General features: G+C 67.1%; 41 protein-coding genes. 33 read left to right on the plus strand and 8 right to left on the minus strand.

Annotated elements, in window-relative coordinates; all coding sequences use genetic code 11:
* A partial coding sequence (locus CKO31_RS18395) for an IS630 family transposase (RefSeq protein ID WP_200240359.1) occupies positions 1 to 743 on the plus strand: 743 nt, incomplete at its 5' end.
* Between the two features lie 240 nt (positions 744 to 983).
* Here CKO31_RS18395 and CKO31_RS18400 read toward each other — a convergent pair.
* Positions 984 to 1,361 carry a hypothetical protein gene (locus CKO31_RS18400; RefSeq protein WP_200240360.1) on the minus strand — a complete coding sequence of 126 codons (378 nt, stop codon included), beginning with the start codon at positions 1,359 to 1,361 and terminating at the stop codon, positions 984 to 986.
* Between the two features lie 366 nt (positions 1,362 to 1,727).
* Between CKO31_RS18400 and CKO31_RS18405 the strand changes: the two genes are divergently transcribed.
* The 6 genes from CKO31_RS18405 to CKO31_RS18430 all read left to right on the plus strand — a co-directional run bounded on the left by CKO31_RS18405 (position 1,728) and on the right by CKO31_RS18430 (position 10,133).
* On the plus strand, positions 1,728 to 4,607 hold the full coding sequence (locus CKO31_RS18405) for a UvrD-helicase domain-containing protein (RefSeq protein ID WP_200240361.1): 2,880 nt from the start codon (positions 1,728 to 1,730) through the stop codon (positions 4,605 to 4,607).
* 131 nt (positions 4,608 to 4,738) lie between these two features.
* Entirely contained in the window at positions 4,739 to 5,467 is a 729-nt protein-coding gene (locus tag CKO31_RS27730; RefSeq protein ID WP_369075139.1) for a DUF4124 domain-containing protein, read from the plus strand.
* Positions 5,468 to 5,642: 175 nt separating this feature from the next.
* Positions 5,643 to 5,909 carry a hypothetical protein gene (locus CKO31_RS18415; RefSeq protein WP_200240363.1) on the plus strand — a complete coding sequence of 89 codons (267 nt, stop codon included), beginning with the start codon at positions 5,643 to 5,645 and terminating at the stop codon, positions 5,907 to 5,909.
* Between the two features lie 125 nt (positions 5,910 to 6,034).
* A complete protein-coding gene (locus CKO31_RS18420; RefSeq protein WP_200240364.1) occupies positions 6,035 to 8,023 on the plus strand; it encodes a DUF262 domain-containing protein in 1,989 nt (662 codons plus the stop codon).
* 106 nt (positions 8,024 to 8,129) lie between these two features.
* Positions 8,130 to 9,167, plus strand: coding sequence for an IS630 family transposase (locus tag CKO31_RS18425; protein ID WP_200240366.1), 1,038 nt, complete (start codon positions 8,130 to 8,132; stop codon positions 9,165 to 9,167).
* A 396-nt stretch (positions 9,168 to 9,563) separates the two neighbouring features.
* Positions 9,564 to 10,133 carry a phage tail protein gene (locus CKO31_RS18430; RefSeq protein ID WP_242475494.1) on the plus strand — a complete coding sequence of 190 codons (570 nt, stop codon included), beginning with the start codon at positions 9,564 to 9,566 and terminating at the stop codon, positions 10,131 to 10,133.
* A gap of 1,018 nt (positions 10,134 to 11,151) precedes the next feature.
* Here the strand turns inward: CKO31_RS18430 and CKO31_RS18435 are convergent.
* A complete protein-coding gene (locus CKO31_RS18435) occupies positions 11,152 to 11,418 on the minus strand; it encodes a transposase domain-containing protein (RefSeq protein WP_200240368.1) in 267 nt (88 codons plus the stop codon).
* Between CKO31_RS18435 and CKO31_RS18440 the strand changes: the two genes are divergently transcribed.
* From CKO31_RS18440 to CKO31_RS18455, 4 genes are all read left to right on the plus strand, one after another.
* A complete protein-coding gene (locus CKO31_RS18440; RefSeq protein WP_242475495.1) occupies positions 11,417 to 11,860 on the plus strand; it encodes a hypothetical protein in 444 nt (147 codons plus the stop codon). The genes CKO31_RS18435 and CKO31_RS18440 overlap by 2 nt on opposite strands.
* Before the next feature lie 333 nt (positions 11,861 to 12,193).
* Positions 12,194 to 12,577, plus strand: a complete 384-nt coding sequence (locus CKO31_RS18445; protein WP_200240369.1) for a PilZ domain-containing protein — start codon at positions 12,194 to 12,196, stop codon at positions 12,575 to 12,577.
* Positions 12,578 to 12,777: 200 nt separating this feature from the next.
* Positions 12,778 to 13,338, plus strand: a complete 561-nt coding sequence (locus CKO31_RS18450; protein WP_200240371.1) for a GIY-YIG nuclease family protein — start codon at positions 12,778 to 12,780, stop codon at positions 13,336 to 13,338.
* A 585-nt stretch (positions 13,339 to 13,923) separates the two neighbouring features.
* Positions 13,924 to 15,195 (plus strand): hypothetical protein, encoded by a 1,272-nt coding sequence (locus CKO31_RS18455; RefSeq protein ID WP_200240373.1) that lies wholly within the window; start codon positions 13,924 to 13,926, stop codon positions 15,193 to 15,195.
* A 238-nt stretch (positions 15,196 to 15,433) separates the two neighbouring features.
* Here CKO31_RS18455 and CKO31_RS18460 read toward each other — a convergent pair whose 3' ends face one another.
* Positions 15,434 to 16,747, minus strand: coding sequence for a trypsin-like serine peptidase (locus tag CKO31_RS18460; protein WP_200240374.1), 1,314 nt, complete (start codon positions 16,745 to 16,747; stop codon positions 15,434 to 15,436).
* A 757-nt stretch (positions 16,748 to 17,504) separates the two neighbouring features.
* Here CKO31_RS18460 and CKO31_RS18465 point away from each other — a divergent pair.
* On the plus strand, positions 17,505 to 19,382 hold the full coding sequence (locus tag CKO31_RS18465) for a lipase family protein (protein WP_200240375.1): 1,878 nt from the start codon (positions 17,505 to 17,507) through the stop codon (positions 19,380 to 19,382).
* Positions 19,383 to 19,434: 52 nt separating this feature from the next.
* On the opposite strand, the gene CKO31_RS18470 is transcribed toward CKO31_RS18465, so the two are convergent.
* Both CKO31_RS18470 and CKO31_RS18475 read right to left on the minus strand, forming a co-directional pair.
* Positions 19,435 to 19,812 (minus strand): hypothetical protein, encoded by a 378-nt coding sequence (locus CKO31_RS18470; RefSeq protein WP_200240376.1) that lies wholly within the window; start codon positions 19,810 to 19,812, stop codon positions 19,435 to 19,437.
* Positions 19,813 to 19,969: 157 nt separating this feature from the next.
* Positions 19,970 to 20,518 (minus strand): helix-turn-helix domain-containing protein, encoded by a 549-nt coding sequence (locus CKO31_RS18475; protein ID WP_200240377.1) that lies wholly within the window; start codon positions 20,516 to 20,518, stop codon positions 19,970 to 19,972.
* A gap of 148 nt (positions 20,519 to 20,666) precedes the next feature.
* Between CKO31_RS18475 and CKO31_RS18480 the strand changes: the two genes are divergently transcribed.
* The 16 genes from CKO31_RS18480 (at position 20,667) to CKO31_RS18555 (ending at position 33,017) form a co-directional block, all read left to right on the plus strand.
* Positions 20,667 to 20,987, plus strand: a complete 321-nt coding sequence (locus CKO31_RS18480) for a helix-turn-helix domain-containing protein (RefSeq protein ID WP_200240378.1) — start codon at positions 20,667 to 20,669, stop codon at positions 20,985 to 20,987.
* A 14-nt stretch (positions 20,988 to 21,001) separates the two neighbouring features.
* Positions 21,002 to 21,874 carry a helix-turn-helix domain-containing protein gene (locus CKO31_RS18485; RefSeq protein WP_200240379.1) on the plus strand — a complete coding sequence of 291 codons (873 nt, stop codon included), beginning with the start codon at positions 21,002 to 21,004 and terminating at the stop codon, positions 21,872 to 21,874.
* Positions 21,864 to 22,772, plus strand: a complete 909-nt coding sequence (locus CKO31_RS18490; protein WP_200240380.1) for a replicative helicase loader/inhibitor — start codon at positions 21,864 to 21,866, stop codon at positions 22,770 to 22,772. The genes CKO31_RS18485 and CKO31_RS18490 overlap by 11 nt, the downstream gene beginning before the upstream one ends.
* Before the next feature lie 81 nt (positions 22,773 to 22,853).
* Positions 22,854 to 23,348 carry a hypothetical protein gene (locus CKO31_RS18495; protein WP_200240381.1) on the plus strand — a complete coding sequence of 165 codons (495 nt, stop codon included), beginning with the start codon at positions 22,854 to 22,856 and terminating at the stop codon, positions 23,346 to 23,348.
* Between the two features lie 187 nt (positions 23,349 to 23,535).
* Complete coding sequence (locus CKO31_RS18500; protein WP_200240382.1) at positions 23,536 to 23,997, plus strand: hypothetical protein; 462 nt, start codon at positions 23,536 to 23,538, stop codon at positions 23,995 to 23,997.
* Between the two features lie 14 nt (positions 23,998 to 24,011).
* Positions 24,012 to 24,260, plus strand: a complete 249-nt coding sequence (locus CKO31_RS18505; RefSeq protein WP_200240383.1) for a hypothetical protein — start codon at positions 24,012 to 24,014, stop codon at positions 24,258 to 24,260.
* A complete protein-coding gene (locus CKO31_RS18510) occupies positions 24,260 to 24,934 on the plus strand; it encodes a 3'-5' exonuclease (RefSeq protein ID WP_242475499.1) in 675 nt (224 codons plus the stop codon). Before CKO31_RS18505 ends, CKO31_RS18510 begins: the two co-directional genes overlap by 1 nt.
* Positions 24,935 to 25,012: 78 nt before the next feature.
* Entirely contained in the window at positions 25,013 to 26,026 is a 1,014-nt protein-coding gene (locus CKO31_RS18515; protein ID WP_200240385.1) for a patatin-like phospholipase family protein, read from the plus strand.
* Positions 25,999 to 27,153 carry a cyclopropane fatty acyl phospholipid synthase gene (gene cfa / locus CKO31_RS18520; protein WP_322789179.1) on the plus strand — a complete coding sequence of 385 codons (1,155 nt, stop codon included), beginning with the start codon at positions 25,999 to 26,001 and terminating at the stop codon, positions 27,151 to 27,153. Before CKO31_RS18515 ends, cfa begins: the two co-directional genes overlap by 28 nt.
* 3 nt (positions 27,154 to 27,156) lie before the next feature.
* On the plus strand, positions 27,157 to 27,798 hold the full coding sequence (locus CKO31_RS18525) for a hypothetical protein (protein WP_200240386.1): 642 nt from the start codon (positions 27,157 to 27,159) through the stop codon (positions 27,796 to 27,798).
* The gene (locus CKO31_RS18530; RefSeq protein ID WP_200240387.1) at positions 27,795 to 28,910 is read left to right on the plus strand and encodes an ATP-binding protein; all 1,116 of its coding nucleotides are present in this window, start codon (positions 27,795 to 27,797) and stop codon (positions 28,908 to 28,910) included. Before CKO31_RS18525 ends, CKO31_RS18530 begins: the two co-directional genes overlap by 4 nt.
* 9 nt (positions 28,911 to 28,919) lie before the next feature.
* Positions 28,920 to 30,044: a metal-dependent hydrolase gene (locus CKO31_RS18535; protein WP_200240388.1), complete on the plus strand. Its 1,125-nt coding sequence runs from the start codon at positions 28,920 to 28,922 to the stop codon at positions 30,042 to 30,044.
* Positions 30,045 to 30,201: 157 nt separating this feature from the next.
* Complete coding sequence (locus CKO31_RS18540) at positions 30,202 to 30,762, plus strand: thermonuclease family protein (RefSeq protein ID WP_200240389.1); 561 nt, start codon at positions 30,202 to 30,204, stop codon at positions 30,760 to 30,762.
* Between the two features lie 53 nt (positions 30,763 to 30,815).
* Entirely contained in the window at positions 30,816 to 31,235 is a 420-nt protein-coding gene (locus CKO31_RS18545) for a DUF2267 domain-containing protein (RefSeq protein ID WP_200240391.1), read from the plus strand.
* Positions 31,232 to 31,852: a LysE family translocator gene (locus tag CKO31_RS18550; RefSeq protein ID WP_242475496.1), complete on the plus strand. Its 621-nt coding sequence runs from the start codon at positions 31,232 to 31,234 to the stop codon at positions 31,850 to 31,852. The genes CKO31_RS18545 and CKO31_RS18550 overlap by 4 nt, the downstream gene beginning before the upstream one ends.
* A 118-nt stretch (positions 31,853 to 31,970) precedes the next feature.
* Positions 31,971 to 33,017: an AcrVA2 family anti-CRISPR protein gene (locus CKO31_RS18555; protein WP_200240392.1), complete on the plus strand. Its 1,047-nt coding sequence runs from the start codon at positions 31,971 to 31,973 to the stop codon at positions 33,015 to 33,017.
* A gap of 4 nt (positions 33,018 to 33,021) precedes the next feature.
* Here CKO31_RS18555 and CKO31_RS18560 read toward each other — a convergent pair whose 3' ends face one another.
* Entirely contained in the window at positions 33,022 to 33,297 is a 276-nt protein-coding gene (locus CKO31_RS18560) for a hypothetical protein (RefSeq protein ID WP_200240394.1), read from the minus strand.
* Between the two features lie 120 nt (positions 33,298 to 33,417).
* On the opposite strand from CKO31_RS18560, the gene CKO31_RS18565 reads away from it, so the two are divergent.
* Positions 33,418 to 33,690 (plus strand): hypothetical protein, encoded by a 273-nt coding sequence (locus tag CKO31_RS18565; RefSeq protein ID WP_200240396.1) that lies wholly within the window; start codon positions 33,418 to 33,420, stop codon positions 33,688 to 33,690.
* A gap of 484 nt (positions 33,691 to 34,174) precedes the next feature.
* Here the strand turns inward: CKO31_RS18565 and CKO31_RS18570 are convergent, their stop codons facing one another.
* Positions 34,175 to 35,038: a hypothetical protein gene (locus CKO31_RS18570; RefSeq protein ID WP_200240397.1), complete on the minus strand. Its 864-nt coding sequence runs from the start codon at positions 35,036 to 35,038 to the stop codon at positions 34,175 to 34,177.
* A gap of 919 nt (positions 35,039 to 35,957) precedes the next feature.
* Between CKO31_RS18570 and CKO31_RS18575 the strand changes: the two genes are divergently transcribed.
* Positions 35,958 to 36,461 carry a hypothetical protein gene (locus CKO31_RS18575; RefSeq protein WP_200240399.1) on the plus strand — a complete coding sequence of 168 codons (504 nt, stop codon included), beginning with the start codon at positions 35,958 to 35,960 and terminating at the stop codon, positions 36,459 to 36,461.
* Positions 36,462 to 36,597: 136 nt separating this feature from the next.
* Here the strand turns inward: CKO31_RS18575 and CKO31_RS18580 are convergent, their stop codons facing one another.
* Positions 36,598 to 37,002: an H-NS histone family protein gene (locus tag CKO31_RS18580; RefSeq protein WP_200240401.1), complete on the minus strand. Its 405-nt coding sequence runs from the start codon at positions 37,000 to 37,002 to the stop codon at positions 36,598 to 36,600.
* A 1,180-nt stretch (positions 37,003 to 38,182) separates the two neighbouring features.
* Here CKO31_RS18580 and CKO31_RS18585 point away from each other — a divergent pair.
* From CKO31_RS18585 to CKO31_RS18595, 3 genes are all read left to right on the plus strand, one after another.
* A complete protein-coding gene (locus CKO31_RS18585) occupies positions 38,183 to 38,518 on the plus strand; it encodes a potassium channel family protein (RefSeq protein ID WP_200240402.1) in 336 nt (111 codons plus the stop codon).
* A 201-nt stretch (positions 38,519 to 38,719) separates the two neighbouring features.
* Complete coding sequence (locus CKO31_RS18590; protein WP_200240404.1) at positions 38,720 to 39,691, plus strand: endonuclease/exonuclease/phosphatase family protein; 972 nt, start codon at positions 38,720 to 38,722, stop codon at positions 39,689 to 39,691.
* Between the two features lie 924 nt (positions 39,692 to 40,615).
* Positions 40,616 to 41,122 (plus strand): hypothetical protein, encoded by a 507-nt coding sequence (locus tag CKO31_RS18595; protein ID WP_200240406.1) that lies wholly within the window; start codon positions 40,616 to 40,618, stop codon positions 41,120 to 41,122.
* The last annotated feature ends 535 nt before the right edge of the window (positions 41,123 to 41,657 follow it).

Raw genomic sequence — 41,657 nt, forward strand, 5'->3', positions numbered from 1 at the left:
CCCTGCGCCTGATCGGCGAGGTGATCGAGCGTGAGTTCGGCATCAAGCTCTCGCGCTCGGCCGTGGGGCGGGCGATGGCGGCACTGGGCTTCACCCCGCAGCGCCCGCTGCGCCGGGCGCGCGAGCGCGACCCCGTGCTGGTGGCCCGCTGGGAGCAAGAAGAGTTCCCGGCGATTGCCGCCGAGGCCAAGCGCGTCGGGGCGCGGATCTTCTTCGCAGACGAGGCCGGCATGCGCTCGGATCACCACGCCGGCACGACCTGGGCACCGATGGCCCGCACGCCGACGGTGCCCACCACCGGCCAACGTTTCGGCCTCAACATGCTCTCCGCGGTGGCCCCCGACGGGCACTTCCACTTCATGGTGCATGAGGGTCGCGCCACGGCCGAGGTCTTCGTCGACTTCCTCCAACGCCTGCTGCACGACGCCGATCGGCCCGTGTTCCTCATCGTCGACGGCCACAGCATCCACAAGGCGCGCATCGTCAGGGAGTTCGTCGAAGCGCAAAACGGCCGGCTCAAGTTGTTCTTCCTGCCGCCGTACTCCCCGCACCTCAACCCAGACGAGCAGGTCTGGGGCAACGTCAAGGCGTACATCGCCAAGCAGACGGTGGCCAACAAGCTCGACCTCAAGGAGAAGGCTTTGCAGGCGTTGGAGCGCCTGCGCGCATTGCCCAAGGTGGTTGCCGGTTTCTTCCGCCATCCGCACTGCCGCTATATCCTCGATGCCCAGGCGGCGACCTGACATTACTTAATGGACGGTTAGTATGAGAGTCAGCCAAGGCCAGGATCGGCGCTGCGGAGCCGGCGTCTTATCGGTGGCCCAAGACTCAGTGCGTACCGCGCTCCGGGGTCTGGTCAGTTGTACGTGCGCCTTATAAGTCTGTTGATGAGTCGGCGCGCACGCTCGTTCGATGAACAACGTGCGGTCGCGCCAGTAAGTTGTCTGCGTTCTCTAGGTCGTCGCATGTGTCCGCGGGTGGGCTCACGGAATCTGCTTTGGCGTAGGCTTCAGCGCGGTAGAGATTGGCTTGTCTTCACTGCGCCCGAGTCCCGTAGCGAGTTCGTGGCTATGCGGCGCTGAAGGTCGTCCGTAGTAATCGAACGCTTCCGCATCCGACCCGCCGAGGTTCGTGCGCAGGACCAGCCCACCGGCGCCGAACAACCCCGACCCACTGCTCCCGGGCGCCGTGCCGCCCACGGCCCGCTCCACGCGCACGTAGCCGATGGCGGCCGGGTCGGCGTCCTCGCCGCACCAGGCGACCTCGATGCAGGTCTTGTAGGCGCCGACGGTGGTGCGGCTCAGCTGCTGCGGGCCGCGATGGCGGCTGGGTTCCGCGGCTGAGCGTGGCGGTCCATGCACGGGCGCCTCGTTCCTGCGGCCCGGCGCCATCCTCAATGGTGCGGCGCCGGCCTCACGGTATTCGGTGAGGACTCGGGAATTGCTGCGGTCAAGGCGTCCAGCGACCCTCCATCACGCTCAGTCGCGTCTCGAACCGAGGTCAAGCCCCGAAGCACGTTTTTTGACGTGGCGCACAGGAAGCAGTGCGCCGCAACTGCCAAGCTTGTGTACGTTTGCTTCGATGCTGCTGCGCCGCAACCGCGGTTCTGCGGCCGGCAGTGACTGCATCGTCGGTCGGCGTCACCGGCTGATGAGGCGTGACTCACCTGGCGGGGGCCGGGAAGGGGCGTTCGGGTGTTCAGGGGGAATGTAGAGACTGCGAGGGCGGTGATCCGTCCTCGGCTGCTGGCGCGGCTGTTCGGCCGGGCGAACGGCTTCCAGAAGGCGCAGCTGAGCCCTTGGGCGCTGCAAGTTCGCTCGGGCGAGGCCGTTGCGCACCTGCCGCTTCGCCGTTTGGACACAGCGACTGCGGAGCGCGGCCGTGTTTGGAGCCGCATCCTCGTTCGCGGGACCAGCGGTGGGCCGCTGCTTGGGCTGTATGGGCTCGGCAGGAATGCGGCGGCGCGCTATCGCGCCGAGATCGAGCAAGCCCGCCAGGACGTGGCCAGGCTCTGCGGTCTGCTCGCAAAGCACGAGCGCAGGCTGTCGGTGCTCGACGACTGGCTGCGGCGCGGCGAGGCCGGCGACCATTGGGTCGCACAGCACGCCGTCGACGCGACGCTGCGGCACACAGAGCCTTTGGCGCCGGTGCTCGCTGTTCCGGCGGCAGCGGTCACCGGGGATGAGCGCGTCGCCGCAGCGCTCTCGACGGTGGCCGCCTTCCGTGACGCCCCGTCGGCGTTTCGCGCCCGCGCCAACGAGGTTTTCGTCGCCGCCGAGCTTGCGCGATTCCGCGAGTTCTTCGACACGGCAGAGAAGCACCCGCTGACCGATGCGCAGCGCCTGGCGGTCATCACGCACGAGGACAACACCCGAGTCATCGCCGGCGCCGGCTCGGGCAAGACGAGCGTGCTCGCGGTCAAGGCCGCCTACCTGCTCAAGAAGGGGCTGTGCACGCCGGCGCAGCTACTACTGGTGGCGTTCAACAAGCGCGCCGCCAAGGAGCTCGGCGAGCGTGCCGGTGCGCTCGCTGGCAAGGCCGTCGAAGCGAGCACCTTCCACAGCCTTGGGCTGTCGATCATCGGGCGCGCCACCGGGCGCAAGCCGACGCTCGCGAAGACCGCCGAGGATGAGAAAGCGCTGCGCCAGCATCTGCGCGAGCTGATCGCCGAAGTCGTGCGCGATCCCGAGGCGGGGGACTACGTGCGCGAGTACTTTCAGAGCTTCTTCGCCCCCTACAAAGACGAGAAGGAGTTCAACGAGCTTGGGGAGTACTACGACCACCTGCAGGCGTTCGACCTGCGCAGCCTCCAGGATGAGCGCCTGCGCAGCTTCGCAGAGGTCGAGATCGCGAACTTCCTGTTCCTGAACGGTGTGCGCTACCAGTACGAAGCGCCCTACGCGGTCGACCTGGCCACGGCCGAGCATCGCCAGTACCAGCCGGACTTCTACCTGCCCGATCACGACATCTACATCGAGCACTTCGGCATCGGCCGTGACGGGCGGACGGCCCCGTACATCGATCGCGAGCGCTACCACCAGGAGATGGCGTGGAAGCGGGCGGTGCACGCCGAGCATGGCACGACGCTGATCGAGACCTACAGCTACCTCAAGCAAGAGGGCTGTCTCACCGATGTGCTCAAGCAGGAGCTACGCGATCACGGGGTCGCGCTGCGCCCGATCAGCAACGAGCAACTACTGGAGGTGCTCACCCGAACCCGCCAGATCGACCCGTTCACGGAGCTGGTCGCGACCTTCCTGAACCACTTCAAGGGCAACGGGTGCACGCTGGACGGCGTGCGTGCGCAAGCCCGGCAGCGTGGCTGCGACACGAAGCGGCTGGAGGCCTTCCTGGCCGTGTTCGAGCCTGTCTATCTGCGCTACCAGCGCGCGCTCGCCGCCAGCGGCGAGGTCGACTTCAACGACATGATCATCGAGGCGACTCGCCACGTCCGCGAGGGCAGCTACCGTTCGCCGGCCACCTGCATCCTCGTTGACGAGTTCCAGGACATCTCCGCCGGGCGTGCAGCGCTGATCAAAGCGCTGGCGGATCAGGATCGCGCTCACCGGCTGTTCTGTGTGGGCGACGACTGGCAGGCGATCTATCGCTTCGCCGGCAGTGACATCGCCCTGATGCGGGACTTCGCCAAGCACTTCGGCTTCACGGAGACCGTCACGCTCGGCGAGACCTTCCGCTTCAATGATCGCATCGAGCGCGTCGCCAGCCGCTTCGTGCAGCGCAATCCCGCGCAGCTGCCGAAGACGATCCGTTGCGCCACGTCGGCGCGCGGGCCCCGGATTCACATCCACCGCCACCTTGGCGGGGATCACGACCCGTTCCTGGAGGCCCTCGGCGCGATTGCGAGCCAGGCCGGCAGCGGTAGCCACGACGTCCTGGTGCTGGGTCGCTACCACAAGGCGCTCCATGGGTGGGCGTGGGACCAGGCCCGTCGGCAATACCCGGCCCTGCGGCTTGCCCATTCAACGGTGCACGCCGCCAAGGGCACCGAGGCGGATTACGTTATCGTCGTCGGCCTGATCGCCGGGCGCTACGGCTTCCCGTCGCAGATCGCCGACGACCCGCTCCTCGAGGCGGTGCTCTCCGAGCCGGAAGCATTCCCCCACTCAGAAGAGCGCCGGCTGTTCTACGTAGCCCTCACGCGCGCCCGCCATGCCGTGCATCTCATCGCAGACTATGTGCGCCCCTCGGCGTTTGTCGGCGAGATCGCCGCCGACCGCGCGGACGTCGATGCGCCCGCCCGCCTGGAGGGGGCGACCGTGTATTGCCCGGACTGCGGAACCGGCCTCTTGCTCCGCCGGACCGGCCGCCATGGGGACTTCTACGGCTGCTCGCACTATCCCTTGTGCAAGCACATCTCCGGCGTCTGCCGTCGGTGTGACGAAGGCGCCTTCGTGCGTCGCGAAGGCGAGGGCGCGTACCTGTGCAGCAACGCCTCCTGCGGCCATCGCGAACGGATCTGCCCGCGCTGTGGCACTGGCCGGCTGACCGAGCGCCAGGGCCGCTACGGTCCCTTCCTGGGGTGTACCAACTTCGCGAGCGGGGACTGCAACTACACCACCAACATCGCTCCCGAGCCCTCGCGGTGAAAGGCGCGGGCACTGGCAAGGCTCGCGCGCGGACCGGGCATGCACGTTTTGCTTATGCGTTCACAGCACGAGTGCGGTGGCACTGCCAGTGTTTCCCGAGGCTGCACCCAATCCCAGGAGGAATCCGGATGATGCGTTTAGCGGTTTGGGGTCTCTGTAGCGCGCTGGCGTTCGCTGCGTCGCCGGCGACAGCTCTCAACAAGTGCACCGGCCCGGATGGGGCGGTTACGTTCACCGATCAGCCCTGCTCAGGCACCGCGGTTTCGGTCGAGACCCTCTCCCCTGATCCCAACGCCAACATCATCGACTCCCGCCCCGCCCGGAATTTGCTCGAGCGCGAGCGTGCACGTGACGAGGCTCGGGCCAGGGCGCGCTCCCGCAATGCCGCCCAGCCTCAGCGCAGAACCGCCGAGTGCCTGCGCGAGATCGATTCAGCGGCGCAGTCGAATGTGTCTGTCGGCCGCCGCGGCGGCATCATTGCCTCGATCGCTGGCGCCTGCGGCGATGCTCGCGTGATCGCTCACGCCCGCGAGATCATTCAGGGGCTGGACATGTCGCCGGGACGCAAGGCGTGCTTGCTTTCAGAGCTGAGATCTGGAAGCGGTGAGGCTGGGGCCTGCTCCAGTCGCCCAGTGGCTATCCCACGGTCGGCAACACGATCAGCCAGTGCGCCGGCCTCCAATGTGTCGCCGCCGTCAGTGTTGGCACCCAATCCGGCCGGCGCGATCGATGTCCACAGCGGCCGCTTCTACCCGCGTACGGGACCCGGCTTGACTGACCCCCGCACGGGCGAGTTCCTACCCAAATCCGGGCCAGGCTACATCAGGCCTTCCACCGGCCAGTTCATGCCGGCGCACTGAACGGTTCGCGAGAGGCTCGCCCTATGGCCACCGCAAGCGCACGCCACGGGCTGCCAACGCCGCGTATCCCTCACTGCGACACACGCTGCTGCCACAGGGGATGACTGTGAAGATTCCGGAACGTGCGTGCCAGATCTGGGCCGTGCTCGCTTGGGCCTCCCGCGGGCAGCAGACCATGACGTACAAGCAGCTCGGGGCCGCGATCGGTGTTCCTCCGCCGGGACTTGGGCAGTTGTTGGACCCGATCCACGCTTACTGCGAGGCGAAAGCTCTGCCGCCGCTGACGGTGATCGTCGTCGGCAAGGACGGCATGCCGGGCGTCGGCTTCCCGGCGGCGCAGCCGGTGGAGGTGCTCCGGCGGCAGCGTGAGGTGTTCTCAACGGACTGGCTGGCGCACGGCAATCCCGGGCCGAGTGCGTTTGCGGCGGGCCCAGCGGAATAACTCCAATGTGCTCAAGTGCTCGTCGGCCAAGTTTGAGGGCGAGAATTGATGCGGTGGGCAGGAGACCGGCAGGCTACAAGGGTGTCCGCGCCGTTCAATCGAACTACCAGAGATAACCAATTGGCATGAAGATCTCCACGATCCTCGACCACATCGACAGCGGCCACATGGCGCTGCCGGAGTTCCAGCGTGGCTATGTCTGGAACCGCGACCAGGTGCGTGGGCTGTTCGACTCGCTGTATCGCCGGCATCCCGTGGGCGGACTGCTTGTCTGGGCCACGGAGAGCAAGTCCGCCGCGCACCGTGGCGATGCACCGGTGGCGGCGGGTGTGGTGAAGCTGCTATTGGATGGCCAGCAGCGGATGACGTCGCTGTACGGCGTGGTGCGGGGCAAGCCGCCCGAGTTCTTCGACGGCAACGCGCAGGCGTTTGCAGGGCTGCGCTTCCACCTTGAGCGTGAGACCTTCGCGTTCTACCAGCCGGTGAAGATGGGCGACGACCCGCTTTGGGTGGACGTCACCGAGCTGATGCAGCAGGGCAACGCGGGGCTCGGTGCGCTGATGACCCGGTTCAGTACGCAACCGGAGCTCGCTGACAAGGTCGGTGACTATGTGGCCCGGCTCGGCCACCTGCTCGGCATCACCGAGATCGACCTGCACGTGGAAGAGGTCACCGGCGCGGACAAGTCCCTCGACGTGGTGGTGGACATCTTCAACCGCGTCAACAGCGGCGGAACCAAGCTGTCCAAGGGCGATCTGGCGCTGGCGAAGATCTGCGCCGACTGGCCCGAGGGCCGCGACGCCATGAAAGCGGAGCTGAAGCGCTGGGAGCTGGACGGCTTTCACTTCAACCTGGATTGGCTCCTGCGCTCCGTCAACACCGTGCTCACCGGCGAGGCCAAATTCCAATATCTGCACGAGAAAACGGCGGCGGAGGTCCAGGACGCGCTGAAACGGACCACGAAGCACATCGACTACTGCCTGAACCTGATTTCCGGCCGGGTCGGGCTGGACCATGATCAGGTCTTCTTCGGGCGCTTCGCCGTCCCGGTGATGGCGCGATACCTGGACCAACGCGCGACGCATACACATGGAATGATGGACGAGGCGGAGCGGGACAAACTGCTCTTCTGGTACGTGCAGGCGGCCATGTGGGGGCGCTTCTCGGGCTCCACCGAGACCTACATCGACAAGGATCTGGAGGCGCTGGAGGGCCAGGACGGAGGCCTGGACAAGCTGCTGGAGCAGCTTCGGCTCTGGCACGGCGGGCTCCAGGCGGAGCCAGGGCATTTCACCGGCTGGAGCCTGGGCGCGCGCTTCTACCCAGTGCTCTACCTGCTCACCCGCATGGGCGAGGCCAAGGACTGGGGCACGGGTCTACCGCTGAAGGCCCATCTGCTCGGCAGGATGAGCAGGCTAGAGGTACACCACATCTTCCCAAAGGCGCAGCTCTACAAGCACGGCTACAGCCGTCCGCAGGTCAACGCGCTGGCCAATTTCTGTTTTCTGACCAAGGACACCAACCTCGATATCAGCGCGACGCTGCCGGCGGTCTACTTCCCGCAGGTGGAGGAGAAGCATCCGGGGGCGCTCGCCTCCCAATGGATTCCGCAGGACCCGCAGCTGTGGCATATCGACCGCTTCCCGGACTTTCTGGAGGCCCGCAAGGCGCTGCTCGCCAGCGAGCTGAACCGGCGGATGGGAGAGCTGCTGCATGGGGACGAGCGCTGGCTCACCGGCGCCGCCGCGCTCACCGCGGAGGCGGCCGCAGAACCGGCGCCGCAGCCCGTTGAAGTCGTCGGCGGCATCAGCAGCGAGGAGGAAGAGGCACAGCTCGAAGCGCTCAACGACTGGGTCGCCGGGCAGGGGCTGCCGCGCGGCGCAGTCGCCTACGATCTGGCGGACCCAGAGACCGGCGCCCAGCAAGCGGTGTTGGATCTAGCCTGGCCAGACGGACTCCAGGAAGAGCTGAGTCAGCCGGTGGCCGTGTTGCTGAACGAGGAGGCAGCGACCATCGCTATGGCAAGTCAGGCGGGGTTCCGCTGCTTCACCGACGTCAGTGCATTTCGCGGCTATATCGAGATCGCCATACTTGCCGAGGTTGGCGCTTCATAGCCCAGGCTCTCCTCAACGGTAACCGTGGTGCCGCTATACCAGTCTCATCTGAGATTTCATCTCAGGAGTCTAGCGCAAGCCGCTGAGATCGTTTAGCCTTTGGTGCATGCAGGACTACCACCTCAACCAGCAGGAGCTCGCGGAGCTGCGCGCCGCCCACCGCGCTGCGCGCAACGTCCGTGAGGCGTATCGGCTAAACGCCGTGGTCCTGCTCGGCAGTGGCTGGAGCCCATCGGAGGTCGCCGCCGCGCTGTTGATCAACGACGATACGGTGCGCACCCACTTCAAGCGCTACAAGGAGGGTGGCATCGCGGCGCTCGAGCGCATGAACTATGTCGGCAGCGAGGCGCTGCTCACCGCCGCGCAGCTGGCCGAGCTGGACGCGCACCTCCAGCAGCAGTTGCATCCCAGCGCCGCCGCGGTCGCACGCTGGGTCGAGGCGCGCTTCGGTGTGCGCTACACCGACAGCGGTATGACCGCCCTGCTGCATCGCCTCGGTTACCGCTTTAAGAAGCCCAAGCTGCTGCCGGGCAAGGCGCCTGCTCCCGAGGTGCAGGAAGCGTTCGTCGCCTCCTACAAAAAGCTCAAGGACAACAAAGGCGAGCACGACGCCATCTTGTTCATGGACGCCACCCACCCGCAGCACAACCCGGTCCGCGCTGGCGGCTGGATCAAGCGCGGGCGCTGCTTCGCGCTCAAGAGCAACACCGGTCGGCGGCGGCTGAACATCAACGGCGTGATCGACGTGGAGACGCAGCACGCGGTGATCCGCTACGACGACACCATCGATGCCGCCTCCACCATCGCCCTGTTCTCGCAGGTCGAGGCCGCCTATCCCAAGGCCGCGACGATCACCGTGTTCTGCGACAACGCCCGCTACTACCGCTCCAAAGCCGTGCGTGCCTACCTGGAGCACTCGCGGATCGATTTGCAGTTCCTACCGCCGTATGCGCCGAACCTGAACCTGAACCTGATCGAGCGGTTCTGGAAATTCTTCAAACGCCAAGTCTTGTACAACCGCTACTACGAGACCTTTACCGACTACAAGGCCGCCTGCCAACAGTTCTTCGCGGATCTCGATGCGCATGCCGAGCAGTTACGCTCACTGCTGACGGATAACTTCGAGATCATCCGCAGCGATTGAAACCCGAAAACCTGTATCGGATGGGTGTATTCAGCGCAATCGCGGGGTATCTTCTTGGAAAGGAAGGTAATTCAGCGACTGAAGGCCGCAAGATCCTTTGACAGCGGGGATTGGGTCCCACCGAAGAGTCGGAGACAGTATCGAGGCTAGTCTTGCTTCCTACATGATCCCCCTTCGCTCTAAGCTAGACTTAGAGACTTATTGCTAGCTGCAGTCGACGTGCTCCGCCGTGCTCGGGGAAAGCCGCCCCCTGTCGTCAAAGTCCTCGGGAGTCTTGTCGCGGCTTGCATTGCCCTATACTTATCGGGCGGGGCAAGCCGCGCAGGCTGGCCAAGCACCACCGTCGCTTTACTCGCTCTTGACGTAAGGCGACAAACGTAAGTTTTCGCAACCGCCATGGCTTCCATTGCCTTTTTGAAGAGGGTCTTTATGGCTACTTTCAATGTCAATACCCATCGCCATGATCCATATAAGAATTTTAAGTTCAGAGTTCGCTGGGATGGCCGCACTATAGCCGGAATCACCAAAGTCAGCGGGCTCAAGCGTACCACCGAGGTGAAGGAGTTCCGGGAGGGTGGCGAGGTTAGCAGCGTCCACAAACTACCAGGGCGGCACAGCGTCGAGCCTATCAGGCTTGAGCGCGGCATTACACATGATGCCGAGTTTGAGCGCTGGGCAAACAAGGTGTGGAACGTCTCGGCCAAGGAAGGCGGCGGCCTCGAGTCGTCGCTGAAGGACTTCCGCAAGGACATCATCATCGACCTCCTTAACGAAGCCGGCCAGATCGTTCTGTGCTACAAGGTCTACCGCTGTTGGGTGTCTGAATTTCAAGCTCTGCCGGAACTAGACGCGAATGGAAACGGCGTCGCCATCGAAGCGCTAACGCTCCAGAACGAAGGATGGGAGCGGGATCAGACGGTACCTGAACCCGCAGAGCCTTCATATGACGACCCGCCGGTGACGTAGGTGTGCCCAAGACATTGCATACCGTCTCGCTGCGTTTGACACTCACTGGACTGTAGAAACCGGCTAAGGTGTTGGACTAGTTCGACCTGAGCGAGGGCCTGCTGACCGGCGCCCTGACGCGTCGATGCGTCGGCACCCCTGGCCTCCTGGCGCGCATCGATTCGGTCCGAGTGGAGTAGCTCTTCGAGGTTGTTGACGAGGGCGGCTACCCTGGCACGAATCGTTTCGGGCGCGGCGATGATCTTAGAAGGAGCGGTCGGATGGTAGTCAGGGTGCGTCGCGCCCGGTAGATGGGATCAGGGTGCATGGCAAGGCACAACGACGAGGAATAGTTTTTCTATTCCGAGGAGTTGTAACGCAGCTAGGCGCCCCGCGGAGCGTGCCATGGCGGCCGGGCGTCGATCATAAGTCCGACCACGGGCCGGGCTCTGGCTCCCACGCTCCCGCTGGGAGCTGGGGCCGACGCTCTGCGTCCCGTCGCGCTGGTTACGTGGTGGTCGGGGTTATGATCAAGGCCCGCGGGGCGTGCCATGGCGGCCGTATCGGCCTTCACCCAGACGGTGACGTTCAGAGCATTACTAAAATCCCAGCCGGCTCGGGCATTTGCATGCTCGTCGAAGCGGTCAACTGCTCCTCCTAGAATGATGCCAATCTGGTCGGGCACGGCGACCACTACCCGACCAATGTCGTAAACGACGAGGATGACTGAACCTAATGATCGGCGCTGCAGGCGAGCTGGGGCATCGGCAGCCGTCCGACGGCGTTGGGCGCGGAACGGCGGCTGTCGTAGCAGCACTCCGACCACGGCTTGTCTGGCTATTAGGCGGGTTGGTGTGCCGACGGAAGCGTCCGGAGCGTCTCTGTGCGGATCGCGGCGTACGTCCTCGGCCAGACACAGAGGCTGTCCGCTACGCGGAGCGCGGTGTACGTCTTTGTTCTGCTCAGGTGTGGCAGTGGGGTAGCGGTAACTGGCGGAACACCACGTCTCGGCCCGGGACAGCGGTAAGCGTCCGGCGAACTACAGGATTGCCCCTTGGGGGCTAATGACGTCCAATTTCAGAATATGTGGCAGCAAGGCCGCGATGGCTTTGGGGGAGTTGGCGGCGGGCAGGTGCTCGAAGAGGTAGGTCAAGTAGGCCGGGGCTCCAGGGCGTTGGCCTTGGCGGTCTTGACCAGGGAGTAGAGCAGCGCACTGGTCTCGGCGCCGTCGGGGGTTGCCGAGGGCGGCGTCCACCCGCACCGGGTGCGGCAGGGTCGTGAGATCGACACCGGCGACGCGTGACATGCTGGGCCTTTCACTGACGGCGCTCGGCGCACGCAGAGTATGGGACAGCGCGTTGGGAGAAGGGTACGGTGTGCGCTCCCCCGCAGGCAGTCCAGCGCCCGGCATGTCGATGGCAGAGCAGCTTCGCGCCAAACTCCACCCCAGCCGCTTTCCCAGCATGAGCGAGCAGATGTCGGCCATCGTCGGCTTCGTGCTCGGGGAGGCGTTCACCGAACCCGCGATCGCCGAGCTGCACCTGACGCCTGACGGCGGCGTCCTGGCGGTGCCGGTCACCGCCGCGGGCGAGCGTGGTCAGGCCGCCTTCATCGGTGCGGCTGTGGATCTCCAAGCGAATCTGTCGCGACTCGGCATGGCGGCCGGGCTGGATGCCGACGAGTGGTCTGAATATGCGCGGCTCGTGCGCGAGCGCGTCGGGGTGGAGCTGTCGGGCGAGGGCGGCTGAGCGGTCTCGAGGTCGCCGTGGGCGGCTGGCCGATGGTCGCGGGTCCCGGCCTGCACCCAGCATCAGCCCTCGCGCTCCCGACCAGTTCGCGGCTGTTGGCGCTGGCGGTCCCCCTGCTTAGCGATGGCCACCTGGGAACGAGCCGATCAGTGCCGGCCTACGGTCTACGCAGCGGTGATCCGGGCCCCTCAAAGCATCAGGCCACCACCGATCCCGCCGACAGCGGACCCCTTACACCATCGCGTTATGGCAGCTACACTGGCCGTTAACGACAAGCAGGTTGTGGGGCGGGCCGCCGGCTGAGACCGGGCCGGACGTCAGGATGGTGGGGCAATGAGCGACTTCGATGGGGCAGCTGCCGAACCACGCATTCGCGGCGAGCGCCGGCGCTTCCCGCGCGCGGGCTTCGACGGCGCCGTGGCCGCGGAGCCGGTGCCGCGCACCATAAGCACGCATGCCATGCCGCTGCTGGCGTCCGATCTCAGCGAAGGCGGGCTCGGCGCCACTGCGCAGGACTTCGTGCCAAGCGGCGCCAAGCTGCTGGTGTCGCTGGAGCCGGCCGCGGGGGCGGAGCCGCTTCGGCTGATGGGCGAGGTGGTGCGGGTCGCGCACATCGCGTTTCAGGATCGCTGGTCGCTGGGGATCGCGTTCGACGCGGTGTCGGAGGCGGAGCGGAAGCGGTTGCGGGAGGTTGTGGCGGGACGGGGGCGTGGTTGAGGGGATTGGGCAGGTCGAAGGAGGGTGCACTGACTGGGGTCGGTTAAGGCGCTATGCGAGCGAGTTGAGTCGCTGTGCCGCAGGTGGATTGAGCTGGAAGGCAGACGTTCACACTGCTCGGGTGCTCGGGAGTTGTCGGCCACAAGCGGATATCCTCGAATAAGCCTAGGCTTCTCTAGCCTGCGCGAATACATCCATATATGAACGAAGAGGTGGCAGGCACTACGTCCGATGATCGCCCCAGGCGACTAACGGAGATAGCATCAGCACTGGGAAAAAATCCCACTGGCTTTCTCAAGTTCGTACGCCGACGTGGTTTTGAGCCGTTTAAGCTCCAGGAAGGCCAGAACAAGCCCTATTACCTGACCGCGCAAGACGCCGAGGTATTTTTGCAGCGAGTCAAGGATGAAGAGCGTCTTGTGCCTTTCCCCGAAACAGAAACGGTATCCAGCGGAGTGTCAGGCGTATATGCGGTAGAGGTGCCCGGCTACGACGGCTCCACCCGGATTAAGATTGGATGGAGCGATAATATTGCTGAGCGGCTAAACACCTACCGAACAATCATCCCCGACCTACGTGTTTTGCGGGTATGGCTGTGTTACGCAGACTGGTTCGAGCGTATGACTTTGGCTTGGGCGGAGAAGAATGGCACACAAATCGGCCAAGAACTGTTCGAGTTCGAAGACAAGAGAGAGGCTCTTTCTTCTCTGGACGACTTGTTCGCGAATTTCGGCATAGAAGCTAAGAACGAGTCCCTCTAAAACTTGGCGGTGGCGCCTATGGCCGGCTTCCGCCCTCCTGACACTTCGCGGCACCGCGTCCAGCGGCGGCAAAGGGCTCCGTGGCAGCCGTCTATCGCGGGCCGGAGACAGACGGTTCTCGGCCACCATGTGTAGTTCGCAACTATGTGAAGCTGCGGGCGGCTGTCACCACAAGTCGCTGTTTTAAAGCGCTTTGTGTGGGCCGAGTCGCGTTGAAGCTTCACATAGTTCTTCAGGTTTCTCGAAGGTGGGTGCCAAGGCAGGAAACAGCGATGAAGCCTGCTGACCAGCACCCCGACTTAAGCGAAGGCAAGGATTCCAGTGCCCGCACGGACGGCCGCTGGCCCTAATGTGCGCCGACACTATGTCCTCGCGCTCTCGATCCCGTGGACCGCGGTGCCCCAGCGTTCCGCGACGACTTGAGACTATGTGAAGAACCGTCTGGCGCCAACGTAGGCCAACTCTGGAGTCGGCATGGGAACTTCATATAGTTGGCAACCACACATAGTGGCCGCTATTTGAAGCTTCGCGTAGTAGATGTTAGCGGTCCGAATGGGCATGCGTAATTCTTAGGTATTTAGCGTTATGAATGTATCTGACGTCTTCGGAATCAACAGCGAGGTCCGCCTCGAGTCGTATGTTGATCGTGGCGATCTCGATACAGCGATTGGAAAATTGCTTGTCAGGAATACGCATATCGCTCTGAAAGGCGAATCGAAATGCGGTAAGTCTTGGCTCCGGCAGAAAAATCTACCGAACGCAATCGTAGTCCAGTGCCGACTTGGAAGAGGCGCGATCGATATCTATGTAGATGCATTGTCCCAGCTTGGCGTCAGCTTTGTCGTCAGCGACACAACGACAGGGAAAATCGAAGGGCGTGTTGAGGCGACCGGTGCCGTCGGAGAGGGCTTGCTCAGCAAAGTCTTCGGATTAACCGGTAGCGCTTCTGCTAGCGCCGGAGCAAGCCGTGAAAGTATCCAAGGCAAAGGCGTCGTGGGTCGCGACATCAATGACCTTCGGTATGTGGCGGAACTGATTAGAGAGAGTAGACGCCACCTTGTGGTCGAGGATTTCCATTACCTCTCCGTAGAAGAACGGCGGAAACTCGCTTTCGATCTCAAGGCGTTATGGGACTATGGATTGTACGTAGTCATAATCGGCGTATGGAGCCAGAGTAATCTGCTCATTTATCTGAATCCAGATTTGACAGGTCGAATTGAAGAGGTGTCGGTCTATTGGTCGACCGACGACTTAAAAGGAGTTCTCGACACGGGTGGCGCTGCTCTCAATCTTCGATTCAATGCCGAGTTCGCCGATGAACTCGCGAACCTGAGTTACGGAAACGCTGGAATACTTCAAACTTTAACAATCCGAGCGCTCGATGCGCTAGAGATCGTTACCGCACCCCGCACTAGTGTGGAGATAGCCGATAAGGAAGCAATTCAAACTGCCGCTTTACACTATGCTGATCAGCTTAACGCCCTATACCAACAGTTTGCTAAACGTGTGGCCAGGGGGGTGCGCACACGTAAAGATTCGACTGGCATATACGCACATGCGATGGCTGTAATTATGGACGCTTCAGATGAATTGAGCATACGAGGCATACCGCTTGACTACATCTTTCGTATCGCTAACGAGCGAGAACCGCGAATACAAAAAGGCAACCTACGGACAATCCTGGAGAAACTGGAAGGGTTGCAAGTGGACGAGGCAGGTCGCGGTCTTGTGGTTGCCTACAACGAGGCCGACGGAGAGGTCTCAATCGTCGATAGGCAAGTATTGCTCTATCGACGATTTAGCACCGTGAGCTGGCCTTGGGAGGAGCTCATCGAGGAAGCCGGCTTTGACAGCTAACGTCCTGTTCAATCAGACCCTTGATTGTTGCGGCGCTTCGCTGCCGCTCCGCTCCTTGCCGTCAAGGACGGCTTAACAGGGCGTCGGCTTCGGGTCGACGTAAGTGGGCATCCGGCAGGCAGGGCGGCCATGTCCGCTTTCGATTGCTGGGGCAATGAGCATAGCTACCTGCCGTTTGCCGGTCCTCAACGGCTTCTTTGCGCCTGCCACGGCCTAAGCGGATCGCGCCAATACCCAGTCAACGCTCCACCCTTCCCGAGCCCTCCACCCCATCCCCAAGCCACCGCCGAACCCCATCCCGATAAGGCGCGTCAAACCGCCCGTAATACTCAAACTCTCCGGCCGCGGACCCGCCCAGGTTGGTACCGAGCAGCCGGCGCTCGGCGTTGAATAGCCCAGCCCCGCTGCTCCCCGGCTCCGTCGCACCAGAACGGCGCTCGACCCGCACGTACCCGATCGCGGCGGGGTCCGCGTCCTCGCCGCACCAGTCCACCTCGATGCAGGTCTTGTACTCGCTCACCGTCGCGCGGCCCAGCTCCTGCGGGCCGGCGAAGGGGTGGTGGAGGGTGGATGTCTTGAGGCCGATCGCCGGCAGGATCGGCTGCGCGTGCACGAACGCGGCATCAGCCGGCGGCGGCTGTCGCAGGCGCAGCAGGGCGGTGTCGGTGGACTGGGCGAGGTAGAGCACGTCGGCGCCGCCGGGGACGCTGTCGCCGGCACCGACCGGGCCGCCGCAGGTCTCAGCGCGCAGGAACCAGAAGCCCTCGATGCTGGAGGCGCGCCCCTGATCCGGGAAGCAGTGCTGCGCCGTGAGGACGTAGGGGATGTCCGTGGCCGAGTCGTCGTCGGCGACCAGGGTTCCGGTGCAGGCGCCGGTGGCCCCGTGCGGGTGGGTATAGAGCAGCAGGGTGGCCGCGCGGCTCTGTCGATCCCAGTCCGGGTGGCAGGCGGGGTCGGTGGCCTCGGCAGTGGCGGCGGCGTCCGCCGGGGGCTCGCCCGGCAGCCGGGCGAGGTGGGAGACCGCGGGCAGCCCCAGGCGCGCCGGGTGCGGATCGGCGCCGGCGGGCAGGGTGATCTCCAGCAGCAGCGCATCGCCGGCAATCAGCGGCGACCAGAACAGCGGGGCGTCGGGGCCGGCGGCGGCGTCGGCAGCGAGGCTCGCGTTGACGAGCGCGCCGTCGAGGGTGTGCCGGGCCGCCGAGCCGGGGCCCGAGAAGCGCAGCTCGGCGGTGTCGGGCAGGTGCTGCGGGCGCAGTGCGACGCGCAGGCCCCGCGCGTCGGGGGCGCGCAGGATGAGTGTGAGGGCATGGCGGCCGTCGTCGGTGCGGCGCCAGGGCAGGGCGTCGGGCGCCGGCAGCTGGTCGGCGGGGATCTCGCGGCCGAAGCCGAGGCGCAGGGCGCCGCCGGTGGCCTCCGTCGCGGCGGCGATGCGGGCCAAGGCCTGGTCGTGGGTGAGCGGTGACAGCCGGAGCTCGAGGGCCTCGCGCGTGACGGTGGCGCCGTCTTGGCTGGTGGATGGGCCGGTGAAGGCCGGCATGGTGAAGCCGGCCATGGCCAGCGCGACGGCGCCAACGCGCGCCAGTCCGGCGGGACTCCTGCGGCCGGGCGGCGGCCATGCCCGCGATGCAGGGCGGTCAGGGGACGCCGTCCTTCGTGCTGGCATGTCTGAGTCAGTCGGCACTGTTTCGGCGTCGGCGGCGGGGGGAAGGGGCAGCTGCGGTGCCGTGAGCGATGTCAGCGAGACTATGCGTGCACCAACTGGACGGCGTCCATGGCGGATTGCTGTCGGTCGGGGCGCGGTCTTGTGACCGAACGGAGGGTACCGGGGCTGGTGTGGTGGCGCCGGCACAGCGCTCGTACGTTCCCGTGTTGCAGCTTGTCGGGTGCGCGCGGGGCGCGCGGTTTTGGCACTGGTGAGGCAGGACAGCCACGCGTCGGCCGTCGGCGGTTGTCCGTCTTGGCAGCGTAGGCGGTTCCTGACAGCAATGCGGGCAGATACCGCAGGACAGTATTTGTGCGGCAAGCTAAGTTGAAAGTGCGTGCGGCGAGCGGATGCAGGGGGTACCTTCGGTTGCCGGGGAGCGTCCGCGACCGCGACCGTGGTGCATCCACGGGCGTGGCTGGCGGCGCCCATCAGGGGCATGGAGGTTGTGACACGCGGCGGCCATGATGCGCGGCGACCTGTCGGAACGCCGGTTACCGCAGTCAGGTGCGCAACCGCGCAGCGCGACCGTTGGCTCGACGGTCTACGCTGCACCAGCGCCGGGTAACGACTGTCTGTGCGGGATCGACCCCTCGGGAGGGCCAAGATGACGGAGAGTGTGTCTGAGACGGGAACACTGGTGTTGGTGGTTCGGGGGTGGGGCGGCGCCGTCAAACTGCCGTTCTGGTCCGTGGCGGGCGGCACCCTGCCGCAGCCCTTTCTCGACCTGCTCCAACGGACCCTGCCCGGGGCCGATATCCTGACGCCGGATCTTCCGATGGGCACCTTGTCCAACGCGGACCCTGCCGACCTCGTGGACCAGTTGCTCGGGGCCGTGGATCGGCGCTTCGAGGAGCGCCCCTTCAGCAGGCTCATCATTGTGGCCTTCAGCGCCGGTACGGTGCTGGCCCGCAGCTTCTTCAGCCGGGCGCAGGGCGCGCAAATGCCGGAGGCTGGGCCGGTCGGCGGGTCAGCGGCCCATGCGCTCCCCAGGCTGGACCCGGCGACGGCGCGGCCCTGGGCGGACCGGATTGAGCGCATCGTGCTGCTCGCGGGGGTTACGCGTGGCTGGACCCTCTCGTCGGCGACGCCGGTGCTGTTGCGCCTCGTGTCCCGGTGGGTCCTGTTCTTTCTGAACACCAGCGCGCAGTTTCAGCGCAAGGGCTGGGCCTTCATCGAGCGCTTCAGGCGCGGCGCGCCCTTCGTGGTGGAGAGCCGGCTGCTGTTCCATCAGGTGGAGCGGCATTTCGCGGCGGCGGGCCGCGATCTGCCACAAACGGTGTTGCTGCTGGGCTCGGAAGACGAGTATGTCTCGCCCGCGGATGCGCTCGACCTCGGCCTGCGCAAGGACTACAGCTACATCGAGGTACCCTGGAGCAGCCACACGGACATCCTGGACGTTGGATTGCCCGAAGCCGCGGACACGCCTGACGCAGGCCGGGCCGCGCATCGGCGCCGTGCCCAGGCCAAGCGCACAGAGCTGATCGGTCGGGCGCTGACCGAGTCCCGGGCGCAGTTGCAGACCATCGCCATGCACCCGGACGACGTCGACGATTACCTGGACGACATGGATCGTCCGGTGGTCGTCCCGGGCGCGGCGTCGGCGGAGGAGCCGCAGGTGGCGGGCGTCGTCTTCATCATCCACGGCATCCGCGACAACGGCTTCTGGACCAAGCGCGTGGCACGCGAGGTGAAGGCGCTGGCACGCTCCCGTCGGGGGGCGGTACGCGCGCCGACGCCGACCTACGGCTATTTCTCACTGCGGGACTTTATCGTCCCCTGGGGGCGGCGGGACGCGACCTACTGGTTCCTCGAGAAGTTCGCCGAGATCCGCATCCGCTATCCCGACGCGCCGGTGAGCTTCATCGGCCACAGTAACGGCACCTACCTCGCGGCCCATGCGCTGGAGCTGTCGCCCTTCGTTGCGCTGCGGCGGGTGGTCTTCGCAGGCAGTGTGGTGCGCACCAGTTTCGACTGGGCGCGCTTCGGCGCCAGGGTGGGCGAGGTCCTGAACCTGGTTGCCAGCCGTGACCGCGTGGTGGCCTACATGCCCGGCGCGTTCGAGCGGCTGGGTCTGGGGCGCCTCGGCGTCGACGTCGGCGGCGGGGGCTTCGAGGGGTTCACGGCCTCCGAGGGCAGCGCAACGCCGACCGCGGACGGCTCGCCCAGCCCTAAGGTGCACAACTTCCGTTTCGTCGCCGGTGACCACGGCGCCGGTGTCAGCGAGTCGATGTGGCGGGACCTTGCGGCATTCGCGCTGGAAGGGACGCTGCCGGAGCAGCGCGCCGGGGACCCGCTGCGGCCCGCCGAACGGACGCCGCGCGAGCAGCGCATCGGGCGCATCGCGCCCGCGGTGCCCGTGGTGGCGCTCGCGCTCCTCCTGGCTTTCATCGTGGCGATGGTTATCGGCCTCGAGGACGGCGAGCTGGCCGCCGCGGCGGCGGCTGTCGCCGTGTTCATCACCTGGTTCCTGCGCGAGTACTAGAGGCTCGGCTCCGGTGCGCCGGTGCGACGCGGGCAGCGTCCGCGGCCCGGCGTCAGGCCCCGCCGGCGTCGGTCTGACGCTGCGCCCGCGCTGTCCGCTCCACCGGGATGTAGTGCTCGATGCCGGGGAGGTCGTAGAGATAGAGGTAGGGGTCCGGCGGCAGGAGATGGAACCAGCGGCCGGGGTCAAAGAAGCGGTGGGTCGGGAGGAAGAAGAACAGAACGAGCAACCCGGCAAAGGTGGTGAGGCTGCGGGCGTCGATGGCGGTGCGCCGCTCACCGCCGCCCCCGCGGCGGATACTGCGGCTGCGGCGGCTCGTGGAGGGTATCGGCCGGCTCGGCGACCTGGCCGGTGCGGGCGCCGGGCTGCGTCTCGGCGAAGGCGCCGGCTCGCACGGGTCGGTGCTGCGCTGCAGGGCGGTGGCGCGCATGAGCACCAGCAGGCCGGTGTAGCCCTGGCGGATGAGCCCACCGGGAGCGCGAGCAGTGTCGGTTGCGCTCGCATCGCGCGCAGCGCCGTCCCGGTGCCGGCTGCGTGCGCCCTCGTCGCCATGGGCCGCGCCCGTGATCGGGGACCCGCCCGTGGCCTCAGACGTCGCTGTCGCCAGCCGCGGTGTCTTCGTGCACCTCGTCGGTGCCGGCCCCGCGAGGCCGTCTCCCGCGCAGCCGTTGCAGATCACGCCGATGCTCGATGGTGCACTCGCGCAGCAGGGCGAGCAGCGACACATAGCCGAGCTTGCTCAGCCCGCTCTGCGTCTCGAGCGAGGACAGCGCCGCCCACTCGGTCGGCTCGATCCGCAGCGCGGCCACCAGGTCGGCGTCTTCGGCCAGCGCGCGCAGCCCGAGCCCGCTCGCGGGCGCATCGCGCACGTCGGCCCGTGACGCCGGCAGCCGGTCTCCACCGTCGGCCTGGCTTGCGCCGTGCCGGTCCTCGTCGAGTCCGAGCAGATAGCTGACGGTGACCCCGTAGAGCTTCGCCAGCTCCTTGAGCTTGGCGAGGCCGGGCTCTTTGTCGCCGCGCTCCCACTGTCCGGAGAGACTCGCCGAGACTTTGAGTTGTTTGCTCACCTGACTCTGCGTGAGCCCGGTGCGCTCGCGTGCCAAGCGCATCCGCTGCAGGTTGAGCCCAGACATCATCAGCCGTCTCTGAATTGACCCCAGACCCACAAGGATGCCGCACTGAGAGTGTCAATGCCACAAAAACACCATAAGTGGTTTATGCTTCGCACCATGAGTATCTTGTCGCCGTAATTTCCACACTGAAGCCGCCTTCCGGCATTGCACCATGGAGCCAGCCGCCAATCCTCAAGCACCCGATCTGACCCGCGTCTGCACCGATCAGGCGGCCATCGAGGCCGTGCTGGCGGCGATGCGCGCGCGCATCCGCGATCGCCGCGCGGCGCGCGGCTGGACCCAGAAGCAGCTCGGCGACCGCGCTGGCTGCTGGCAGACCTACATCGGTCAGATCGAGCGCGGACGCAAGACCCCGCCTCTGCCGACTCTGCTCGCCCTCGCCCAGGCCCTGGAGGTGGATGTGCGCGAGCTGCTCGCGCCTCCGCCGGGCGCGTCCGTGCCACCAGAGGTGTCCCAGGCCGACGCCGCCTGAGCCCGGGATACCGTGTGAGCTACCGCCTGACCGAGTGGGCGTGGTCGGTCGACGGGCTGTCCCCGCACGCCCGGCTGTCGCTGCTCGCGCTGGCTGACTGCTGCAACGGCTCGCGGCGCAATGCCACCTGCTGGCCGAGCCTCGCGCACCTGGTGTCCAAGACCGGCCTCTCGCGCGCCTCCCTCAAGCGGGCGCTGCGGGAGCTGGAGTCGCGCGCGCTGATCGACCGCCGCCCCGGCAACGGTCGCCGCGCCACCGTCTACCGCCTCGCCTGCCAGGACAGTCCGAACAAGCGCCTGGACCTCGGCGACCCGACCGTTGCCCCCCGCCCCGAGCAAGCCGCAGCCGCGGCCAAGTCGCCGCGGCCGCAGGCATCCGCGAGGGGGGTCACACAGACCCCCCTCAACGCATCGAGGGGGGTCACACAGACCCCTCTGGGGGAGCAACCTGAACCCCCAGGGGGATCACACAGACCCCCGGAACCAGGAATAGAACCAGGAAAGCCCCCAGGGGGCACAGAGAGAGATATCGCCTCCCCGCGTGCGCATGCGCGCGAGACCGAGCCGGCCGCCGGGACGGCTCTCTCTGAAGCCCCCGGGGGGGATTGGCGGGCGATCGCGGCGGCGGTGCGACCCGATCTGCCGGATGTCGCGGCGGTCCGCGCCAAGTTCGACGCCTACCACCGCGGCACAAGCTTCCGGGACCAGAGCGCCGCGGATCAGGCCTGGGAGCTTTGGCTGCTGCGCGAGCGGGTGACATACCAGGAGTGTGTGTCTAGAATCACTATAGGTGTGGACCGTGCACCGGGGGCATTCCTCGCCACGATGCCCTCGGGATCCGAAGATCTGGCTGTCGAGTACGAGGTGCTCCGCCGCGATGAAGTCTGATGACGTCACAGCCGCCGCCTTCGACCGCCGCCTGGAGGAGGTCATGGCCGCCTATATCCGTGAACGCCCGTCCGACGCGGCGCTGCGCGCGTGGTGGGCGGTGCTGGAGCCCTTCGCTTGGGAGGTCGTCGAGCCGGCGCTGCTGGCACACGTCGCCGACTGCAAGTTCCCGCCCACGCCCGCGGACATCTTCGAGCGGCTCGTGACGCAGGACGGCAGGCCCACCCCGGCCGAGGCTTGGTCGGTCGCCCTGCAGGCGGCGGACGAGGCTGCGACTGTCGTCTGGACCGCGGAGATCGCGGAGGCCTGGGCCGTCGCCAAGCCTGTGCTCGATGCCGGCGACAAGGTCGGCGCACGCCAGGCGTTCGTCGCCGCCTACGAGCAGCGCGTCGCCGAGGCGCGCCGGCGGCTGCGCACGACCGAGTGGCGCGTCAGCCTGGGCCAGGACCCTCAGCGCCGCACCGATGCGCTGCTCGCCGCCCAGCGTCAGGGCCTGCTGCCGCCACAGACCGTGGGACGGTTGCTGCCGGCCCCGGTGGCCGGCGCGGACGCGGACGCCGGCGCGGGCGGCCTCGACGAGGCGGCGGCCTCCGCGCAGGCCGCGGCCTTGCTCGCCGGCAATGTGATCGCCTTCCCGATGCGCGACGAGCGCAACCGCCGGCGCTTCCTCGCCGCCGTGCGCGAGGGACTCGCGCGCGGCGAGGCCGACAAGGCCGCTGAGCAGGCGCGCCGCAGCGCCACCGAAGCGGCGCAGGAGGCCGAGCGTGAGCGGGCGCGGGCGAAGCGCCAGGTATCCCGCGAGGAGCACGCAGCGGCATTGCAGGCCGAGCTGGAGCGCCGCCGGCGCGAACGCGCGGAGGATGTCGATCCGGACGCCGGCGGCTCTTTGTCTGCCTGAAGAAAACACCAGGAGTGTGTTTCTCGATCTTCAGCGGTGAAATAGCACCCATAGTGTTTAGCCCCCCCCGGAGACCAGCGCATGTCCTTCCGCCTCCAACGCCCCGAGCCGCCCGAGCAGGCGATCCAGGATGCCGTGCTGCGCTTCCTCGCGATCGACCGGCGCGTGGCCTGGGCGCAGCGGTTCAACACCGGGGCCATGCGGGTCGAGGGGCAGGATGCCCGCGGGCGCAGGACGCGGCGCTTCGTACAGTTCGCGTTCAAGGGCTGCTCGGACATCCTCGGTCAGCTCACCACAGGCCACCTGATCGCCTGCGAGATCAAGCGCCCCAGCACCAAGCCTACCCGCGAGCAAGCCGCGTTTCTGGCGACGGTCGAGTCGAACGGCGGGCTCGCGGTGGTCGCGCGCAGCGTCGAGGACGTCGAGCGTGCTCTAGCCGAGTTCGTTGCCCAGCCGGATACCCCCAGCAGAGCGGCGGGGTCGCGCCCGTCAGGCCAGACGGAACACGGCCAGCGGATCGGCGGTGTCGCCGGGCAGGGAGCCCGGCCCGCCCTGGAGCCGGGGGCGCTGGCATGAGCAATCGATACGCCGCAGGCCGCGGGCGCCAGAGCTGCCGCGGCGGTCGCCGCCCGATGCCGCTGCACCAGCCCGATCCGAAGCGCGCTCGGCGCGACGCGCGAGCCGAGCTCGAACGTGATGCTGCTCGCAGGCGGGACAACAGCGACTTCGCTTGTGCCTTCTCGCCCAAGTGGAGGAGCGCGGGATGACCTGCACGTCCGTACAGCTCGCCGATGGCGGCCGCGCCGTCGTCTGCATGCGCGGACAGCGGGAGCCGCAGCCGCAGCGGTGCAGCGCCTGCGGGGCGCCGGCCGGTTTCCTGTGCGACGGCCCGCCGGCGGCTAAGGCCGGGCAAGGCACCTGCACTACGTCGCTGTGCGACGCCTGCCGCACGCCCCGCGGCGCCGCGGACCTGTGCGCCCACTGCGCCGCGGAGGATCGCCGCTGCGGCACCTGCGCGCGCTGCGCGGTGCATCCGGTGCTCGGGCGCTGGTGCCTGGCGGGCCGCCGCGCGGTGCCGGTGCTCCATGCCTGGCTGGATGCGCGCCCCACCTGCGGCCCGCTCGGGCGGTGGTGGCAGCCGGGCGGGCCGGTGGCAATCAGCGCCGACGACCTGGCCCGCGCGCGGGCCGACGCGAAGACCAACCGACGCGCCAAGCGTCGCTGACACGGGAGCCAACCATGCAAGAGCGCACCTACACCACAGGCACCGACAGCACCGCAGGGCAGGGCACACTCTACCCGGCGGTGACGGAGCTGAAGTGCCGCCTGAAGAAGCTCACCACCACGGACGAGGGCGCCGTCGCGCTGGCGATCGAGATCCAGATCACCGACGACGACGAGCTGGAGCAGATCCGCGAGCTGATCCGCGTCCAGCAGGGCGAGCTGGAGCTGAGCCTGACCGGGCGCCAGGGGGAGCTGTTCTCGTGATGGAGCGCCCCGCCGACTATTGCTTGGACGCGCCCGCGCGCGACGACCGCCGCCGGTCCGGGCAGCGCATCAACGGCCGGGCGCACCGGCCCCGGCCCGCCGCGGCGCCGCCCGTGGATGAGACGGTCACCGAGCGCGTGCAGCGCATCGCCCGCGGCTGGCTCGAGCGCCGGCCCGTCTACCTGGACACCGAGACCACCGGCCTCGGCAGCGACGACGAGGTGGTGGAGCTCGCCATCATCGATCACGACGGTGGCGTGCTGGTGAACGAGCGGCTGCGGCCGCTCAAGCCCATCCCGCCGCAGGCGACGCGCGTGCACGGCATCGCCGACAGCGATGTGCTGCGCTGCCCGCAGTGGCCGCAGCTCGCCCGTCACGTCGCCGAGGTCGTGCGCCAGCGCTGCACGGTCATCTACAACGCCGGCTACGACCTGCGCCTGATGGGCCAGAGCGCCCGCGCCCACGGCTGCGCGCCGCCGCTGGCCTCGAGCTGCTGCGCGATGAAGCTCTACGCCGCCTACCGTGGCGAGTGGGACGACATTCACGCCAGCTACCGCTGGCACAAGCTCGCCGCGGCGGCGCAACACATGGGCCTCGCGGTGCCCGAGGACCTGCACAGCGCCCGCGCCGACGCCGAGCTGACGCGGCTGCTGGTGCTGGCGCTGGCTGACTGACGCACACATGCGGTGCGCGACACGCTATGCTGTCTATAATGACAGTTGTTCAGAGATGTCAACATGAGGATCAGCACCTTGGCCGAGTCGCTCGGCATCCGTCCCAAGCCCTACCGCATCCTGACGCTCGACGGCGGCGGGGTGCGCGGCATCATCCCGGTGCTGTGGCTGGAGCGCCTGGAGAAGTACCTGGGCGGCCCGGTCTACACGCACTTCGACTTGATTGCCGGAACCAGCGTTGGCGCCATCCTGGGGTGCGCCTTCGCCCAGGGCATGACGGCCTCGGAGGTCCGCGCGATGTGGCTCGACGCTGCCCACACGGCATTTGCGCGGCCGGTGGGCTGGCGCGACCACGCCCGCCGCGCGGCCTTCGCCGTCGGCGCCGGTACCAAGTACGACGGGCACAACCTCTCCGTGCTGCTGCGCTCCGTCTTCGGCACGCATCGCATGGGGGACCTCGCCCGTCCCACGCTCGCCCTGTCCTACGACATCCAGACGCAGCGCGTGCACGTGTTCAGCTCGGTCCGGGAGGATCACCGCGACCTGCCCGTTTGGGAGGTCTGCCGGGCCTCGGCCGCGGCGCCGCTGTTCTTCGACGCGCACATGATGGTCGTCGACAGCACCGGTGCCCGCCACCCGATGATCGACGGCGGCGTGACCGCCAACAACCCGGTCGTGCTGGCGATCTCGGAGGCGGTGAGCAGCGCCGGCGCGCAACGTGGTATGCGCTTGGAGAATGTCGTGGTCGCGAGCTTCGGCACCGGCGAGGCGCCAGAGGGCAAGCCCACGGCCCCCAAGACCATCTTCGGGCACGGCTCAACCATCCTGCAGGCCCTGCTGAGCGGGGCCACGGGCACGGACCACGTCACGGCCCGCACCCTGCTGCCGGCGCACTCTTACTGGAGATTCCAGACCGCGATCGCCGCACGCCTGGAGGCGCTCGATCGCATCGAGTCGATCGACGAGCTGCAAGCCATCGCGATGGCGCGGCTCGCGGATGGCATGGACCACCGCCTCGATCAGCTCGCCCGGCGGCTTCAGGGCCGGAGCCTGGACCGTCAGCCGTGGGAGCGCCTCCGGGCTTCCGAGTGATGGCCTGGCCGGAGGCGTTGGTGCGCGCGCGGTTTGCGGCCGCCGGGGTTCCCATCGATGGCGAGCACCCCTGGGCGATCCAGGTCCGCGACGCGCGGTTCTTCCGCGAGCTGCTGGCGCGCGGCTCGCTCGGTCTCGGTGAGGCTTACGTCGCCGGCGTCTGGGAGGCAGAGCGCCTCGATGAGACGATCCGCCGGCTGCTGGCCGCGAATCTCGACCGCATCGCGATGCCGATGGATGCCCTGCGCCGCGCCGCGCTGGCGACCGCCGCACTCTGGCGCAATCGCCAGGGCCGGCGCGGCGCCCGCGCAGCGGCGTCCTTCCATTACGACGCCGGCAACGCGCTCTTCCGGGCGATGCTCGGGCCGAGCATGGTCTACTCGTGCGGCTACTGGCGGGCGGCCGACAACCTCGACGACGCCCAGGCGGCGAAGCTCGACCTGATCTGTCGCAAGCTCGATCTGGCGCCCGGGCAGCGGCTGCTCGACATCGGCTGCGGCTGGGGCAGTCTCGCGGCTCACGCGGCCCGCCGCTACGGTGTCGAGGTGCTCGGCGTCACGCTCTCGCGCGAGCAACAGACATTCGCCGCGCGCCGCACTGCCGATCTGCCGGTGACCATCCGGCTCCAGGATTACCGAGACGTGCGCGGGCGTTTCGACCGCATCGTCTCAGTCGGCATGTTTGAGCATGTCGGCCCGCGCAACTATCGCGCGTTCTTCGACACCGCCGCGCAGCTGCTCGCCGACGACGGCCTGCTGCTGCTGCACACCATCGGCCGGTACGACACCACCGCGCAGACCGACGCCTGGATCGACCGCCATGTCTTCCCCGGCGGCAAGCTGCCCTCGGCGGCGCAGATCGCCGCCGCCATCGAGAGACGGTTTGTCTTCGAGGACTGGCACAACTTCGGCCCCGACTACGACCGCACGTTGACCGCCTGGTGGGAGAATCTGCGCCGTGCCTGGGAGCCGCAGGGATTCGCCGCCCGCTGCGGCGAGGCGCAGCTGCGCCGCTGGCGCTACTACCTGCTCGCCTGCGCCGGGTTCTTTCGCGCCCGCCACGGTCAGCTCTGGCAAGTGGTGCTCTGTAAGCACAGCCGGCGGGCCCGGTACCGGCGGGTGGTGTGACCGGTGCGTCGCGCGCTCTCGGCGCTCGCCTGGTCGTTGTTGGCCTGCGGCACGGCCGAGGCCGCCGCGGACTGCCCCGGCGCCGGGCGGCTCCAGGAGGCGCTGCGGCTGGTGGAGACGGCCAACCCCGTCCTGCGCGCCGAGGCCCGCGCCTTCGACGAGGCGCAGCGCCAGCGCGACTGGTCGGCGACGCTCAAGCTCGGCTACGACACCAACACCACGCTGGAGTCCGGTGCGAAGGGACCGCGCGGGCTGCTGTCGGTGGAGATCCCGCTGTTCGATCGCAGCAGCGACCTGGAGAAGGCCGAGGCGCGCGCCGCCTACGTGGCCGAGGTGGACGCCACGCGCACGGCGTTCCTCGCCGACATCCGCAGCCTCTGCGAGCTGGCGGCCGAAGTCGGCGCGCTCGACGAGTACCGCGCCTTCAACCGCGACCGCACCGTCTACCGCCAGGAGCGTGTCGACGAGGGCCTCGACGAGCCGGATGTGCTGTGGACCGAGTTCGACGCCGCCCAGCGCGCGGAGAACGAGTTCACGGCCGCCCGCGGTCGCCTCGAGGCCCTGCGCCTGACGCTGGCCCGGCGCTGGGGTGGCCCGCAGTGGCAGCGGCTGCGGGCGCTGCTGGAGGCGATGACGAGCCGATGAGCGCGACCGAGACCGATGTCGTGGCCGATGCCGAGCTGACGCCGCCGCAACCGGTGGCGGCCGCTATGGAGACGCCCGGCGATGATCCGAGCGCGGCCCACTCGCTGCCCACAGGCGTCGATGAGGCCGGCCCCGAGGCCCTGGTCGAAGACGAGTCCGAGGGTCCCGTACCCCTCTATGTCGGTCGCGACGCGCAGATCGCCGAAGCCGCCGAGGCGCTGCTGGCCGGCTCCAGCATCGTCGTGCGCGGCAAGCCCGGCATCGGCAAGCGCGCCTTCCTGCGCCAGGTGCGCGGGCGGCTTGCGGACCAGGGCGGGAAGGTGTGTCTGTGGCCGAATGTCAGCACCGCGAAGACCATGGGCTTCGATCTCTGCGAGCAGGTGCACGAGGCCATCGGCCTGCAGGTGCCCGAGTCGCTGATCCCGCCGCGGTTCCGGGCCTCCGCCCGGCGAACGGGCACGGTGCCGTTCCGCCACATCCGCCGTGCGGTCAACCGCATGACGGCCGCCGATCAGCTCAATCTGGCGCTGGCGACCCTGGCCAACGTCGAGCGCAAGCGGGTGGTGCTGTTCGTGGAGTCGCTGGAGCTGCCGCCGACCCAGGCCGACATGCTGCACCAGCTCGCCGAGTATGTGCAGATCGCCGCCACCCACGAGGAGCACAACAAGCGCAACCGCATCATGCGCCTGCTGTGGCGCTTCGAGCGCCAGATCGAGCTCAAGGCGCTGCCGCGCGCCGAGGTCCGGCGCTGGGTGGAGGCATGGCTCGAGCGCCACCCCATCCACTTCGCCAAGCCGAAGCTGCGCGAGGCCTTCGTCTCGGCGGTCTGCCGCGATGCAGGCGGGGTGCCCGCAGCGGTGGAGGGGATGCTCGCGGCCGCCGCCGCCGAGCCCGAGGTCTCGCGCCGGACCGTGCGCGAGATGACCCACGAAGCCGCGGTGCAGTATCTGGACATGACGCCGCTGCTGATCATCACGGCTGCCGGCTTCATGGCCCTGCGCTACATCTCCCGCGGCATGGGCATGCAGGAGCTCATGGTGATGGCCGGCGTGGGGACGTCGCTGTTCTGGGTCATCCTCTACTTCGCGCGGATGATGCAGGCGAAGCGGTGAGGACCCGGCGTGCTCGTCCCCTCCCACCTCGCCGCCGCCCACGCCGCTTACCTCGGCGCCTGCCTGGCCACGGCGCAACAGCCGCAGCCGGCCGAGGCGCTGGTCGCGCTGGGCGGTGCGCTGATCCCCGACCTGGACTCGCCGCAGTCCTACGCCGGGCGCGTGCTGCCGCCGTTCTCCGGCTGGATCGAGCGCAATTTCGGCCACCGCACCGTCACGCACGCGTTGCTGACGCAGGCCGCCGTCGGGCTCGCGGCCTGGTGGCTGCTGCCGCCTGGCTTCTTCATGGCGCTGATGGCGGGCTGGGTCTCGCACTCGTTCGCCGACATGATGACGCCCTCGGGCGTCTGCTGGTTCTGGCCGTCGCGCGTGCGCTGCGTGCTGCCCGGCAACCCGCGCTTTCGGCTGGACATCATGGGCGGCGGCGAGCTCGGGTTCGTCATCGTCATGGCGCTCGCCAGCGTGCTGATGATGCCGCTGGCGGCGACGGGGAAGGGCAGCGCCGGGCTGATCCGCGCGGCGCTCGGCCAGCTGGAGGCGGCCCGGCAGGAGTACGACCGGGACAAGGGATCGTGGGCCTTCGAGGTCGAGCTGCGGGGGCGGGACAACGCCACCTTCGCCGATGTGTCCGGCCGCTACCCCGTGCGCGGTCCCTGGCGCGAGACCGGTCTGATCCTGGACACCGACGACGGGCCGGTGTCGCTGTGCACCGGCTCCACCTGCGACTGGTACGCCGACCACGCGGCCATCGAGCGCGCGGGGCGCCAGGACACCACCGCCACGCCCGTCGAGGCGCAGGTCCTGCCGGTTGGGGTCTTGGCCGGACGGGTGCAGCCGCTGACGGAGCAGGGCAGCGTCTATCTGCTGGGCTCGGCCCTGGTCGGCCCCGGCGTCAAGCCGGACCCGCCGACGCTGGAGGTCGCTGGTGAGGTGCTGCGGTTCGTCTACGCCGGCCCCGCAGCGCTGGAGCGGCTTCGCGGCCGGACGCTGCGCGAAGTCGAGCTGACCATCCAGACCCGCCACGCGCCGGGCGCCGTGGTCGCAGAGCCCGCGCCGCCCGAGCCGTCGGCGCCCGAAGTGCACCCCCTGCTGCGTCGCTACTGGGTCGAGCCCACTGCCGCTCCGCCCCGCTGAGCTGGCAGAATTCCTCTCGACAGGTATCAGACCGACAGTAATCGCGCCAATTTTTGCGTAAAGGGCAATGGGGCGATGATAAGAAGTCTGATTGTTGCGGACCGAGCAAAAGCCTCGCGGCAAGATCCGCCCGAGACAGCTTGAGCAGGAGCGAGCGATGCGCGCGTTTTGGAGCCGACTGTTGCCGCGCCGGCAACGCATCATCCCGTTTTGGATAATCGCCGGTGTAGCGATCGCCGGCCCCTGGGTGATCGCCGAGGACGGGCGACTCGGCGCCTGGTGGCGCGATCTCACCAGCGGACCGCCGCAGAGCTGCACGGTCTCCAGCGTCACCGACGGCGACACCATCCGCGCGAAGTGCGCAGGCGAGGGGACCAAGATCCGCCTGCACTGCATCGACACACCGGAGATGGGCCAGCGCCCCTGGGGCCGCGAGTCACGGGATGCCCTCCGCGCGCTGCTCCCGCCGAGAATCGGCCTGCGTCAGGTGGATACGGACCGCTACGGCCGCATCGTGGGGATCGTCGTCGATCCTGCCGACGACACCGAGATCAACCTGGAGATGGTTGCCCAGGGTCAGGCCGCGGTGTATCCCAAGTACTGCCGCGATCAGCGCTACTACGCGGCGCAGGACCAAGCGCAGGCAGCCGGCCGCGGCATCTGGTCGCGTCCGGGGGATCATCAGCGACCTTGGGAGTGGCGCCGGGCGCGGCGGTGACCGGGCGCCGCGTCCGCCCGTGGCGGGACACCTTCGACCCGGAGGCAGCGAGCATGCCCGTACCGGCCGAATATGAGCGCGCGTCAGCGCAGTTCTATGACTACCTGGTGGACGCGCGCGACACCGCCGGGCTGTGGAGCACGCACGTCGCCTACACGATGACCCAGGGCGTCTTTCAGGTCTTCCGGCGCAGGCTGGCGACGGAGGATGCGATCGCCTTCGCCAACGTCCTCCCGATTGGTCTGCGCGCGCTCTTCGTCACCGAGTGGGATGTCCACGAGGAACGGAAGCCGTTCGAGGACCGCGATGCGATGACCCGGGAAGTCCAGTCGCTGCGTCCGAACCACAATTTCTCGCCCGACACGGCGATCCGCGACGTCGCGCAGGCCCTGAGGCGGCATGTGGACGAGGCGGCGCTCGACGCCTGTCTTGCGAAGCTGCCCGCCGGTGCGGCGGAGTTCTGGACGCCATGAGTCCCGGCGAGGCCCTCGGTCTGCTCGCCGCATTGGCCGCACTGGCGGCGCTGCCCAGCACCAGCGTGGCGCTGGTGGTCACCCGCTCGGCGACGGCGGGATTGGCCCACGGTGTCGCCGTCACCGTCGGCATCGTGCTCGGCGACCTGGCCTTCGTCGTCATCGCCCTGCTCGGGTTGAGCGCTCTGGCGGAGGCCCTCGGCGGCCTGTTCACGCTGATCAAGCTGCTCGGCGGTCTCTACCTGGTGTGGATCGGCATAACCATGCTGCGCGCGCCTGCTGAGGGCTCTGGCCTCGGCGCCGCGCCTGCGCCGACCGGTGGGCTGCTCGGCAGCATCCTGGCCGGCCTGTTCCTCACCCTGGCCGACGTGAAGGCGGTGCTGTTCTACGCCAGCCTGTTCCCGCTCTTCGTCGACGTGGGCCGGATCGGCTTCGAGGACCTTGCGTTGATCGTCGCGATCACGGCCGTCGGCGTGGGCGGGGTGAAGCTGGGCTACGCGCTCGCGGCGCACCGGCTCGGCCGCCTGGCGCGCGACTCCCGGATCGGGCGCATCGCGCAACGCGGTGCCGGTGGGGTGTTGGTCGGCGTCGGGGGATACGTCATCGTGACGGCGTAAGGGGCGCGAAGCAGGTCCGAGCCGAGCGGCCGTCAGCGCCAGCGGACGTGGCGCCACCGATGAGGTGGCACAATAGCCGCCCCGGCGCGCGCAAGCCGTCTCCATCCCGCGATCCCTGATGACCAGCCCTCAGCCCACCGACCCCCGCCCCCGCCAGGTTGTCACCGCCGTCGCCCGCGCCTATCCCGACGCCTGGACGCTGGTGGACCGCATGCGTGCCGGGCGCGGCGGCGAGTTCCCCGACTGGCCCGAGTGGTGCTTCCTGCCGCTTCAGGGCATCCAGGCGGTCATCGGCCGCGGTGCCGCGCAGCTACCGCCGGAGCGGTTCGCCCATATCGGCATCGTCGGGGCGCTCGCCGCCTGGCGCGTCTCCCAGGGCATCTACCGCTTCGACCCGGACCTGGCCGCCGCCGTGGCGGAGACGCCGCTCACCGGCGAGCTGCCCGCGGCGCTGCTGTACCGCCTTCCCGAATGGTGCGTCTACATCGAGACGCCCGGGCGCACCTACGGCGGCCGCCCCCTGCACGGCTTCTGGGCGCACCTCGACTACGAGGTCGACGGCGGCAACGACGAGCTGCGCCTCGTGCTCGACGTCGCGCGCACCCCGGCCGAGGCCATGGACCCGGTCCACGGCCAGATCCCGGTCCCGCTGATCCTCGGCGGCGGCACCCTGACCGACGCGCTGGAGCGCGTCATCGAGAGCGGCAAACAGCGAGCGCAAGCGCTCGGCCTGGAGGTCTCCGCTGAAGCGCTCGGCGACGCCGAGGCACAGGCCGCCGCGGTCGCGCCCCTGGTGGCTCTGGTGCTCTACCTCTGCGCCGAGAACGCGGAGATCGGCGACGACGTCACGCGACCGGCACGCCCTGAGCCCAAGCGCACCAAGCGCGGCCCCCGGCTCTTTCCGCCGCCGAAGGCGACGAGCTGGGACGTCGGGGTTCGCATCGGCGCGGCCCTGCGCCGCACCGCGGTCGGGGAGGGCGATCCGGCCGCATCGGCGGGCGAGGGCAGCCGCAGCAGACCGCGGGCCCACATCCGCCGCGCCCACTGGCACACCTTCCGCATTGGCGAAGGGCGCACCGGCCGCAAGGTGCGCTGGGTGGCGCCGGTGACGGTCAATGTCGAGGATACCGGGGCGCTGCCGGCGACGGTGCATCGGGCGGAGTGAGCCGTTACGCCGATCCAAGGCCCTCCAGGCCTGGCATCATCGCCGCCCCCGCGTACTTGAACCCGCCTGCCCCGGTGTAGACGACCCTCAGAGTCCCCGGCCGTCGCCCGCAGGCGGTGCACCGCAGCCGCGCCGGGATCGCCTGCACCGTCAGCCCCGGCGGCAGGCTGGCGCGGTCCAACGCAGCCGAGTGCCCGCAGCCTTCGCAGAACGCCATCAGCGCGAACCGCTCCGGCGGGAAATCATCGGGCAGATTGCCCGCCTGTAGGGGTTCGGCCATGGCCTGGACTCGGCGTTGCGCGCGGTGTCCGATAGTATCGGCCTACGACAGGCCCGAGCCGTGAGTCCGCGGGACCGACGCTTGCCGGTGCCGCCAACCGCCATCCCGAGTGAGCGCAGTATGACCCCCGAGGAGTGCGACCGCTGGCTCGCCGCCGGCATCGCCGTCTTCCACGGCTCCAGTGACCCGGCCGACTTCCCGCCGCTCTACGATGCTGCGGCCCAGCGCCTTTGGCTCGGCGGATTCGGTGTGGCGTGGGCCGAGTGCCCGGCCGGCAGCGACGGCTGGTGCGCGCAGCCCGTCGACGTGGCGCTGATGCGGGCGTTAGAAGGACGGGAGGCGCTGCTGGCGCAGTTGTGCACCCATGAAATGCCGCCGGATGTGGTGCACTGAGGAGACCTTGGCGCGCCGCCGGCTTGGCGACTCCATCGTCAGAAAAGAGGCCAGATCGCCCAAGCCGGGACCGGCTCACCGCCAAAGCACCCCCAGCGCCGCCAGTCGCGGCCGACACCGACAGCACCGGCGAGGACTGATCCGAGAGCCCGACGCAGTCCGACAGCCCGAGAACGTGGCATCCGCGCGCGCCACTCGCCGCGGGCTGAGGCCCGCGTCTCGGCCGGCCGCGCGCGCGGGCTTGCCGTGGATCGAGGGCTTGTCGCAGGCGCGCGCGGTCGGTCCTGGTTCGCGTTTGCGTTTCGATCCTGATAACGCGTTCCAGTCACACATGCTGTCGCGACTGTTGTAACTGCTTCGCGGGTGAAGCAGAGAACGCGCCTGCGGGTGTCCAGTGGCGTCCCTCTACATCGCCATTCGACCTTCCTGGAACACGCGGAGAACAATTGCGGTTAATGGCGCAGCGACTCCTGCGTACAAACACTCACCGGATGGCCCGGCCTGCGAGAAGCCGTCCAATCTTCGATATGAAATTGCTGAAAAAATAGGGTATGAGCGCAAAGAACCTCCAAGGCAACTTCAGCTGCCAAGCCGACACTGGGAGGTCAGTGGCGACGTCAGAAATTGAGTTATACGGGTTGGCGAGGTCTTGAGCAATTACTGTCAAAGTGCCAGCGTTCTCAAGGTCCAAATGATAGATCGCGTCGTTCCCGTGGAAGAACAATTCCGTTTCGCTGATGCAGGCGAGCCCCCAAATACCTCCATCGCTTCGAACGAACATTCGCGTCGGTGATCCTGTGACCCCTGCCGCACCTGCGCCGCTGATCTTGTATAAGCCACTTGGAACGACATTGCCAGAACTGAGGAAAAGGGTGCTTGCGCCTGCGAACGCAAAGTTGCCGCGCCAGCCGCCGTCCCACTCGCCTTCGGAGCAAGGGTTTGGTAAAGGTAAATTAAAGCCCTCAGTGTCACAGTAAAGGAGCGGGTAGTTGTTCCCGGTCAGCTGGTAAATCGCGATGGGCGAACCCCAGTCCGGTGTTGTGTGTGCGCTGAAGTAGAGTCGCGGTACACCGGCAACGAGCCGAATTTCAAGATTGCAGATCTGCGCGTGGTGTTCGAATAAGAAAATCTCTTTTGGCGGATCGCTGGACAGATCGAGCTTGTAGATGGTGCGGTAATCGACTTCATGCGGGTCTGTGCGCGCAAGGAAATACATTGCATTCTTATAGATAGCTGTGATGCTCTTAATGCTGGCACTCGGGAAGGTGTACAGCACGTCCGAGCTCAAGGGCGCCTGCGCGTTGAGGTTATAAATCGTGTTGCTAAAGGCATACTGAATCATGCTCATAGTGCCTCCTTTCCCCTGGCGTACAGCTGGGGCGGGATGAGTGCTATGTGATCAACGGCGAGAGAAATCCCCTGCATGATCAAGTGTAGTTCCTGATCTTGAGTTCTGTGGCGAGTGAAGCCCGCCAGGGATCTGGGCGCTTGGCCGTGCCGACGGCGTGAGTACTGCGAGCTTCTATGCCTGGGTCTGCATCAGGCGGCACCGCAGGAGGTGTCGGCATCCAGTGGGACGCACGCCGCACACCAGAAGCGAGCATCGACGGTGGCGGCTGGCGCCGGCGGCACTCGCAAGGTTGCCCTCGGGAGCCCCGAGCAGCCCGACAGCCCGAGAACGTGCGCATCCGCGCGCGCGACTCGCCCGCTCGCTGCGCTCCCGGGCTCGGCCGGCCGCGCGCGCGGGCTTGTCGTGGATCGAGGGCTTATCTCAGGCGCGCGCGGCCGGCGGCACGGTTCTCGGCCCGCCGACCAACCGGCACAGGGAGCCTTCCCGGCGCAGTCGTCCGGCGGGCAACGGGCCGAACGCCCCGTGTCTTGAACAACGCGCCGGCCCATCCGGCGAATCGGCATGCCCTCTTGCGCTGTCCGCGCCCGTGATGCGCGACCCGCAGCGCTTTGACAGCGTCGACCGGCTGAACTTTACTTCGTTATACGTCTTGTAGTTTTGACGGTGCCGCGTTTGGCCGACAGAGCGCAGACTCCGGTGCGAGGCCGATGGCTCGGTGGCCGCCGCAACCAGTCACGCGCATTGGGTTGGGTCGGCTTGTGCGGCTTGTCGGCGCCAGGGCCTGTCTGCTGGACCGACCTGCCTCGCGCACACGTCGGCGTTCGTAGTATCGACGGCGATCGTTCTCGCGACCGGGCGGTTAGGCGATCGTCGTCAGCCGAGCCGCGCGTGCGCTGCATGCCATAAGGAGTGATTGATGACCAACGTGATGCGACTCCTTACCCTGGCAGCGGTTGTACTGCTCTTGCCGTTGATATTGATTCTGATTCTTCGATCGACCGACGATTGCGCCGATCCAAGCGTGTCGCTGGATGCCACGCAGAAACCCGGCGGGCTCGTCGCGCTGGACGGTCGTGTCGCGAATGTCGGCACCCTGGACTATACCGCTGACGCCGACATCGTGGTGACCATGAACGTCCGCTATCCGCCGATGACGTACAACCAGATTGGGATCTCGGAAGATATCTGTCGCAAGAAGCTGGGGACGCTTGGAGCAGGGGAAGAACTCAAGTTCAAGTGCAACTACACCATCCCCGATTTCGGGTCCTGGACGAACGGCGGGGCGCCGGATGCTCTGCGGCTGTTCACTGCTTGGATTCAAAAGAGCGATTACGCATTCCATACGCCAGGAGAGGACTGTGACGCTGACGACAGCAGGGCTTGGGTCGAGGTCGGATACCTCAGTGCGCCGGGAGAATAGCGGCTCTGTTGAGCGAGCGCCGGCAGGTAGGGGACAGCGGCTCGGGGGCGCCTGAATGAGCGCCAGGTGACCCCGAGAGGAGCAGCCTCGCCCGTGATCGCCGAGGCCGTCGTCGGACGCGCGATGGCGCCTTGCCTTATGCGGCCAGACGCAGGTGGGTCGTTTTGAACTCCTCGCGCTGCGCCTTGTCCGCCGGATCGTAGCCTGCGGCTTCCATCTTCTCGCGCAGCCAGCCCGGCAGCGGTCCGCGTGCATAGGCCCGCTCCGGGTTCTCCGGATCGATGTAACGGGTGACGGCCCCGGGGCCGTGCTTGGCGGATCGGCCGCGGCGACCCTTGCTTAACCGGGCAATCACCTCGTCGAGGTCGTAGCCTCGGGCGTCGACCTGCTCGCGCAGATCATTCAGGAAGTCGGCGAATTCGGCGGCTTGTCTTTCGCGCAGTGCCTCTCGGAGTGCTGTTTCAGCGGCTTCGAGCTCGGCAAGGTGTGCTCGGATCTCTTCAACGGTGTGGGATTCAGAGGTGTGCGTGCTTGTCGGCATTGTTGTTCTCCCGAAATGAAGTGCAGTTGCGGAAACAGCGCGGTCTGCGCGCGCTGGACGCACAGCCGTTCTCGTGCAGGTTCCGTGCTCGACGTCGAACACTGTGTGCTGGACGCATCTGCTGGATAGTCGACTGCAGCGGCGTGCTGTCTCCGCAGGTTGTTGTCACTGGCCGGCGACGATTGATGTGCTGCGGGCTGGCGCATCGATGGGGATCGCAGCGCGGGTATTGTCGTGCCATGAGCAGGTCTGCAAATCCGCGGCTCGTGACGCGGCGCGAACAATACGTCTTCTGACGAATTGATGTCAAAAAGAGTCGCTTCCAAGGGTGGCCTACTGAACAAGCCCGCGCAAATCCTGATCGACTCGACGGACGCTGGGCGTAACGCCGGAATCGATCCGGCGCAAATGCGCGATTCGAAACCCGGCGCGAGATCTTTGACGCTGGACGGATGACCGGATGAGTTTGCCCCGTCCAGAACTCGGTCGCGTCGTCTGCGGCGCATGCCAACAAGTGCACCGGCCAAACCCCAAGGGCCGGTCAATTGCCTCGTGCGCGAGGACTGCACCGACGCGATGCCTTGTGTGCGCCGCGCTGATGCCGGCGCCATCGCTGTCCAGCGGTCATGCCGTTGGTCGGTCCGCAAGCGGTCCGGGGCCGCGTCGAGCCCGCCGAGCATGCGCTTTCGCGGACGAGGTTGCTGCACCGCGTCATTCAGACGGTTACGAGCAGCACTTCAGGTCGGCTCTCCTTGACCTGGCGCAATGTATTACAGTTAGGAGTGAAATTCGAGGCATCCACATGACCTGTGGATAACCCTGTGGATGGGTTGTCGGCGCTCGCCACGGCTCAAACGTTTGCAGGGCGTCTGTCGGATTGACCAGTTTTTGGTCAGTCGATTTTGTGCGTGAATTCAGTAAGCTGCGGTATATTACTGAATTGGAACTGAGGCTTCCCCTGGACGCGGTTTCAGTCGCGTGTCAAGCGCCAAGTGTGAACAACGTCAGAATCTGCTGCATCGAGGGGTCGTTCAGGAGTGACTTTGCTCAACATACAGAGGAAGTATCGGGCCGAGCCTGGTGGAGGCGGTCGTGTCGGCCTTTGCGATGGCTGCCTGAGTCGCCGCGCCAGAGGAACGAGCATGCAGGTTCGCGTGATGCAGGGCAGCTGGAGGGCACCATGGAAGTCACACTGAGCTTCCTGCAGCACTTCTGGCACGGCCTGGCCTACATCTCGCCGATTATTCTTTTCCTGCTGCTGCTAATCTTGGCGGGCGCCTGGATGTTCCACAGGGTCGAACAACGGGCGTGGGGCGAGGCGCTCTACATGGCGTTCATCACGGCGATCACCATCGGCTACGGCGACATGACGCCGCAGCGTCCGCTGACCCGGCTGACGGCGATCCTGCTGGGGCTGGTCGGTGTCATCTTCACCGGGATCATTGTGTCGTTAGCGGTGTATGCCACGTCAGAGGCACTGGCCTCGGCATCCACGCCCCCGCCTCGGATGCGATGAGGCCGGCAGTGACGAGACTGTCGAATCCGCCGCGAGGTCTGCCGGGAACACCGGGGCCGGCTGCGGAAACCAGCCGAAGCCGGGCACTGGCTGTCGCGACCTGCGCGACCTGGTAGCTGGCGCGCGACGCACCAAAGCAATAGCACCGTCACAGCCATGGGCCATGCTTAGGGTGTCGTCACGACCCAACGGTAGGCACCCATGGCCGCGCATCACATCGCCTTCTGGAACGTGGAGAATCTGTTCGACGTCGAGGACTCGCCGCGACGCTCGGACAAGCTGCAACGGGCGCTCGGCAGGGAGTTGGCCGGGTGGAACCAGGCCCAGCTCGACGCCAAGATCGCCCAGCTCGCGTGGATCATCCGACAGCTCAACGACGGCGCGGGACCGGACCTGCTCGGTGTCTGCGAGGTGGAGAACGCCCATGTGCTGGGCCTGCTGCGCGATGCGCTGGCGCCGCTGGGGCGCGACTACCGAATCGCCCACGCCGACACCGCCGATCAGCGCGGCATCGATGTCGCCTTTCTCTACGATGGTGCGCGCTACGCTATTCGCGACGGCGAGACCTTCTCCCACTTCGTCATGCGCCGCACCGCCACGCGGGACCTCTTTCAGGTCAACCTGCGCACGAAGCCTTCGGATCGCCTCTTGGTGGTCATCGGCAATCACTGGCCGTCACGCAGCGGCGGGCAGGCGGAATCGGCCGCCTACCGCGCCATCGCCGGCGAGACCCTGGCGTACTTCCACGAGCGCATCCGCCAGATCCACGGCAAGGACGTGGCGGTGCTCGCCATGGGCGACTTCAACGACGAGCCGTTCGACCCCTCGTTGAGCGACTACGCGCTCGCCGAACGTCAGGCGCAGAAGGTGCTCAACGCGCATACGCCGCGGCTGCTGAACCTCATGTGGCCAACGGTGGGCGCGGCGCTCGGCACCCACTACTACAACAACCACGCCAACGTCCTGGACCAGTTCCTCGTCAGCAAGGGCCTGCTGACTGGCGCGTCGGGCTTTGGGGCGCGGACCGGTTCGGTTCGCGTGGAGCAGTTTCCGGAGATGGTGGACGCCGGCGACTACCCCGACCCGATCCGTTTCGGGCGGGGCGATGATGCCAATCTGGGCGGGTACAGCGACCATTACCCGATCAGTGTCGTGATCGACGAGGATGACTGAACCGGTGGATGTGGGCGTTGGGGTCGGGCCGGGGCGTCGGCATCCGCCGGAGGCGTTGGGTGCGAGACGGCGGCTGTCGTAGCAGAACTCCGACCAAGGTTAGGCTGGGTATTCGTCGGGGAGCTGCCGACGGAAGCGTCCGGAGCGTCTCTGCGCCGATGGCGGCGTAGGCCCTCGGCCAGCCTCACCGGCTGTCAGGGAAGCGGAGCACGGTGCATGCCCTTGGCATGCCGGGGTGTGGCAACTGGTTACCGATAACTGCGGGGAACACCACCTCTGGGCTGGACAGCGGCCGGTCACCGGCGCATTGCAGACCTTGGTCGCGTCTCTGCTGCGACGCCGCTGAAAGCAGCTGTCGGCCAGGAGCGGTCACCGAGCCCAGTCAGCCCAGCGGCAGTTGAGCGCAGTGAAACGGCCACTCGCGGCGCCCACTCCGCCCCATCTGCTGTCGTTCACCTACTCGCGGCGAGCGTCCGCTTAACTAATCTTTACGCTCTCGTATCGGCGGCGTCTCAAACGGGGAGCCAGACGATGCCGTCCACAGGCCCACCAGGGCGCAATGCCCTGAAGTATCTTGCTGACGAGTTGAACCGACCACGATACAGCGCCGAAGGCCGCGCCCGCGTTGACGTTCCATGCCCATGTCTGCAAGTTGCGTTTCCCGGGTCTTTCGCCATACTAAAAATGTGGAAATATGATGCGGCCCACATTTTGGCCCTCCGTCTTGCTGGGCAGGAGTTCAGGCGGCGTTGGTCATCGCCGGGGTCTGCCGCCCGACCGGTCGTCTACCGGGACAACACCCTGCCTTGAAGAAAACATCAGAACTCAGGAGTATCGAAGTCGCGAAGCAACGACGACAGCCACACGACGCCGGGCCGGTCCGGAGCGCTCGAGCAGCAGTTCGTTGCGGCCGGAGCCCACATCTTGAGCGGATTGGCCGAGATTGAGGCTCGTCGCGCAAGCCGTGCTCAGAGTCTCCTGGAGAATCTGGCATCAACCCTGGAAGCGGAGCATCCTGCGATGATTCGTCGCAAAGACCAGTTCGAGCTTCGAAGAGCGTCAGTGCTGGGTCTGCGCACGCAAGCGGAAAGGCTGAAGCGGCGTCCTACGATCGGCGAAGGTCAATCACTCGTTTACGGTTGCGTATTGGATTCAGCAGATCGTCCTGCGACTGGCGTGCATATGACCCTCTTACGGGGGGAGGACCAAGTACCCGTTGGAGAGACAGTTAGCGATAAATATGGCGACTTCGCAATCGTCATGTGCACCGCGCCCAGCGGGGCGGTAACGACTTCACCGTCGGCGTGGCGGCTGCGAGCCACCGCTGACGACGGCACTCTCTTATTCTCGTCGGACCAACCGTTCGATCTCGCGCCGGGCGCGTCGGTCTATGTCGAAGTTCGCCTCACGGGCGAAGACTCGGATGACTGAGTTGCCTCCTGCCTAGCTTCGCCCGCGAATCACAAGATCTGGAGGACGCTCCTTGATCCTTGGCGCACGGCCAAGACCAAGCTATGAGGATCTTCGCGGTGTTGCGTCGCCGACCGCCTTTTCGGTGCAGTCCGGTCGCTCGCGACGCGGGGCGCGGTTGCAGCAAACAGGATCGCGGAGGCGGGACCTCGAGATAGCTCACTGGCAAGTTATGCCGGCATACCGGACACCGGGCGCGAAATCTCCGGTCACAGCAATGGATCTTCACCCGACGTCCAAGGGTGACATGACCAACGCCCGCAGGGAGTCCTTCAGCGGACCTTCCGCGGTCGAGCGGATGTCCGCGCTCTTCTCACACGTCTCGCCCATGACCATGACACCAGCCAACCGACCGGCGCTCGGAGTCAGTTTCGCCCCAGCATCCGCACGACGACGCGCGCCGAGCGGACACTGTTCACAAGCCCGCCCGACAAACGGCTAACGCGCAGCGACAACGTAAGTTCGAGCGCGGCCGCGCAAACACCGCGCCGCCGCG

Origin of the sequence: Thiohalocapsa halophila, from assembly GCF_016583825.1 — a bacterium.
In the GTDB taxonomy this organism is placed as follows: Bacteria; Pseudomonadota; Gammaproteobacteria; order Chromatiales; family Chromatiaceae; genus Thiohalocapsa; species Thiohalocapsa halophila.

What these genes read in the sequence shown, in the direction of transcription:
- CKO31_RS27730 (WP_369075139.1), top strand. Translation starts at nt 4,739, where the DNA reads ATGCGTTTAGCGGTTTGGGGTCTCTGTAGCGCGCTGGCGTTCGCTGCG.
- CKO31_RS18415 (WP_200240363.1), top strand. Translation starts at nt 5,643, where the DNA reads ATGACGTACAAGCAGCTCGGGGCCGCGATCGGTGTTCCTCCGCCGGGA.
- CKO31_RS18420 (WP_200240364.1), top strand. Translation starts at nt 6,035, where the DNA reads ATGAAGATCTCCACGATCCTCGACCACATCGACAGCGGCCACATGGCG.
- CKO31_RS18425 (WP_200240366.1), top strand. Translation starts at nt 8,130, where the DNA reads ATGCAGGACTACCACCTCAACCAGCAGGAGCTCGCGGAGCTGCGCGCC.
- CKO31_RS18430 (WP_242475494.1), top strand. Translation starts at nt 9,564, where the DNA reads ATGGCTTCCATTGCCTTTTTGAAGAGGGTCTTTATGGCTACTTTCAAT.
- CKO31_RS18440 (WP_242475495.1), top strand. Translation starts at nt 11,417, where the DNA reads ATGCTGGGCCTTTCACTGACGGCGCTCGGCGCACGCAGAGTATGGGAC.
- CKO31_RS18435 (WP_200240368.1), bottom strand. Translation starts at nt 11,418, where the DNA reads ATGTCACGCGTCGCCGGTGTCGATCTCACGACCCTGCCGCACCCGGTG.
- CKO31_RS18445 (WP_200240369.1), top strand. Translation starts at nt 12,194, where the DNA reads ATGAGCGACTTCGATGGGGCAGCTGCCGAACCACGCATTCGCGGCGAG.
- CKO31_RS18450 (WP_200240371.1), top strand. Translation starts at nt 12,778, where the DNA reads ATGAACGAAGAGGTGGCAGGCACTACGTCCGATGATCGCCCCAGGCGA.
- CKO31_RS18455 (WP_200240373.1), top strand. Translation starts at nt 13,924, where the DNA reads ATGAATGTATCTGACGTCTTCGGAATCAACAGCGAGGTCCGCCTCGAG.
- CKO31_RS18460 (WP_200240374.1), bottom strand. Translation starts at nt 16,747, where the DNA reads ATGGCCGGCTTCACCATGCCGGCCTTCACCGGCCCATCCACCAGCCAA.
- CKO31_RS18465 (WP_200240375.1), top strand. Translation starts at nt 17,505, where the DNA reads ATGACGGAGAGTGTGTCTGAGACGGGAACACTGGTGTTGGTGGTTCGG.
- CKO31_RS18470 (WP_200240376.1), bottom strand. Translation starts at nt 19,812, where the DNA reads ATGCGCGCCACCGCCCTGCAGCGCAGCACCGACCCGTGCGAGCCGGCG.
- CKO31_RS18475 (WP_200240377.1), bottom strand. Translation starts at nt 20,518, where the DNA reads ATGATGTCTGGGCTCAACCTGCAGCGGATGCGCTTGGCACGCGAGCGC.
- CKO31_RS18480 (WP_200240378.1), top strand. Translation starts at nt 20,667, where the DNA reads ATGGAGCCAGCCGCCAATCCTCAAGCACCCGATCTGACCCGCGTCTGC.
- CKO31_RS18490 (WP_200240380.1), top strand. Translation starts at nt 21,864, where the DNA reads ATGAAGTCTGATGACGTCACAGCCGCCGCCTTCGACCGCCGCCTGGAG.
- CKO31_RS18495 (WP_200240381.1), top strand. Translation starts at nt 22,854, where the DNA reads ATGTCCTTCCGCCTCCAACGCCCCGAGCCGCCCGAGCAGGCGATCCAG.
- CKO31_RS18500 (WP_200240382.1), top strand. Translation starts at nt 23,536, where the DNA reads ATGACCTGCACGTCCGTACAGCTCGCCGATGGCGGCCGCGCCGTCGTC.
- CKO31_RS18505 (WP_200240383.1), top strand. Translation starts at nt 24,012, where the DNA reads ATGCAAGAGCGCACCTACACCACAGGCACCGACAGCACCGCAGGGCAG.
- CKO31_RS18510 (WP_242475499.1), top strand. Translation starts at nt 24,260, where the DNA reads ATGGAGCGCCCCGCCGACTATTGCTTGGACGCGCCCGCGCGCGACGAC.
- CKO31_RS18530 (WP_200240387.1), top strand. Translation starts at nt 27,795, where the DNA reads ATGAGCGCGACCGAGACCGATGTCGTGGCCGATGCCGAGCTGACGCCG.
- CKO31_RS18540 (WP_200240389.1), top strand. Translation starts at nt 30,202, where the DNA reads ATGCGCGCGTTTTGGAGCCGACTGTTGCCGCGCCGGCAACGCATCATC.
- CKO31_RS18545 (WP_200240391.1), top strand. Translation starts at nt 30,816, where the DNA reads ATGCCCGTACCGGCCGAATATGAGCGCGCGTCAGCGCAGTTCTATGAC.
- CKO31_RS18550 (WP_242475496.1), top strand. Translation starts at nt 31,232, where the DNA reads ATGAGTCCCGGCGAGGCCCTCGGTCTGCTCGCCGCATTGGCCGCACTG.
- CKO31_RS18555 (WP_200240392.1), top strand. Translation starts at nt 31,971, where the DNA reads ATGACCAGCCCTCAGCCCACCGACCCCCGCCCCCGCCAGGTTGTCACC.
- CKO31_RS18560 (WP_200240394.1), bottom strand. Translation starts at nt 33,297, where the DNA reads ATGGCCGAACCCCTACAGGCGGGCAATCTGCCCGATGATTTCCCGCCG.
- CKO31_RS18565 (WP_200240396.1), top strand. Translation starts at nt 33,418, where the DNA reads ATGACCCCCGAGGAGTGCGACCGCTGGCTCGCCGCCGGCATCGCCGTC.
- CKO31_RS18570 (WP_200240397.1), bottom strand. Translation starts at nt 35,038, where the DNA reads ATGAGCATGATTCAGTATGCCTTTAGCAACACGATTTATAACCTCAAC.
- CKO31_RS18575 (WP_200240399.1), top strand. Translation starts at nt 35,958, where the DNA reads ATGACCAACGTGATGCGACTCCTTACCCTGGCAGCGGTTGTACTGCTC.
- CKO31_RS18580 (WP_200240401.1), bottom strand. Translation starts at nt 37,002, where the DNA reads ATGCCGACAAGCACGCACACCTCTGAATCCCACACCGTTGAAGAGATC.
- CKO31_RS18585 (WP_200240402.1), top strand. Translation starts at nt 38,183, where the DNA reads ATGGAAGTCACACTGAGCTTCCTGCAGCACTTCTGGCACGGCCTGGCC.
- CKO31_RS18590 (WP_200240404.1), top strand. Translation starts at nt 38,720, where the DNA reads ATGGCCGCGCATCACATCGCCTTCTGGAACGTGGAGAATCTGTTCGAC.